This window comes from Streptomyces griseicoloratus (assembly GCF_014534645.1).
GTDB classification, from domain to species: Bacteria; Actinomycetota; Actinomycetes; order Streptomycetales; family Streptomycetaceae; genus Streptomyces; species Streptomyces griseicoloratus.
Map to the genome: position 1 here is coordinate 1 of NZ_JACVQF010000138.1, position 57,671 is coordinate 57,671.

At 71.6% G+C, this 57,671-nt stretch carries 48 protein-coding genes and 2 tRNA genes (1 of these 50 running past the window's edge); 18 read left to right on the top strand and 32 right to left on the bottom strand.

Annotated features, from left to right (window positions below; genetic code table 11):
* Window positions 1-175: 175 nt before the first annotated feature.
* From rodA to H0H10_RS03865, 9 genes are all read right to left on the bottom strand, one after another.
* Window positions 176-1,375 (bottom strand): rod shape-determining protein RodA, encoded by a 1,200-nt coding sequence (gene rodA / locus H0H10_RS03825; RefSeq protein ID WP_188179367.1) that lies wholly within the window; start codon window positions 1,373-1,375, stop codon window positions 176-178.
* On the bottom strand, window positions 1,372-3,663 hold the full coding sequence (mrdA, locus tag H0H10_RS03830; protein ID WP_188179368.1) for a penicillin-binding protein 2: 2,292 nt from the start codon (window positions 3,661-3,663) through the stop codon (window positions 1,372-1,374). The genes rodA and mrdA overlap by 4 nt, the downstream gene beginning before the upstream one ends.
* Before the next feature lie 98 nt (window positions 3,664-3,761).
* Window positions 3,762-4,433, bottom strand: coding sequence for a rod shape-determining protein MreD (mreD, locus tag H0H10_RS03835; protein WP_188179369.1), 672 nt, complete (start codon window positions 4,431-4,433; stop codon window positions 3,762-3,764).
* A gap of 14 nt (window positions 4,434-4,447) precedes the next feature.
* Window positions 4,448-5,395, bottom strand: a complete 948-nt coding sequence (gene mreC / locus H0H10_RS03840) for a rod shape-determining protein MreC (protein ID WP_188179370.1) — start codon at window positions 5,393-5,395, stop codon at window positions 4,448-4,450.
* Window positions 5,396-5,592: 197 nt separating this feature from the next.
* Window positions 5,593-6,612, bottom strand: a complete 1,020-nt coding sequence (locus tag H0H10_RS03845) for a rod shape-determining protein (protein ID WP_028422119.1) — start codon at window positions 6,610-6,612, stop codon at window positions 5,593-5,595.
* A gap of 313 nt (window positions 6,613-6,925) precedes the next feature.
* Window positions 6,926-7,339 carry a nucleoside-diphosphate kinase gene (ndk, locus tag H0H10_RS03850; protein WP_188179371.1) on the bottom strand — a complete coding sequence of 138 codons (414 nt, stop codon included), beginning with the start codon at window positions 7,337-7,339 and terminating at the stop codon, window positions 6,926-6,928.
* 70 nt (window positions 7,340-7,409) lie between these two features.
* Complete coding sequence (locus tag H0H10_RS03855; RefSeq protein WP_188179372.1) at window positions 7,410-7,766, bottom strand: DUF4233 domain-containing protein; 357 nt, start codon at window positions 7,764-7,766, stop codon at window positions 7,410-7,412.
* 7 nt (window positions 7,767-7,773) lie between these two features.
* The gene (gene folC / locus H0H10_RS03860; protein WP_188179373.1) at window positions 7,774-9,294 is read right to left on the bottom strand and encodes a bifunctional tetrahydrofolate synthase/dihydrofolate synthase; all 1,521 of its coding nucleotides are present in this window, start codon (window positions 9,292-9,294) and stop codon (window positions 7,774-7,776) included.
* Window positions 9,295-9,467: 173 nt separating this feature from the next.
* Window positions 9,468-12,092 (bottom strand): valine--tRNA ligase, encoded by a 2,625-nt coding sequence (locus H0H10_RS03865; protein ID WP_188179374.1) that lies wholly within the window; start codon window positions 12,090-12,092, stop codon window positions 9,468-9,470.
* 137 nt (window positions 12,093-12,229) lie between these two features.
* Here H0H10_RS03865 and H0H10_RS03870 point away from each other — a divergent pair, with 137 nt between their 5' ends.
* Window positions 12,230-13,210, top strand: coding sequence for a hypothetical protein (locus H0H10_RS03870; RefSeq protein WP_188179375.1), 981 nt, complete (start codon window positions 12,230-12,232; stop codon window positions 13,208-13,210).
* A 75-nt stretch (window positions 13,211-13,285) separates the two neighbouring features.
* Here H0H10_RS03870 and clpX read toward each other — a convergent pair whose 3' ends face one another.
* The 5 genes from clpX to H0H10_RS03895 form a co-directional block, all read right to left on the bottom strand.
* Window positions 13,286-14,572: an ATP-dependent Clp protease ATP-binding subunit ClpX gene (gene clpX / locus H0H10_RS03875; RefSeq protein ID WP_188179376.1), complete on the bottom strand. Its 1,287-nt coding sequence runs from the start codon at window positions 14,570-14,572 to the stop codon at window positions 13,286-13,288.
* 181 nt (window positions 14,573-14,753) lie between these two features.
* A complete protein-coding gene (locus tag H0H10_RS03880) occupies window positions 14,754-15,434 on the bottom strand; it encodes an ATP-dependent Clp protease proteolytic subunit (RefSeq protein ID WP_308434642.1) in 681 nt (226 codons plus the stop codon).
* A gap of 112 nt (window positions 15,435-15,546) precedes the next feature.
* Entirely contained in the window at window positions 15,547-16,152 is a 606-nt protein-coding gene (locus tag H0H10_RS03885; RefSeq protein WP_031114129.1) for an ATP-dependent Clp protease proteolytic subunit, read from the bottom strand.
* A gap of 384 nt (window positions 16,153-16,536) precedes the next feature.
* Window positions 16,537-17,937 carry a trigger factor gene (gene tig, locus H0H10_RS03890; RefSeq protein ID WP_188179377.1) on the bottom strand — a complete coding sequence of 467 codons (1,401 nt, stop codon included), beginning with the start codon at window positions 17,935-17,937 and terminating at the stop codon, window positions 16,537-16,539.
* A 201-nt stretch (window positions 17,938-18,138) separates the two neighbouring features.
* A tRNA-Pro gene (locus H0H10_RS03895) sits at window positions 18,139-18,215 on the bottom strand.
* 165 nt (window positions 18,216-18,380) lie between these two features.
* On the opposite strand from H0H10_RS03895, the gene H0H10_RS03900 reads away from it, so the two are divergent.
* Window positions 18,381-18,451 (top strand) — tRNA-Gly (locus H0H10_RS03900).
* 112 nt (window positions 18,452-18,563) lie between these two features.
* Entirely contained in the window at window positions 18,564-19,037 is a 474-nt protein-coding gene (locus H0H10_RS03905) for an ASCH domain-containing protein (protein ID WP_223179327.1), read from the top strand.
* Between the two features lie 41 nt (window positions 19,038-19,078).
* Here the strand turns inward: H0H10_RS03905 and H0H10_RS03910 are convergent, their stop codons facing one another.
* Window positions 19,079-19,273 carry a hypothetical protein gene (locus tag H0H10_RS03910; RefSeq protein WP_077800179.1) on the bottom strand — a complete coding sequence of 65 codons (195 nt, stop codon included), beginning with the start codon at window positions 19,271-19,273 and terminating at the stop codon, window positions 19,079-19,081.
* Between the two features lie 665 nt (window positions 19,274-19,938).
* Between H0H10_RS03910 and H0H10_RS03915 the strand changes: the two genes are divergently transcribed.
* Window positions 19,939-21,087, top strand: a complete 1,149-nt coding sequence (locus H0H10_RS03915) for an acyltransferase family protein (RefSeq protein WP_188179378.1) — start codon at window positions 19,939-19,941, stop codon at window positions 21,085-21,087.
* 91 nt (window positions 21,088-21,178) lie between these two features.
* Here the strand turns inward: H0H10_RS03915 and H0H10_RS03920 are convergent, their stop codons facing one another.
* Together H0H10_RS03920 and H0H10_RS03925 are read right to left on the bottom strand one after the other, a co-directional pair.
* The gene (locus H0H10_RS03920) at window positions 21,179-21,634 is read right to left on the bottom strand and encodes an HD domain-containing protein (protein ID WP_188179379.1); all 456 of its coding nucleotides are present in this window, start codon (window positions 21,632-21,634) and stop codon (window positions 21,179-21,181) included.
* Between the two features lie 13 nt (window positions 21,635-21,647).
* Window positions 21,648-22,835 carry a PP2C family protein-serine/threonine phosphatase gene (locus tag H0H10_RS03925; RefSeq protein ID WP_188179380.1) on the bottom strand — a complete coding sequence of 396 codons (1,188 nt, stop codon included), beginning with the start codon at window positions 22,833-22,835 and terminating at the stop codon, window positions 21,648-21,650.
* Window positions 22,836-22,997: 162 nt separating this feature from the next.
* On the opposite strand from H0H10_RS03925, the gene H0H10_RS03930 reads away from it, so the two are divergent.
* A complete protein-coding gene (locus H0H10_RS03930; RefSeq protein ID WP_188179381.1) occupies window positions 22,998-24,266 on the top strand; it encodes a GNAT family N-acetyltransferase in 1,269 nt (422 codons plus the stop codon).
* Between the two features lie 274 nt (window positions 24,267-24,540).
* On the opposite strand, the gene H0H10_RS03935 is transcribed toward H0H10_RS03930, so the two are convergent.
* Complete coding sequence (locus H0H10_RS03935) at window positions 24,541-25,350, bottom strand: Fpg/Nei family DNA glycosylase (protein WP_188179382.1); 810 nt, start codon at window positions 25,348-25,350, stop codon at window positions 24,541-24,543.
* Window positions 25,351-25,429: 79 nt separating this feature from the next.
* Window positions 25,430-25,915: a ribose-5-phosphate isomerase gene (locus H0H10_RS03940; protein ID WP_188179383.1), complete on the bottom strand. Its 486-nt coding sequence runs from the start codon at window positions 25,913-25,915 to the stop codon at window positions 25,430-25,432.
* Between the two features lie 206 nt (window positions 25,916-26,121).
* On the opposite strand from H0H10_RS03940, the gene H0H10_RS03945 reads away from it, so the two are divergent.
* The gene (locus H0H10_RS03945) at window positions 26,122-27,591 is read left to right on the top strand and encodes an amino acid permease (RefSeq protein ID WP_188179384.1); all 1,470 of its coding nucleotides are present in this window, start codon (window positions 26,122-26,124) and stop codon (window positions 27,589-27,591) included.
* 36 nt (window positions 27,592-27,627) lie between these two features.
* On the top strand, window positions 27,628-28,953 hold the full coding sequence (locus H0H10_RS03950) for an FAD-binding oxidoreductase (RefSeq protein WP_188179385.1): 1,326 nt from the start codon (window positions 27,628-27,630) through the stop codon (window positions 28,951-28,953).
* A 4-nt stretch (window positions 28,954-28,957) separates the two neighbouring features.
* On the opposite strand, the gene H0H10_RS03955 is transcribed toward H0H10_RS03950, so the two are convergent.
* The gene (locus tag H0H10_RS03955; RefSeq protein ID WP_188179386.1) at window positions 28,958-29,539 is read right to left on the bottom strand and encodes a biotin transporter BioY; all 582 of its coding nucleotides are present in this window, start codon (window positions 29,537-29,539) and stop codon (window positions 28,958-28,960) included.
* Between the two features lie 373 nt (window positions 29,540-29,912).
* Between H0H10_RS03955 and H0H10_RS03960 the strand changes: the two genes are divergently transcribed.
* Window positions 29,913-31,292: an amino acid permease gene (locus H0H10_RS03960; RefSeq protein ID WP_188179387.1), complete on the top strand. Its 1,380-nt coding sequence runs from the start codon at window positions 29,913-29,915 to the stop codon at window positions 31,290-31,292.
* Between the two features lie 165 nt (window positions 31,293-31,457).
* Window positions 31,458-32,099 (top strand): superoxide dismutase, encoded by a 642-nt coding sequence (locus H0H10_RS03965; protein ID WP_188179388.1) that lies wholly within the window; start codon window positions 31,458-31,460, stop codon window positions 32,097-32,099.
* Window positions 32,100-32,220: 121 nt separating this feature from the next.
* Here the strand turns inward: H0H10_RS03965 and H0H10_RS03970 are convergent, their stop codons facing one another.
* Window positions 32,221-33,006: an SAM-dependent methyltransferase gene (locus tag H0H10_RS03970; protein WP_188179389.1), complete on the bottom strand. Its 786-nt coding sequence runs from the start codon at window positions 33,004-33,006 to the stop codon at window positions 32,221-32,223.
* 287 nt (window positions 33,007-33,293) lie between these two features.
* On the opposite strand from H0H10_RS03970, the gene H0H10_RS03975 reads away from it, so the two are divergent.
* The gene (locus H0H10_RS03975; protein ID WP_188179390.1) at window positions 33,294-33,518 is read left to right on the top strand and encodes a hypothetical protein; all 225 of its coding nucleotides are present in this window, start codon (window positions 33,294-33,296) and stop codon (window positions 33,516-33,518) included.
* Between the two features lie 15 nt (window positions 33,519-33,533).
* Here the strand turns inward: H0H10_RS03975 and H0H10_RS03980 are convergent, their stop codons facing one another.
* The gene (locus tag H0H10_RS03980) at window positions 33,534-34,175 is read right to left on the bottom strand and encodes a DsbA family protein (protein WP_188179391.1); all 642 of its coding nucleotides are present in this window, start codon (window positions 34,173-34,175) and stop codon (window positions 33,534-33,536) included.
* Between the two features lie 146 nt (window positions 34,176-34,321).
* Between H0H10_RS03980 and pepN (H0H10_RS03985) the strand changes: the two genes are divergently transcribed.
* The gene (pepN, locus tag H0H10_RS03985; RefSeq protein ID WP_188179392.1) at window positions 34,322-36,901 is read left to right on the top strand and encodes an aminopeptidase N; all 2,580 of its coding nucleotides are present in this window, start codon (window positions 34,322-34,324) and stop codon (window positions 36,899-36,901) included.
* Between the two features lie 196 nt (window positions 36,902-37,097).
* A complete protein-coding gene (locus tag H0H10_RS03990; RefSeq protein WP_188179393.1) occupies window positions 37,098-38,138 on the top strand; it encodes a hypothetical protein in 1,041 nt (346 codons plus the stop codon).
* Window positions 38,139-38,226: 88 nt separating this feature from the next.
* On the opposite strand, the gene H0H10_RS03995 is transcribed toward H0H10_RS03990, so the two are convergent.
* The gene (locus tag H0H10_RS03995) at window positions 38,227-38,667 is read right to left on the bottom strand and encodes an NUDIX hydrolase (RefSeq protein ID WP_309141724.1); all 441 of its coding nucleotides are present in this window, start codon (window positions 38,665-38,667) and stop codon (window positions 38,227-38,229) included.
* A 252-nt stretch (window positions 38,668-38,919) separates the two neighbouring features.
* On the opposite strand from H0H10_RS03995, the gene H0H10_RS04000 reads away from it, so the two are divergent.
* Entirely contained in the window at window positions 38,920-42,213 is a 3,294-nt protein-coding gene (locus H0H10_RS04000) for a S8 family serine peptidase (protein WP_188179394.1), read from the top strand.
* Between the two features lie 67 nt (window positions 42,214-42,280).
* Here H0H10_RS04000 and H0H10_RS04005 read toward each other — a convergent pair whose 3' ends face one another.
* Together H0H10_RS04005 and H0H10_RS04010 are read right to left on the bottom strand one after the other, a co-directional pair.
* On the bottom strand, window positions 42,281-43,012 hold the full coding sequence (locus H0H10_RS04005) for a hypothetical protein (protein WP_188179395.1): 732 nt from the start codon (window positions 43,010-43,012) through the stop codon (window positions 42,281-42,283).
* 1 nt (window position 43,013) lies between these two features.
* On the bottom strand, window positions 43,014-43,550 hold the full coding sequence (locus H0H10_RS04010) for an RNA polymerase sigma factor (RefSeq protein ID WP_188179396.1): 537 nt from the start codon (window positions 43,548-43,550) through the stop codon (window positions 43,014-43,016).
* Between the two features lie 140 nt (window positions 43,551-43,690).
* Between H0H10_RS04010 and H0H10_RS40680 the strand changes: the two genes are divergently transcribed.
* On the top strand, window positions 43,691-45,781 hold the full coding sequence (locus tag H0H10_RS40680) for a TerD family protein (protein ID WP_188179397.1): 2,091 nt from the start codon (window positions 43,691-43,693) through the stop codon (window positions 45,779-45,781).
* 130 nt (window positions 45,782-45,911) lie between these two features.
* Window positions 45,912-46,931: an aspartate-semialdehyde dehydrogenase gene (locus H0H10_RS04020; RefSeq protein WP_188179398.1), complete on the top strand. Its 1,020-nt coding sequence runs from the start codon at window positions 45,912-45,914 to the stop codon at window positions 46,929-46,931.
* Between the two features lie 80 nt (window positions 46,932-47,011).
* Here H0H10_RS04020 and H0H10_RS04025 read toward each other — a convergent pair whose 3' ends face one another.
* A complete protein-coding gene (locus H0H10_RS04025) occupies window positions 47,012-47,530 on the bottom strand; it encodes a DUF1203 domain-containing protein (RefSeq protein ID WP_188179399.1) in 519 nt (172 codons plus the stop codon).
* A gap of 130 nt (window positions 47,531-47,660) precedes the next feature.
* Between H0H10_RS04025 and pepN (H0H10_RS04030) the strand changes: the two genes are divergently transcribed.
* Window positions 47,661-50,234, top strand: a complete 2,574-nt coding sequence (gene pepN / locus H0H10_RS04030; protein WP_188179400.1) for an aminopeptidase N — start codon at window positions 47,661-47,663, stop codon at window positions 50,232-50,234.
* A gap of 343 nt (window positions 50,235-50,577) precedes the next feature.
* On the opposite strand, the gene H0H10_RS04035 is transcribed toward pepN (H0H10_RS04030), so the two are convergent.
* Genes H0H10_RS04035 through H0H10_RS04045 form a run of 3 tightly spaced genes read right to left on the bottom strand, consistent with a single transcriptional unit; the run spans window position 50,578 to window position 53,432 of the window.
* A complete protein-coding gene (locus H0H10_RS04035; RefSeq protein ID WP_188179401.1) occupies window positions 50,578-51,495 on the bottom strand; it encodes a LysR family transcriptional regulator in 918 nt (305 codons plus the stop codon).
* 29 nt (window positions 51,496-51,524) lie between these two features.
* Window positions 51,525-52,451: a DMT family transporter gene (locus H0H10_RS04040; RefSeq protein WP_188179402.1), complete on the bottom strand. Its 927-nt coding sequence runs from the start codon at window positions 52,449-52,451 to the stop codon at window positions 51,525-51,527.
* A 36-nt stretch (window positions 52,452-52,487) separates the two neighbouring features.
* Window positions 52,488-53,432, bottom strand: a complete 945-nt coding sequence (locus H0H10_RS04045; RefSeq protein WP_188179403.1) for an EamA family transporter — start codon at window positions 53,430-53,432, stop codon at window positions 52,488-52,490.
* A 146-nt stretch (window positions 53,433-53,578) separates the two neighbouring features.
* Between H0H10_RS04045 and H0H10_RS04050 the strand changes: the two genes are divergently transcribed.
* Complete coding sequence (locus H0H10_RS04050) at window positions 53,579-54,091, top strand: MarR family winged helix-turn-helix transcriptional regulator (protein WP_188179404.1); 513 nt, start codon at window positions 53,579-53,581, stop codon at window positions 54,089-54,091.
* 8 nt (window positions 54,092-54,099) lie between these two features.
* Here H0H10_RS04050 and H0H10_RS04055 read toward each other — a convergent pair whose 3' ends face one another.
* The gene (locus tag H0H10_RS04055) at window positions 54,100-55,539 is read right to left on the bottom strand and encodes an FAD-dependent monooxygenase (RefSeq protein WP_188179405.1); all 1,440 of its coding nucleotides are present in this window, start codon (window positions 55,537-55,539) and stop codon (window positions 54,100-54,102) included.
* Between the two features lie 115 nt (window positions 55,540-55,654).
* Here H0H10_RS04055 and H0H10_RS04060 point away from each other — a divergent pair, with 115 nt between their 5' ends.
* Window positions 55,655-56,233 carry a TetR/AcrR family transcriptional regulator gene (locus H0H10_RS04060; RefSeq protein WP_188179406.1) on the top strand — a complete coding sequence of 193 codons (579 nt, stop codon included), beginning with the start codon at window positions 55,655-55,657 and terminating at the stop codon, window positions 56,231-56,233.
* 162 nt (window positions 56,234-56,395) lie between these two features.
* Here H0H10_RS04060 and H0H10_RS04065 read toward each other — a convergent pair whose 3' ends face one another.
* Window positions 56,396-56,671 carry a hypothetical protein gene (locus H0H10_RS04065; protein WP_188179407.1) on the bottom strand — a complete coding sequence of 92 codons (276 nt, stop codon included), beginning with the start codon at window positions 56,669-56,671 and terminating at the stop codon, window positions 56,396-56,398.
* 10 nt (window positions 56,672-56,681) lie between these two features.
* Window positions 56,682-57,671: the final stretch of a 4-alpha-glucanotransferase gene (gene malQ / locus H0H10_RS04070; RefSeq protein WP_188179408.1), read on the bottom strand. Its footprint extends 1,152 nt past the window's final position; only the last 990 of its 2,142 coding nucleotides appear in the window; the start codon falls outside the window, past its right edge; its stop codon occupies window positions 56,682-56,684.

The window sequence follows — 57,671 nt, forward strand, 5'->3', positions numbered from 1 at the left end:
CGTCAACGCCAGTCACTTGGTCACCAACCGATTCCGCGCCGTTCCGAGGACGGACACCCCCCGGCACGGCCCCGACCCACAACACAACCGAACGCGCTACGCGCACCCCCACCGACGCAGCACAGGCCGCCGCAGGCACCCCCGCCCAGGCGCCGCAGGCACCCGCGCCGCAGGCTCACGCCGACATCGGCCGCTGTGCCGTGATCGACTGCAGCAACCCCACCGCCATCCACACCGCGAACATCGACGACCCCCCGTACGACACGAACGGCAGCGGCAGACCGGTCACCGGCATGATGCCCAGCGTCATGCCGATGTTCTCGAAGGTCTGGAAGGCGAACCACGCCACGATCCCGGCCGCGACGATCGTGCCGTACAGGTCGGTCGTCTCCCGGGCGATCCGGCACGCACGCCACAGCACCACACCGAGCAGCACGATGATCAGCCCGGCCCCGAGGAACCCCAGCTCCTCACCCGCGACGGTGAAGACGAAGTCCGTCTGCTGCTCCGGCACGAACTGCCCCGTCGTCTGCGAGCCGTGGAAGAGCCCGGACCCGGTCAGCCCCCCGGACCCGATCGCGATCCGCGCCTGGTTGGTGTTGTAGCCGACGCCCGCGGGATCCAGCTCCGGATTGGCGAACGCCGCGAAGCGGTTGATCTGGTACTCGTCCAGGATCCCCAGCTGCCACACCGCGATCGCCCCGGCCGCCCCCGCGCCGAGCAGCCCGAACACCCACCGGTTGGAGGCGCCGGAGGCGAGCAGCACCCCCAGCACGATGATCACCATGACCATCACCGACCCGAGGTCGGGCATGAGCATCACGATCAGCATCGGCACCACGGCCAGGCCCAGCGCCTGCAGCACGATCCGGTGGTCCGGGTACGGCCGGTCCCCCGCGTCCACCCGCGCCGCGAGCAGCATCGCCATGCCCAGGATGATCGTGATCTTCACGAACTCCGACGGCTGCAAGGAGAACCCGCCGGGGAGCTTGATCCACGAGTGGGCCCCGTTGATGGTCGAGCCGAGCGGCGTGAGCACCAGCAGGATCAGGAACACGGACGCGCCGTACAGCACGGGCACGGCCGTGCGCAGCGTCCGGTGGCCGAGCCAGACGGTGGCGATCATCAGGGCGATCCCGATGCCGGTGTTCAGCAGGTGCCGCACCAGGAAGTAGTACGGGTCGCCCTGGTTGAGCTCGGTGCGGTTGCGCGTCGCCGAGTACACCAGCAGCGCGCCCATCAGCGACAGCGCGGTGGCGGCCAGCAGTATCGGCCAGTCGAGCCGCCGCGTCATCGAGTCCCGGGCGAACAGCCGCGTCCAGCCCGCGCGTTGGGGCCCGTACCCGGAGACCTGGAAACTGTTCGCCCCGGTCATGCGCGCCCCCTCCGCTTCCGCCTGCGTGTCTGCCGGTTCCCGGTGTCAGGCGTGTTCACGGTCGCCTGCTGGTCCTGCGGGTCGGCGGGATCGTCCCCGCCCGGCTCCGTGGCCGCCTCGGTCGCGGCATCCGTTGCACCCTCCGTCGCGCCCTCCGCGTCCTCGTCCTTCGGCTGAAGGTCCTTCACCACGTCCTTGGAGACCTTCGGCGAGGCGATCGTGCCGTCGGCCTTGATCTTCGGCAGGGCCTTCATCGGCTCGGGCAGCAGCGCCTTCTTCTTGTCGATCGCCCCGTCGTCCGAGACGCCGTACAGCGCGTCGTAGATGTTGCGCACGGCGGGACCCGAGGCGCCGGAACCCGTACCACCCTGGGAGATCGTCATGACGATCGCGTAGTCCTTGGTGTACGTGGCGAACCACGACGTGGTCTGCTTGCCGTAGACCTCGGCGGTACCGGTCTTGGCGTGCATCGGGATCTTGTCCTGCGGCCAGCCCTCGAACCGCCAGGCGGCGGTACCGCGGGTCGCGACGCCCGCGAGCGCCTCGTCCATCTTGGCCAGCGTGGCCTTGCTTATCGGCAGCTTGCCGTGCGACTCGGGCTTGATCTCCTCGACCCGCTTGCCGTCGGGGCTGACGACCGCCTTGCCGATGGTCGGGTCGTACAGCGTGCCGCCGTTGGAGATGGCCCCGTAGATGGTGGCCATCTGGATGGGGGTGACGAGGGTGTCGCCCTGGCCGATGGAGTAGTTGATGGAGTCACCGGCGCGCATCTTGTTGCCCTCGAGGCAGTTCTCGTACGAGATCCGCTCGACGTAGGAGCCGTTCTTCTTCCCCGTCTTGCACCAGGCGTCCTTGTTCGCCTCCCAGTACTCCTGCTTCCACTGGCGGTCGGGAACACGGCCGGTGACCTCGTTGGGCAGGTCGATGCCGGTCTCCTTACCGAGGCCGAACTGGTGGGCGGCCTTGTAGAAGTAGTCGTTGGGCTTCTTCGGGTTCATGCCGCCGTCCTTCTTCCACTCCTCGTGCGCGAGGCGGTAGTAGACGGTGTCGCAGGAGAGTTCGAGGGCGCGGCCGATGGTGATCGCGCCGTTGTCGGCCGACTCGAAGTTCTTGAAGACCTGGCCCCCCACCGAGTACGAGCTGGAGCAGTCGTAACGGCCGTCGAAGTCGTAGCCCGCCTCCACCGCGGCGGCCGAGGAGACCACCTTGAAGATGGAGCCGGGGGCCGCCTGGCCCTGGATGGCCCGGTTGAGCAGCGGGTAGTTGGAGTCCTTGCCGGTGAGCTTCTTGTAGTCGGCGGCGGAGATGCCGCCGACCCAGGCGTTCGGGTCGTACGTCGGGTTGGAGGCCATGGCGACGACGCGGCCGGTCTTGGCCTCCATCACCACGACCGCGCCGGCGTCGGCCTTGTACGTCGTGCCCGTGTTGCGGTCGTACTCCTTGCGGGCGGCCTTCATCGCCTCGTTGAGCTCGTACTCGGCGACCCGCTGGACGCGGGAGTCGATGCTGGTGACGAGGTTGGAGCCGGGCTGGGCGGCGTCGGACTCGGCCTGCCCGATGACGCGGCCGAGGTTGTCGACCTCGTAGCGGGTGACGCCGGCCTTGCCGCGCAGCGCCTTGTCGTACTGGCGCTCCAGTCCGGAGCGGCCGACCTGGTCCGAGCGCAGATAGGGCGACTCGGTGTCCTGGGCCTTTTGGATCTCCTCGTCGGTGACCGGCGAGAGGTAGCCGAGGACCTGGGCGGTGTTGGCCTTGCCGGGGCTGGTGTAGCGGCGTACGGCCTGGGGCTCGGCGGTGATGCCGGGGAAGTCCTCGGCCCGTTCGCGGATCTGGAGGGCCTGCTTGGGCGTGGCCTCGTCGGTGATGGGGATCGGCTGGTAGGGCGAGCCGTTCCAGCAGGGCTGCGGCGTCTCTGCGTCGCACAGCCGGACCTTGTCCATGACCTCCTGGGGCTTCATGCCGAGGACGCCCGCGAGTTTGGTGAGGACGGCCTTGCCGTCGTCCTTCATCTTCAGCAGCTCGGTGCGGGAGGCGGAGACGACGAGCCGGGTCTCGTTGTCGGCGAGCGCCACGCCCCGCGCGTCCAGGATGGAGCCGCGTACCGCGGGCTGGACGACCTGCTGGACGTGGTTGCCGCTGGCCTCCTTGGCGTACTCGTCGCCCTGGCGGATCTGGAGGTACCAGAGCCGGCCGCCGAGGGTGCCGAGGAGGGAGAGGACGAGGATCTGGATGACGACGAGCCGGGTCTGGACGCGTGTGCTCCGCCCGGTCTCGGGGATGTTGGTCACTGCGGCTGCCTCCCCCTCTCAGGATGTGTACGCATCGACGCGGGTGTACGAGTGCGCGGGTGCCCCCACAGCGCGGTCGTACGGGCGGGAAGTCGTCGTCACAGCCGCTTGACCCCCTTGATCCGTCCGGCCCGGGCCACCCGCGCCCGTGCCGCCTTCGCCCGCAGCCCGTTGCGCTGGCTGCCGATGCGCAGTCCGGTGCCGCCGGCCAGCCAGCCGGAGGAGATGTCGGCGCTCTGCGACGCGGAGTTGGCGTCGGCCAGCGGGTCGTTCTCCGCGCGCCGGGCCAGGGCCATGATCCCGGGGACGACGAAGGGCGCGAGCAGCAGGTCGTACAGGGCGGCCGTGAACAGCAGTCCGGGCAGGCCGACATGGCGGGCGGCGGTGTCGCCGACGAGGGCTCCGACACCGGCGTACAGCAGGGTGGTGCCGATGGCGGCGGCGACCACCACGACCATGGCACCGGTGGCCGACCTGAGCCGGCCGTTGTCCGGTTTGGCGAGCCCGGCGAGGTAGCCGATGACGCAGAGCACGAGGGCGTAGCGGCCGGCGGCGTGGTCGGCGGGCGGGGCGAGGTCGGCGAGCAGTCCGGCACCGAAGCCGATGAGGGCGCCGCCGACATGGCCGTAGACCAGGGCGAGGCCGAGGACGGTGAGCAGCAGCAGGTCGGGGACGGCGCCGGGGAGATGGAGGCGGGCGAGGACGCTCACCTGGACGACCAGGGCGACGACGACCAGGGAGACGGAGAGCAGGATCCGGTTGACGCGCATGGGACTGAAAGCTCCTACTGCTCGGGCTCGAACTGGCCGTCGGCGGGCGCCTCGGCGGACGGCGTCACGGTCACCGTCACGGTCGGCGTGGGTTTCGGCTGGGGCTTGTCCGGGAGCACCGTGTCGCGCGGATCCTTCTTCGGGGCCTGGACCACGACACCGACGATGTCGAGCTTGGTGAAGCCGACGTAGGGCGTGACGTACAGCGTGCGGGTCAGATCGCCGCCGGAGGGGTCGACACGGGAGACGACGCCGACGGGCACGCCGGGCACGAACGGCTTGTCGGCCTGGGAGCCGAAGGTGACGAGGCGGTCGCCCTTCTTCACGTCGGCCTTGCCGTTGAGGAGTTCGACGCGCAGCGGGCGGTCGCCCTGGCCGGAGGCGAAGCCGAGTTCGTCGCCGGCCTCCATGCGGGTGCCGACGGTGAAGTCGGGGTCGTTGGCGAGCAGCACGGTGGCGGTGCTGGGGCCGACGGTGGTCACGCGGCCCACCAGTCCGTCGCCGTTGAGGACGGTCATGTCGCGCTGGATGCCGTCATCGGCACCGACGTCGATGGTGATGGTCCAGGAGAAACCCTGGGCGGCTCCTATGGCGATGACCTGGGCGCCCTTGATGCCGTACTGGCCGGCGCCGGCCAGCTTCAGCATCTTGTCGAGCTGCTTGAGGCGGCTGCGGCCGCGGTCGTCGCTGCCGAGCTTCGCCTTCAGGGCCGCGTTCTCCGTCTCCAGTTCGGCGAGCCGGTCGTGCCGGTCACCCGAGTCGCGGATCGCGGAGACCGCGTTGCCGACCGGGTCGACCGCGGCCGACACCCCGTTCTCGATCGGGCCGAAGACGGTGGCCGCGGCCTGCCGGGCACCGTCGACCGGTGAGTCCTCCCCGCCGCGGATGTCCACCGTGATCAGTGCGAACGCGACGGCGATCAGCAGCACCAGGAGCAGCCGGCTCTCTTTCGTGTCCCTCACGTGCGACGGCCGTGCCTTCCTCGTCGGAATTCGGGAAATTCGTTGCGGTGTGTTCAGGAATTCAGGGGATTCAGCTGACGGGCGGACGACGCCCCCGGCCGCCTGGAAGCGGGCGTTATGAGCGGCCTCATGTCTCTATATCAACGATCCGCCGCACGAGAGGGGATCGTCTCGTACGGCGGAACCGAAGCGTTACGTCATCTGCGCGGCTGGGCGTCCAGCACCTGCTGGAGCGCCTCGAACTCCTCGACGCACTTTCCGGAGCCGAGCGCCACGCTGTCCAGCGGGTCCTCGGCGATGTGGATCGGCATGCCGGTCTCCCGGCGCAGCCGCTCGTCGAGGCCGCGCAGCAGCGCCCCTCCGCCGGTCAGGACGATGCCCCGGTCCATGATGTCGCCGGAGAGCTCCGGAGGGCACTTGTCGAGGGTCGTCTTGACGGCGTCGACGATGGCGTTGACGGGTTCCTCGATCGCCTTGCGCACTTCGGCGGCGGAGATGACGACGGTCTTGGGCAGCCCGGAGACGAGGTCCCGGCCGCGGATTTCGGTGTGCTCGTCGGTGTCGAGGTCGTACGCCGAACCGATCGTGATCTTGATCTGTTCGGCCGTGCGCTCACCCAGAAGAAGGCTGTACTCCTTCTTCACGTGCTGGATGATCGCGTTGTCCAGCTCGTCGCCCGCGACGCGGATGGACTGGGCGGTGACGATGCCGCCGAGGGAGATGACCGCGACCTCCGTGGTGCCGCCGCCGATGTCGACCACCATGTTGCCCGTGGCCTCGTGGACCGGCAGGCCGGAGCCGATGGCAGCGGCCATGGGCTCCTCGATGATGTGCACCTGACGGGCGCCGGCCTGGGACGACGCCTCGATGACGGCGCGGCGCTCGACGCCGGTGATGCCCGAGGGCACACAGACGACGACCCGCGGACGAGCCAGATACCGCCGCTTGTGGATCTTCAGGATGAAGTAGCGGAGCATCCGCTCGGTGATCTCGAAGTCGGCGATCACGCCGTCCTTCAGCGGACGCACGGCAACGATGTTGCCGGGCGTGCGCCCGATCATCTTCTTCGCTTCGGCACCGACCGCGAGGATGCCACCGGTGTTGGTGTTGATCGCGACGACGGACGGCTCGTTGAGTACGATCCCGCGACCCCTGACGTACACCAGCGTGTTGGCGGTCCCGAGGTCGACAGCCATGTCACGGCCGATGAACGACATTGAGTTCCCCATCAGGATTCGACTGGCCTTCCCACGAGCTTTTGAGGGCTTTTCAGGTAGGCGAGGTGGGTGCAGTGACGTGAAGGCTTCCATCGTAGACGCGCTTTCGCGAACACTGCGCGAGGGTCTTCGCCATTGTCAGCAGATGGCGCATCGCCTCGCTTGTGGAGACGGGCCAACGGTGGCATCCGTTCCCCCGATCGCCACGCATATGCCGCAGGGCGGCCGCTTTTGTGCGGCCGCCCAGGTCGGAGATGCGCCGAATGGCTGACGACGCGTCAGAAAAAATGCTTGCGCCGAGAGCCCGCCGGACTCAGACGCGGCCCGGGAAGAAGATCTTCAGCTCGCGCTCGGCGGACTCCTCGGAGTCCGAGGCGTGGATCAGGTTCTCCCGGACGATCACGCCGTAGTCCCCGCGGATGGAACCGGGGGCGGCGGCGATCGGGTCGGTCGGGCCGGCCAGGGCGCGCACGCCCTCGATGACCCGCTCGCCCTCGACGACCATCGCCACGACCGGACCGGAGGACATGAACGCCACCAGCGGCTCGTAGAACGGCTTGCCCTTGTGCTCGCCGTAGTGCTGCTCCAGGGTGTCGGTGTCCAGCGTGCGCAGTTCCAGCGCGGTGATCTGCCAGCCGGCCTTGCGCTCGATACGGCTGATGATCTCGCCGGTCAGGCCACGACGGACGGCGTCGGGCTTGAGGAGGACGAGGGTGCGCTGGGTCACGACGGGACTCCTTGGGATGTGAGGTTGTGCGAGGTGATGACTGAGGTTACCGGGCGTGTCGCGGCACCCGTCACGCAGCGTCAGGTGTAGAGGCCTCGGCCTGGGCCGCGAACCTCGCCTTCGCCTCGTCGATCTTCCGTCCGTAGTGCACCGAGGCCCACCACAGGGCCGCGAAGACGACACCGAGGAAGAACATCATCGGGACGACGAACCCGGAGGCGACGAGCGCGATCTGCAGCGCCCAGCCGAAGGCGATGCCGCCGGGCCGGGTCACCACGCCGCACAGCGCCACGCACAGGAACATCGCGATGCCGCTGACCGTCCACACCGTCCCCATGGACAGGTCGGGGTCCTTCATGGCGACCAGTCCGGCGAAGCCGATGACGAAGAACTCACCGATCAGGGTCGAAGCACAGAGCGTACGCACGGGTTTGTCAGCCCTTCCCCAGGAGCAGTCGGGCCTCGCCGACGGTGATGACGGAACCGGTGACGAGCACGCCGCCGCCCGCGAACTCGCCCTCCTCCTCGGCCAGCGTGATCGCGGCCTCCAGGGCGTCCGGCAGCCGCGGCTCGACCTGGACGCGGTCCTCGCCGAACACCTCGACGGCGATCGCCGCCAGCTCGTCGGCGTCCATCGCGCGGTGGCTGGAGTTCTGGGTGACGACGACCTCGGCGAAGACCGGCTCGAAGGCCTCCAGCAGCCCGCGGACGTTCTTGTCGGCGCTGGCGCCGACCACGCCGATGAGCCTGCTGAACTGGAACGCCTCCCCCACCGCCTCGGCCGTGACCTGGGCGCCCGCCGGATTGTGCGCGGCGTCGAGGACGACGGTGGGCGACCGCCGGACGACCTCCAGCCGCCCCGGCGAGGCGACGGAGGCGAAGGCCTTGCGCACGGTGTCGGCGTCCAGCGGCTCGGCGCGCTGCGCCCCGACGCCGAAGAACGCCTCGACGGCGGCCAGGGCCACCGCGGCGTTGTGCGCCTGGTGGGCGCCGTGCAGCGGCAGATACACCTCGGTGTACTCGCCGCCCAGCCCCCGCAGGGTCACCAGCTGCCCGCCGACGGCCACCTGCCGGGCCACGACGCCGAACTCCAGCCCCTCACGCGCCACGGTGGCGTTGACGTCCACGGCCTTCTTCAGCAGTACCTGTGCCGCGTCCACCGGCTGCTGGGCGAGGATCACGGTGGCGTCCTGCTTGACGATGCCGGCCTTCTCGCCGGCGATCTCGCCGGGCGTCCCGCCGAGCCGGTCGGTGTGGTCCAGGGCGATCGGGGTGACGACGGCGACGTCCCCGTCGATGACGTTGGTGGCGTCCCAGGAGCCGCCCATGCCCACTTCCACGACCGCAACGTCGACCGGCGCGTCGGCGAAGGCGGCGTACGCCATCCCCGTCAGCACCTCGAAGAAGGACAGCCGGTACTCCTGCTGTGCGTCGACCATCTCGACGTACGGCTTGATGTCCCGGTACGTCTCGATGAACCGCTCGGCGGAGATGGCCGCGCCGTCCAGGCTGATCCGCTCGGTGATCGACTGCACGTGCGGGGAGGTGTACCGCCCGGTGCGCAGCTCGAAGGCGCCGAGCAGGGCCTCGATCATGCGGGCGGTGGAGGTCTTGCCGTTCGTCCCCGTGATGTGGATGGACGGATACGACCGCTGCGGCTCCCCCAGCACGTCCATCAGCGCGGCGATGCGGCTGACGGACGGCTCCAGCTTGGTCTCGCCCCAGCGGGTCGCGAGTTCCGCCTCGACCTCCCGCAGGGCCCGGTCCACCTCGGGATCCTCCGGCCGCGCGGGCACATCGGCCTGCGGCGGGCCGCCCTGGGTGCGCAGGGTACGGCTGCCGGCCTCGATCACCGCGAGATCGGGATCACGACCGGTCTCGGCCGCGATGATCTCGTCGAACGATTCACCGGGATCCGACTGCTCACTGCTGTCGTACGGGGGGAGCTCACTCACGGGCACCAGTCTACGTACACGTGGTCCGCGGGCAGTCGTGCCGCTGGGGCGGCACGGGTGGGCGCGGACGGCACCCCGCCGGCGCCGGGCCGCGCGACCCACCCCACGGCAGCCGAAGGCCCCCGGAGCCATGGAACTCCGGGGGCCTTCACGCACGTACGGCGGCGCGGCGCCTACGCCTGCGGCAACCGCTCCAGCTGCGCCTGAATCCGCACGATGTCCTCGTCGGCCTTGGCCAGCCGCCCCCGGATCTTGTCCACCACGTGATCCGGCGCCTTCGCGAGGAACGCCTCGTTGCCCAGCTTGGCACCCGCCTGCGCCTTCTCCTTCTCGGCGGCGGCGAGATCCTTGGCGAGCCGCTTGCGCTCCGCGACGACGTCGATCGCGCCGGAGAGGTCCAGCGCGACCTCCACCCCCGCCACCGGAAGCGTCGCCGTCGCCGTGAACGACTCGCCCTCCGGCTGGAGCCTCAGCAGCTGACGGATGGCCGCCTCGTGCGGGGCGAGTGCCGTACCGTCCAGGCCGAGGCGGGCGGGAACGCGCTGACCGGGCTGGAGACCCTGGTCGGCGCGGAACCGGCGGACCTCGGTGATCACCGACTGGAGCGTCTCGATCTCCCGCTCGGCATCCGCGTCCCGGAAGCCCGAGTCGGCCGGCCACTCGGCGATGACGACCGACTCGCCGCCGGTCAGCGTGGTCCACAGCGTCTCGGTGACGAAGGGCACGACCGGGTGCAGCAGCCGCAGCGTGACGTCGAGGACCTCGCCGAGGACGCGCTTGCTGACCTCGGCGGCCTCGCCGCCCTCCTGGAACGTCGTCTTGGACAGCTCGACGTACCAGTCGAAGACCTCGTCCCAGGCGAAGTGGAACAGCGCGTCGGAGAGCTTCGCGAACTGGTAGTCCTCGTAGTACGCGTCGACCTCGGCGACCACCGAGTTCAGCCGGGACAGGATCCACCGGTCGGTCGAGGACATCTTCGACGCGTCCGGCAGCGGACCGTCCACCGTCGCGCCGTTCATCAGCGCGAAGCGGGTGGCGTTCCAGATCTTGTTGGCGAAGTTGCGGGAGCCCTGGACCCAGTCCTCGCCGATCGGGACGTCGACGCCCGGGTTGGCGCCGCGCGCGAGCGTGAAGCGCAGCGCGTCGGAGCCGTACTTGTCCATCCAGTCCAGCGGGTTCACGACGTTGCCGAAGGACTTCGACATCTTCTTGCCGTTCTGGTCCCGGACCATGCCGTGCAGCGCGATGGTGTGGAACGGCGGGGTGCCGTCCATCGCGTAGAGGCCGAACATCATCATCCGGGCGACCCAGAAGAAGAGGATGTCGTAGCCGGTGACCAGGACGGAGTTCGGGTAGAACTTCGCCAGGCTCTCGGTCTGCTCGGGCCAGCCGAGCGTGGAGAACGGCCACAGGCCGGAGGAGAACCAGGTGTCCAGGACGTCGGAGTCCTGGTGCCAGCCCTCGCCGGCCGGCGGCTCCTCGTCCGGGCCGACGCAGACGACCTCGCCGTTCGGCCCGTACCAGACCGGGATGCGGTGGCCCCACCACAGCTGGCGGGAGATGCACCAGTCGTGGAGGTTGTCGACCCAGTCGAAGTACCGCTTCTCCATCTCCTGCGGGTGGATCTTGACCTTGCCGTCGCGGACCGCGTCGCCGGCCGCCTTGGCCAGCGGGCCGACCTTGACCCACCACTGCATGGACAGGCGCGGCTCGATGGTGGTCTTGCAGCGCGAGCAGTGGCCGACCGAGTGGACGTAGGGCCGCTTCTCGGCCACGATCCGGCCCTCGGCGCGCAGGGCGGCGACGATGGCGGAGCGGGCCTCCAGCCGGTCCAGGCCCTGGAAGGGGCCGTGGGCGGTGATGACGGCGTGCTCGTCCATGACCGTGATCGCCGGCAGGTCGTGCCGCTGGCCGATCTCGAAGTCGTTCGGGTCGTGGGCGGGCGTCACCTTGACGGCGCCGGTGCCGAACTCCGGGTCGACGTGGGTGTCGGCGACGACCGGGATGGAACGGTCGGTCAGCGGCAGCTTGATGAGCTTGCCGACCAGGTGCTTGTAGCGCTCGTCGTCGGGGTGAACGGCGACCGCCGTGTCACCGAGCATGGTCTCGGCACGGGTCGTGGCGACGACGATGGTGTCGTCCCCGTCGCCGTACTTCATGGAGACGAGCTCGCCGTCGTCGTCCTGGTACTCGACCTCGATGTCGGAGATCGCGGTCAGGCAGCGCGGGCACCAGTTGATGATGCGCTCGGCGCGGTAGATCAGCTCGTCGTCGTAGAGCCGCTTGAAGATGGTCTGGACGGCCTGGGACAGGCCCTCGTCCATGGTGAAGCGCTCACGCGTCCAGGCGACGCCGTCGCCGAGGCGCCGCATCTGCCCGCTGATCTGGCCGCCGGACTCGGCCTTCCACTGCCAGACGCGCTCGACGAACGCCTCACGGCCGAGGTCGTGCCGGGACTTGCCCTCCTTGGCCAGTTCCCGCTCGACGACGTTCTGCGTGGCGATGCCGGCGTGGTCCATGCCGGGCTGCCACAGCGTCTCGTGGCCCTGCATCCGCTTGCGGCGGGTCAGGGCGTCGATGAGCGTGTGCTCGAAGGCGTGCCCGAGGTGCAGGCTGCCCGTGACGTTCGGCGGCGGGATGACGACGGTGTACGGCGGCTTGTCGCTCTTGGCGTCCGCCTCGAAATAGCCCCGTTCTACCCAGCGCTCGTACAGCTTCCCCTCTACCTCGGCCGGCGTGTACTGGGTCGGCAGTTCGGTCGTGGGCGCTGCTTGCGGGTGCTGAGTGTTGTCGGTCACGGGGGTCAGTTTAAAGGCGTCACGGCCCAGTCCCGAAACGCCATTCCTTTGTAACGGTGCGGCCCCCGGTGGCCTCCGCACGCCATGTCTGCGTCAGGATGTCAGCAACACATGAGCATCTGGAGGGGAACCCAGTAATGAGTCACAACCAGCCGGGCCCGTACGGCGGGCAGCCCCAGCAGCCCGGGCCGTACGGCCAGCCGGGACCGTACGGCCAGCCGCCGCAGGCCCCCCAGCCCGGCTACGGCTACCCCCAGCAGACGCCTCCCCCCCAGCCTCAGCCGGGCTACGGCTACCCGCAGCAGCCCCCGCAGGGCGTCCCGCAGCAGCCGAACCCCTACGGCCAGCAGCCCCCGTACGGCCAGCAGCCGCCCTACGGCCAGCAGCCCTACGGCATGCCCCAGCCCCCGGCCCCGGGCGGCGGCAAGAAGAAGACGGGCCTGATCATCGGCGCGGTGGCAGTCGTGGCCGCGATCGGCGTCGGCGCGTACTTCGTCCTCGGCGGGGGCGGCGCCGCGGGCGGCATCGAGGACGACGGCGCCCACAAGCTGACGACGCCGGCGACGGTGCTCGGCGAGTACAAGCAGGTCACCCAGGACTCCACGAGCGGCGGCGACGAGGACACCGCCAAGGACCTGGAGAAGAGCGGCGTCAAGAACGGCACCGGCGTGACCGGCATGTACTCGACGGCGGACCTGAGCGACTACGACCCGTCGGACCCCAGCACCGCGCCCGACCCCAGCGAGATGGCGACGGCCAAGGGCGTCACCTTCTTCGGTGCCTACGGCGAGATCGCGGACCCCGAGGCGGCCCTCGACAAGTTCTTCGCCGAGATCAAGAAGGAGTCCGACGAGAACTCCTCCGGCAGCGGCGCCTCCAAGACCGAACTGGTCGGCGAGCCCGACGAGGCCGAACTCGACGGCGCGGCCATGAAGTGCCAGGCGGCCAAGGCCACCGACCCGACCACCAAGCAGGAGAAGACCGACTGGTTCTGCGCCTGGGCCGACTACAGCACGATCGCCATGGTCTCCCCCGGCGACGCCAGCAAGGGCGTGTCGAAGGACGTCGCCATCGACGTCACCACCAAGCTCCGCAAGGAGATCCGCGTCAAGGCCTGACGCCGCCACCGCAGCACACATGCCGAAGGGGCCCGGTCGCTCGACCGGGCCCCTTCTACGTACGTACGGCGACGGCTACGCCGTCTTCTGCTCCCCGGAGCCCCGTCCGCGCGAGTCGCGCGGGATGAGGGTCGGGTTGACGTTGGAGAGGACGACGTCGGCCGTGATGACGACGCGGGCGACGTCCTTGCGGGACGGGACCTCGTACATGACGCCCTGGAGGACCTCCTCCATGATGGCGCGCAGACCGCGGGCGCCGGTCTGGCGGAGGATGGCCTGGTCGGCGATGGCCTCCAGGGCCTCGCGCTCGAAGTCCAGCTCCACGCCGTCGAGTTCGAACAGGCGCTGGTACTGCTTCACCAGCGCGTTGCGCGGCTCGACCAGGATCTTCAGCAGGGCCTCGCGGTCGAGGTTGTGGACCGACGTGATGACCGGGAGGCGGCCGATGAACTCGGGGATCATGCCGAACTTGACCAGGTCCTCCGGCATGACCTCCTCGAACTGGTCCTTGGACTCCAGCTCCCGCTTGGAGCGGATGGTCGCGCCGAAGCCGATGCCCTTGGCGCCCGCGCGGCCCTCGATGATCTTCTCCAGGCCGGCGAAGGCACCGCCCACGATGAACAGGACGTTCGTCGTGTCGATCTGGATGAACTCCTGGTGCGGGTGCTTGCGGCCGCCCTGGGGCGGGACCGAGGCCGTGGTGCCTTCGAGGATCTTCAGCAGGGCCTGCTGGACGCCCTCGCCGCTCACGTCGCGCGTGATCGAGGGGTTTTCACTCTTCCGCGCGACCTTGTCGATCTCGTCGATGTAGATGATCCCGGTCTCGGCCTTCTTGACGTCGTAGTCCGCCGCCTGGATCAGCTTCAGCAGGATGTTCTCGACGTCCTCGCCGACGTACCCCGCCTCGGTGAGCGCCGTGGCGTCGGCGATGGCGAACGGGACGTTCAGCATGCGGGCGAGGGTCTGGGCCAGCAGGGTCTTGCCGGAGCCCGTGGGGCCGAGCAGCAGGATGTTGGACTTCGCCAACTCGATGGCGTCGTCGCGGCCTTGGGCGCCGCCGTTCTCGCCGGCCTGGACGCGCTTGTAGTGGTTGTACACCGCGACGGAGAGGGCCTTCTTGGCGGCCTCCTGGCCGACCACGTACCCCTCGAGGAACTCGTAGATCTCGCGGGGCTTGGGAAGCTCCTCCCAGCGCACCTCGCTGGTCTCGGCGAGCTCTTCCTCGATGATCTCGTTGCAGAGGTCGATGCACTCGTCGCAGATGTACACACCGGGCCCTGCGATGAGCTTCTTGACCTGCTTCTGGCTCTTTCCGCAGAACGAGCACTTGAGCAGATCGCCGCCGTCACCGATGCGTGCCACGGTGTGCTTCCCCTTCGCCTGGGAGACGCCTGGACACGTACGAGTCCAGCGGCTCCTGGTGCTGCCTTATGTCGACGGTACCTTGCCGGGCCCCCCGTCCGGGCCCCCCTTGGCACGGTTCGCTTTGACGTGAAACGCGCCAAACCGTGCCAAGGGGCGGCAGACGATACAGCCTCCCGCCTCAGCGGAGGGAGGCGTTGTCCATCTTCCGGGTGGTGATGATCTGGTCGATCAGGCCGTAGCTCAGCGCGTCCTCGGCCGTGAGGATCTTGTCGCGCTCGATGTCCTCGCGGATCTTCTCGACCGGCGTGGTGGAGTGCTTGGCCAGCATCTCCTCCAGCTGCGAGCGCATCCGCAGGATCTCGTTGGCGGCGATCTCCAGGTCGGAGACCTGGCCGCGGCCGGTCTCGCTGTACGGCTGGTGGATCAGGACGCGGGCGTTCGGCAGCGCCATGCGCTTGCCCGGCGTGCCGGCGGCCAGCAGGACGGCGGCGGCGGAGGCCGCCTGGCCCATGCAGACCGTCTGGATGTCCGGCTTCACGTACTGCATCGTGTCGTAGATGGCCGTGAGCGCCGTGAAGGAGCCGCCGGGGCTGTTGATGTAGACCGAGATGTCCCGGTCGGGGTCCATCGACTCCAGGCACAGCAGCTGCGCCATGACGTCGTTGGCGGAGGCGTCGTCGATCTGGACGCCGAGGAAGATCACGCGCTCCTCGAAGAGCTTCGCGTACGGGTCGTACTCGCGGATGCCCTGGGAGGTGCGCTCGACGAAGCGCGGGATCACGTAGCGGGACTCGGCCGCGGGGCCGGTGTACTCGGCGCGCGTGCGGTCGTACAGGCCGCTGCCGGGGAAGTCGTTCACAGTGTCTCCTGGAAAGGGGCTGAGGCGGTCGCTCGGGGCTGGCTGGGCGCGCTGGGGCCCGCGGAGGGCTCGGCTCGGTTCCCACGGGGCGCGGGGCCCCGCGGGGAGCGGCTCAGGCCCCGGTGCCGCCGCCGCCCGGCATGCCGGCGGCCGTGGCGATGACGTCGTCGATGAGGCCGTACTCCTTGGCCTCGAAGGCGTCGAACCAGCGGTCGCGGTCCGAGTCGCGGGTGATCTGCTCGACCGTCTGGCCGGTGTGCTGGGCCGTGAGCTCGGCCATGCGCTTCTTGGTGTGCAGCAGCCGCTCGGCGTGGATCTTGATGTCCGAGGCCGAGCCCGCAAGACCTGCGGAGGGCTGGTGGATCAGGATCTCGGCGTTCGGCAGGGCGAAGCGCTTGCCGGGGGTGCCCGCGCTGAGCAGGAACTGCCCCATCGAGGCCGCGAGGCCCATGGCGATCGTCACCACGTCGTTCTTGATGTACTGCATGGTGTCGTAGATCGCCATGCCGGCCGTGATCGAACCGCCCGGGCTGTTGATGTACAGGTAAATGTCCTTGTCCGGGTCGGAGGCAAGGAGCAGCAGCTGCGCGGTGATCTTGTTGGCGATGTCGTCGTCCACCGGCTGACCGAGGAAGATGATCCGCTCGTTGAGCAGCCGGTTGTAGACCTGGTCGCCGAGGCCACCACCGATGGAAGGCTCGCCGGCGGCGGAGGGCATCAGATTCGTCACGTATCCACCTGCTCGTCTTTACGACGGCGCCGGGCCGTCTCACGTGTTCTGCCGGGGCGTGGGGGCCGTCCGGCGCTGTTCGGGGACTCCCCTGCCCTCGTATTCATGGACCCTAACGCGGTGGGCCTGCGGCGCCATCCCGGTTCCGGCGGTGTTCGCTGTGAGCGCAGGTTGCTCCGCCGGGCCGGCCGGGTGCGACGCGCCGCGGGGCCGGTTCGCCGGCGCCGCTGGTGATGGGGCCGGTCGCGTCCATGCGGGGGAGCCGGGGGTCCGTCACGGACCCGTCCGGCCCGGGGCGCAACCGCAACGGGCCCCGAACGCTCACCGCGTCCCGGGGCCCGTTGCCGGCGTACGTCAGAAGGGGGCGTGGGCTCAGCCCTCGGCCTTCTCCTCGCCCTTGTCCTCGGAGGTCTCGGCGCCCTCGGCGGAGGCGTCCGCGGCCTCGGCCTCGGTCTCCTCCTCCTCGTCGTCCAGGTCGACGATCTCGCCGTTGGTGTCCTTGACCGTGGCCTTCTCGACCACGGCGGCCAGGGCCTTGCCGCGGGCGACTTCACCGACGAGGAGCGGGACCTGGCCCTGCTCGACGACGGCCTGGGCGAACTGGTCGGGCGACATGCCGGAGGAGGCGGCACGGCGCATCAGGTGCTCGGTGAGCTCGTCCTGGTTGACGTTGAGCTTCTCCTGCTTGACCAGCTCGTCGAGGACGAACTGGGTCTTGATGCCCTTGATCGCCGCCTCGCGGGTCTCGGTCTCGAACTCCTCGGCGGTCTTGCCCTGGATCTCCAGGTACTTGTCGAGGGTGAGGCCCATCTGGCCGAGCTGGTGGTGCTCGAGGTTGTGCTTACGGGTGTTGATCTCGTCCTCGAGGAGCTTCTCGGGGACCGGGACCTCGACCAGCTCGAGCAGCTTGTCCAGGACGCGCTCCTGGGCCTGCGTGGCCTGGTCGTACTGCTTCATGTTGGCCAGGCGCTTGCGGCTGTCGGCCTTCAGCTCCTCCAGCGTGTCGAACTCCGACGCCAGCTGGGCGAAGTCGTCGTCCAGCTCGGGCAGCTCACGCTTGGCGACCTGGGTGACCTTGACGGTGACCTCGGCCTCCTTGCCGGCCGCCGAGCCGCCCTTGAGCTCGGAGGTGAAGGTGGCCTCGCCACCGGCCTCCAGGCCCTTCACGGCGTCGTCGATGCCGTCCAGCAGCTCACCGGAGCCGATGGTGTAGGAGACGCCGTTGGCGATGCCGTCCTCCAGCACCTCGCCCTCGACCTTGGCCTCCAGGTCGATGGTGACCACGTCGCCGTCCTCGGCGGCGCGCTCGACCGGGGAGGTGGAGGCGAAGCGCTCGCGCAGCTGCTCCACCGACTTCTCGACGTCCTCGTCGGTGACCTCGACGGCGTCGACCTCGACCTCGATGCCGGAGTAGTCCGGGATCTCCAGGGTCGGGCGGATGTCGACCTCGGCGGTGAAGTTCAGCGTCTCGCCGTCCTTCAGCTCCGTGATGTCGACCTCGGGCTGGCCGAGCGGGTTCAGCTCGGCCTCGTTGACCGCGTCGGTGTAGAACTTCGGAAGCGCGTCGTTGACCGCCTCCTCCAGAACCGCACCGCGGCCGAACCGCTGGTCGATGACCCGGGCAGGGATCTTGCCCTTGCGGAAGCCCTTCACCGTGACCTGCTGGTTGATCTTCTTGTACGCCGCGTCGAGGCTGTCCTTGAGCTCCTCGAAGGGCACCTCGACAGTGAGCCGAACCCGGGTCGGGTTCAGGGTCTCCACGGCGCTCTTCACGGTTCGGTCTCCTTGTGGCTGACTTCTTGGGTTCTGCCGGAGCCAGAGGGGCCCGGCCGATTTCGCCGCCCGGAGACTGCAGACGCTGAGACACACGGGCGTGCAGCTTGCATAGTAACGGCAGCGGCTACACCACCCAAAAGGTGATCACGCGAGGTGATCGGCCGGATGGCCGGTGGACGGCCCCGGACGGCCGGTGGATGGTCGGGGTGGCGGGATTTGAACCCACGGCCTTCCGCTCCCAAAGCGGACGCGCTACCAAGCTGCGCCACACCCCGTCTGGTGCGACACGTAGGGTACATGCCGCCAGGCAGTGGGGAGCGCCTCATTTTCCCGTGCATCCGTGCCGGTCCGGCGCCGGCGGAAACGGGGTGTGCGGTGAAGGGGGGCGACCCGCTACGATGCCTGCAGTGCCGCGGCCACCGGTCGGCGGCGCGCGCCGTGCGGGCGTAGCTCAATGGTAGAGCCCTAGTCTTCCAAACTAGCTACGCGGGTTCGATTCCCGTCGCCCGCTCTCGACGACTCGGGGCCGGGTCGGAGGAACCTCCTCCGACCCGGCCCCGATCGCTTTCCGGGGCCTCGGGTACCCGGGGCCGTGATCACTCGCGCCGGATTACGGTGATCGCATGATGCCCGGCTCCCCCTCACCCGCAGAGATCGCCTCGATGCCCAGGGCCGAGTTCGCCTTCCCCGGGCCGCTGCGCGACCGGCTCGTCGCAGCGATCCTCGACGGCTCCAAGACCTCCACGACGGCACTCGTCGCCGACTACGAGCGCGAGGGAGCGCCCCTGCCGGAAGTCGGGAGCCGTTCGGTGGTCGTCGACTCGGACGAGCGTCCGGTCGCGGTCATCGAGGTGACCGGCGTGCGCGTCGTCCCGCTGGGGCAGGTGGATCTCGACCACGTGATCGCCGAGGGGGAGGGGGACACCGGCGTGGCCGAGTGGCGCGCAGGCCATGAGCGGTTCTGGCACAGCGAGGAGATGCGTGCGGCCCTGGAGGACCCCGGCTTCACCGTCGACGACACGACGCCGGCGGTGCTGGAACGCTTCCGCCTCGTCGCCGACCTCCGCCCCCTGGACGGCGCCCGGACCGACGAGTGACGGCGTGCCTCCGGCATGCCCGTCGGAGGTCTGCCGCGTGGCTAGAACTGGATGGAGTTGATCGTCTCCGCTATCGAGTCCAGGAACCGCTGGATGTCGTCGGCCATGCCGGTCGAGGCGAGGAAGAAGCCGAAGAGGACGGCGACGATCGCCGGGCCCGCCTTGATGGAGCCCCCTCGCAGCAGCACCACCAGGATGATCGCCAACAGCAGCACCACTGACAGTGAAATGGCCACAACTGATCACACCCTCGGTCGGTCCGCTCTCCCGGCCCGGGGGCGCAACCCCGCGCACCCCGCCAGAACCATCGTGCCACCAACCGGCCTCCGCCATGCGGCGGGTGACACATCGTCGGACCGGTTCGCGACGGCCGGGCCCGGATCCGTGCGTCCGGGCGGTCACGGAGGCGCCGGGGGCGGCGTCTCGACAGCCGTACTCCGCACAGAAATTCGACGATGCACTCCCACCGGGAATTCCGGCAGATCGTTTCCATGTCCACACACCGCGTTCGCAGATATTTCGAATTGTTGCGGCAGGCACATCGAAGCGTCCGTGATCGGTCCCTGAAAGGGCATTGAAGGGGACATTCCAGCAGAGTCGCCCGCCGGACTTATGGACGGTTTAGTCATGACGAGTCAGGACAAGCAGGGCGTCCGCAGGGCCAGCCGGCACGTGCCAACGCCCCGCACTGTGGCGGCTCTCACGCGGCCGACCAGGTCAAGTTCCCCGAAATACCGGGTAGTCGCAGTGCACTCGCGAAACCGAATAGCGGAATGACGTCGAAGGTTTTACGGATTCGCACGGACAACGCTAGGGTGCCTCAGATGTTCTACGCTGCCTCGTCCCCCATCAGAGCAGCGAGCTCATGCACCGTCTCGCCGAGTTTCCGGCGGGGGGTTGCATGACGGCCTCGCTGCGACCGAACGGCGACCGCGGGACTCCGCTCCCCCGACAACAGAGCAAGCAGCGCGACGCGTTCTTCGACAACGCCAAGTACCTGGCGATCGTGCTGGTCGGCGTGGGGCACGCCTGGGGACAGATCCTGGACGGCAACCGGACCGTGGAGACCCTGTACCGGGTCGTGTACACCTTCCACATGCCGGCGTTCATCATCATCTCCGGCTATTTCTCGCGCAGCTTCGACCTGAGTCCCAAACGCGTCAAGCGGCTGATCACCGGCGTCGTCGTGCCGTACGTCGTCTTCGAGGTGGCCTACTCGCTGCACCGGCGCTACGGCGACGACGCCCCGGATCACGACATCAGCCTGCTCGACCCCACCTATCTCCTGTGGTTCCTGTGCGCGCTGTTCGTCTGGCGGCTGACCACCCCCATCTGGAAGACGGTCCGCTGGCCGCTGCCGATCGCGCTCGGCATCGCGGCGCTGGCCTCCATGGCGCCGTCGGTCGGGAACGACCTGAACATGCAGCGGGTGCTGCAGTTCCTGCCGTGCTTCGTGCTGGGTCTGGTGCTGCGGCCCGAGCACTTCGCGCTGGTTCGGCGCCGCTCGGTGCGCATCGCGTCGGTGCCGGTGGTCGCGGCGGCGGTGGCCGTCGCCTGGTGGTCGGTGCCGCGCATGGAGACGGCCTGGTTCTACCGCAACGCCCCGGCGCAGGCCGCGGACGCCCCCTGGTGGACCGGGCCGGTGCTCACGCTCGCGCTCTTCGGCTGCTCGGTGGTCCTGACCGCCTGCTTCTTCGCCTGGGTGCCGGGCCGGCGCATGTGGTTCACGGCGCTGGGCGCGGGGACCATCTACGGCTATCTGCTGCACGGTTTCCTGGTGAAGGCCGGCACCTACGAGGGCTGGTTCCAAGAGCCCGTGCTGGATCAGCCGCTCGGCGAGATCGGCCTGACCGTCCTCGGTGCCGTCGCCATCACGCTGCTGTGCACCAAGCCTGTGCAGCGCACCCTGCGGTGCGTGGTGGAACCGCGGATGGAGTGGGCGTTCAGGCGTGACGCGGGCGAGGAGGCGCGGGAGCGCGAGGCCCGTCCGAAGACCGGGGCACGCGAGGCCGTCGAGGCGCGCGAACCGAACCAGAAGGTCCCGGTCTAGCCGGAGGGCGGCAGTTCGCGGCCCGGCGGGGCCTCCGTTTCAGCGGTCCCCCCGTTTCAGCGGTCCCCCCGTTTCAGCCGTCGCCTCCGTTTCAGCCGTCCAGACCGAGAAGTGCGCGCATCCTCGCGTACTTCTCGGTCAGTCGTGTGCGGGTGGGCTCGTCGAGGACCGCCAGCCGGGCCGGATCCGCGTTGTGCGCGAGGTCCGCCTCCTTCACCAGCAGGGCGCCGGGGGTGGCGAGGATGCGCGCGGCGTACGCCTCGGGCGGCTCCCCGTCCCGCTTGGTGACCGCGAGGACGATGTCCTTGGTGCGGCGGCTCAGCGCGGCCTCCTCCAGCCACCGCCGCGGGAGCGCGTCGTCCTCGACGGCGTCGTGCAGCCAGGCGGCGGCGATCTGCTCGTCGTCCCCGCCGCGCCGGCGTACGCCCTCGGCGACGGCGCGCAGGTGTTCGGCGTAGGGCCGGCCCGCCTTGTCCGTCTGGCCGGCGTGGGCGGCGCGGGCGGCGGCCTCGACGTCGGCCAGGGTCAGTGGTGTGGTGTCGGGCACGCGGACCAGTGTGTCAGCCGCTCGCGGCGAGCGCCTGGGCCGTCGGTCCCTCTCGGCAGATCAGCAGGAGCGCGCGGTCGTCGTTGACGTCCTTCGCGACCGCCTCGATCAGGTGCCAGGCGGCGCCGTGGAAGCCGCCGGCGACATAGCGGTCGGCCTCGCCGGTGAGGCGGTCGATGCCCTCGACGATGTCGCGGTCGGAGGTCTCCACCAGTCCGTCGGTGAACAGCATCAGCACGTCGCCGGGGCGCAGCGAGCCCTTCACGGAGTCGAACTGCGCGCCGTCGTACACCCCGAGCAGCGGTCCCTCGGCGGCCTTCTCCTCCCAGCGGCCGGTGCCCGCGCTGAGCTGGAGGCCCGGCGGATGCCCGGCGGAGTACAGCTCGTAGTCGCCGGAGTCGAGGTCGAGGACCAGGTGGATGGAGGTGGCGAAGCCCTCGTCCCAGTCCTGGCGGAGCAGGTAGCCGTTGGCGGCGGGCAGGAAGGCGTGCGGGGGCAGGCTGCCCAGCAGTCCGCCGAAGGCCCCGGACAGCAGCAGCGCGCGGGAGCCGGCGTCCATGCCCTTGCCGGAGACGTCGGTGAGGACCACCTCCAGGGTCCGGCCGCCGTTGGTGCGGGCCGCGACCACGAAGTCGCCGGAGAAGGACTGGCCGCCGGCCGGGCGCAGGGCCATCTCGCGGTGCCAGCCCGGCGGCAGCTTGGGCAGCTTGCTCTGGACGCGGATGCGTTCGCGCAGGTCGAAGAGCATGGTGCCGCCGCGTCGCCACGGCACGCCGACCCTGCTGCGGAACTGGGCGAGGAGCAGTCCGAAGAAGCCGCAGGCGGCCACCACGAGCACCACGCCGGGGGTGACCCTGGACGGGCCCTCGGTGTAGGGGCCGAGTTGTACGGACTCCACGATCAGTGCCGTGGCGGCCGCCGCATAGAGGCCGAGCAGGCTCGCCGGGCGCAGCACCAGGCCGCCCGCGACGATCGGCAGCACCAGCGCGGCCGGTGAGCACCAGACCGAGTTGGCCATGGTCGTCGCCGCGATCACCGGGATCGTCAGCAGCAGTCCGGCGAGGGCGATCCAGTCCGAGCCGTCGCCGCGGAAGTAGTCGACGGCGGATCTGCGCATGCCGACGCGGGCCCGGTGCCACTGCTTCTTCAACCGGGCCGTGAACGTCTCGGCTTCCGCGCGCCGCTGTCGTCCTGCTGCCATTAGTTCGGGACCCTATCCATCGCACCGGCCGCTTGGCACGGGAGGTCCCACTTGTCCCCCGTCCGAGGCCCGGCTTCACAGTGAACTGCACGGAGCGCGGTCGCGCGGCCGTCCCGGAGAAATTCTCTCGCCCGCCCCGCACGGCCCTGATAGGCATGGTCCATGGGCAACAACGGCAGCGACAGCACCGACGGCACCGGCTGGGCGACCGGACTGCGGGTCCCACAGCGGGACGAATGGGACCAGTGGTACGGAACGCTGGTCCGCGCCTTCAGCGGAGTCCCGGAATCGGACGACGAGAAGGAGCTGTGGAACTCGTTGACCGAGTTCGACCGCTCCCTCGGCGTCTGGGACGGGGACGAATGCGTGGGGACGGCGGGAGCGTTCAGCTTCCGGGTGACCGTGCCCGGGGGTGCGGAGGTGCCGGCCGCGGGCATCACGATGGTGAGCGTCGCCGCCACGCACCGGCGCCGGGGTGTGCTGACGTCGATGATGCGGCGGCAGCTGGACGACGTCCGCTCCTGGGGCGAGTCGCTGGCCGTGCTGACGGCCTCCGAACCGGCGATCTACGGCCGGTTCGGGTACGGCGCCGCGACCTTCCAGGTCAACGCGGAGATCGACACGGACCGGGTACGTCTGTCCGTGCCCGACGGCACGGATGACGTACGGCTGCGGTACGCGGCGCCCGCCGATGTCCTCGACGCATGCGAGGCGGTGTACGCCCGGCTGGTGCCGGGGCGGCCGGGGATGCTGGCCCGGCGGCCCGGCTGGGAGCGGCTGGGGCTGCTGGATCCGGAGAGCGGGCGGGACGGGGCGTCGCCGCTGCAGTGCGTGGTGGCCCGCAAGGACGGCGAGGTCACCGGGTACGCGCGGTTCCGGGTACGGCCGGCCTGGGGGCCGGCGGGACCCGACGGCACGGTGGTCGTGGAGGACCTGGCCGGGCTGGACCCGGCGACCGAGGCGGCACTGTGGCGCTTCCTGTTCGACATCGACCTGACGACGAAGCTGACCGTGCGCGGGCGGCCGGTCGACGAGGCCTGGCAGTACCAGGTGTCGGACATCAGGCGGTGCCAGCCGCGGCTGCGGGACGCGCTGTACGTCCGGCTGGTGGACGTCGGGGCCGCGCTGGCGGCGCGGACGTACCAGGCCCCGGTGGACGTCGTGTTCGAGGTCGAGGACGCCTTCTGCCCCTGGAACGAGGGGCGTTGGCGGCTGAGCGGTGACGTGAAGGGCGCGTCCTGCGAACGTACGGCGGACGCGCCGGATCTCGCCCTGTCGGTAAGGGACTTGGGCGCGGCCTACCTCGGGGGTGTGCCCCTGGCCGCGCTGGGCGCCGCCGGGCGCGTGCGGGAACTGCGGCCGGGGGCGCTGGCGGAGGCGTCCACGGGGTTCGCGTCCCCCGTGGCCCCGTGGCTGCCGCACGGCTTCTGACCCCGGACGACCACGGCGCCGGGCCCGCCGTCAGGCCGGACACCGGAAAAGGTTGCGGGCGGCGAGGCCGGCGGTGCGGGCCTCGCCGCCGCAGGTGGGGCGGGACGGGCGGGTCCCGCCGTCCCACGTGGCGCCGTGGCTCCCGCACGGCCGCCAGGGGCATCAGGACCACCGGCAGGCCGGGCGGCGAGGCCGGCGGTGCGGGTCTCGCCGCCGCAGGTGTAGGCGGGGCCGGGCGGTCGTCCCGCGGGGGGCCGTGGCTGCCGCGCGGGGGTCAGGTCCGCTGGCAGGTCGGGCACCAGAAGAGGTTGCGGGCGGCGAGGCCGGCGGTGCGGACCTCGCCGCCGCAGATGTGGCAGGGCAGATGGGCCCTGCGGTAGACGTAGACCTCGCCGCCGTGGTCGTCGACGCGGGGCGGGCGGCCCATGGCCTCGGGGGTGTGTTCCGGGCGGACGGTGTCGATGCGGTTGTTCCGGACGCCCTCGCGCATCAGCCCGACGAGGTCCTGCCAGATCGCGTCCCACTCGGCGGGGGTGATGTCCCGGCCCGCGCGGTAGGGATCGATGCCGTGCCGGAAGAGGACCTCGGCGCGGTAGACGTTGCCGACGCCGGCGATGACCTTCTGGTCCATGAGCAGCGCGGCGATCGTGGTGCGGCTGCGGGAGATCCGGGCGTAGGCGGTGCGGGGGTCGGCGTCCGAGCGGAGCGGGTCGGGACCGAGGCGGTCGTGGATCGCCTGCTTCTCGGGGTCCGTGATCAGGGCGCAGGTGGTGGGGCCGCGCAGGTCGACGTACGAGGTGTCGCCCGCGAGGCGGAGCCGGACGGTGTCCGTGGGCGGCGGCGCGGGCGTCGGCCCGAAGGCGACCTTGCCGAAGAGGCCGAGGTGGATGTGGACCCATCCGGTGCCGGTGAAGCCGAGGAAGAGGTGCTTGCCGTGGGCCTCGGCGGTGTGCAGGACGGTGCCGTCGAGGAGGGCGGCGGAGTCGGAGAACTTGCCCTGCGGGCTGGTGACGCGTACCGCCGTACCGGCGAAGGCCGCCGTGTGGTCCTCGGCCAGCCGGTGGATCGTGTGCCCTTCCGGCACGGATGTGGTCCTTTCTCGGCCCGCCCGCCCGGGCCCCGCGGGGCTGTGCCCGCCGTCCGGGGCCCGGCGCGGGAGTGGGCTACTGCTGGGGGTGGTGCGGCGGGATCGGCGGGAGGTCGCCGGTCGTCTCGTAGGACGACAGCATGTCGATGCGGCGGATGTGACGCTCGTCACCGGAGAACGGCGTGTTGAGGAAGGTCTCGACGAACTTCGTCGCCTCCTCCCGCGAGTGCATGCGCGCGCCGACCGCGACCACGTTGGCGTTGTTGTGCTGCCGGCCGAGCTCCGCGGTCTCCACGCTCCAGGCCAGGGCCGCCCGCACGCCCTTGACCTTGTTCGCCGCGATCTGCTCGCCGTTGCCGGAGCCGCCGATGACGATGCCGAGGGAGCCCTCGTCCGCGGCCGTCCGCTCGGCGGCGCGGAGGCAGAAGGGCGGGTAGTCGTCCTGGGCGTCGTAGATGTGCGGGCCGCAGTCGACGGGCTCGTGGCCCGCCGCCTCGAGCCATTCGACGAGGTGGTTCTTGAGTTCGTAGCCCGCATGGTCGGAGCCGAGATACACGCGCATGCGTCGAGTGTGACACGCGCTCCGCGGGGCGGCAGTGTCGGGTGTCACGCCGCAAAGCACTGATCATTTTCCTGGAAGCTCAGGGAAAGCTCAAGTAACAATCCGGAATCAAAGGTTCCCGAATTCGTTCGCCTCCGTTTCACTGGTCCGGCTCGTACACCGCTCGTACGGGACACGGCTCAACCGGCGCAAAGGAAGACCTCCCCATGACCTCGCAGCCGACCATGACCAAGGCCGACAGCGGCCCCGGAAGCCCCGGAGACCCCGGGACCGGGCTGCAGGCCGGACTCAAGAACCGCCATCTGTCGATGATCGCCATCGGCGGTGTCATCGGAGCCGGCCTCTTCGTGGGTTCCAGCTCCGGCATCGCGACCGCCGGCCCCGGCATCCTGCTCTCGTACGCCCTCGTCGGCACCCTCGTGGTGCTGGTGATGCGGATGCTCGGCGAGATGTCGGCCGCGAACCCGACGTCCGGTTCGTTCTCCGCACACGCCGACCGGGCGCTCGGCCCCTGGGCCGGCTTCTCCATCGGCTGGCTCTACTGGTTCTTCTGGGTCGTCGTGCTCGCCGTCGAGGCGACCGCCGGCGCCGCCATCCTCGAAGGGTGGATACCGGCCGTGCCCCAGTGGGCCTGGGCCCTCATCGTGATGGTGGTGCTGACCGCCACCAACCTCGCCTCCGTCGGCTCCTACGGCGAGTTCGAGTTCTGGTTCGCCGGCATCAAGGTCGTCGCCATCGCCGCGTTCATCGTCGTCGGCGGGCTGGCCGTCTTCGGCCTGCTGCCCGGTGTCGACAGCGACCAGGCGGGGCTCGCCAACCTGACGGAGCACGGCGGCTTCCTGCCCAACGGGCCCGGCGCCATCCTCACCGGCGTGCTGCTCGTCGTCTTCTCCTTCATGGGCAGCGAGATCCCCACCCTGGCCGCCGGTGAGTCCGAGGACCCGCAGCGGGCCGTCACCAAGGCGACCAACAGCATCATCTGGCGCATCGCCGTCTTCTACCTGGGCTCGATCTTCGTCGTCGTCGCCCTGCTGCCGTGGGACTCCCAGTCGATCATCGACAAGGGCTCCTACGTGGCCGCCCTGGACTCCCTCGGGATCGCGAACGCCGGCCAGATCATGAACTTCATCGTGCTGACGTCCGTGCTGTCCTGTCTCAACTCCGGCCTGTACACGGCCTCCCGCATGGCCTTCTCCCTCGGCCAGCGCGGTGACGCGCCCAAGGCCTTCGCCCGGACCACCGGGCGCGGTGTGCCGCGGACGGCGATCCTCGTGTCCGTCGTGTTCGGCTTCGTCGCCGTCTTCTTCAACTACAAGTTCCCCGACTCCGTCTTCCTCTTCCTGGTGAACTCCTCGGGCGCCGTCGCCCTGTTCGTCTGGCTGGTGATCTGCTTCTCGCAGCTGCGCATGCGGAAGATCATCAAGGCCGAGGCGCCGGAGAAGCTGGTCGTGCGGATGTGGCTGTACCCGTACCTGACCTGGGCCGCTGCCGCCCTGATCGTCTTCGTGCTGGGCTACATGCTGACCGACACCGAGCACAACGGACGCACGACCGTGCTGCTGTCGCTGCTGGTCGCGGCGATCGTCCTGGTCGTCGCCGTCGTCAAGCAGAGGATCGCGGGCGGACGGCGCGGCGAAGCCGAGGCGGTCCCGGCCGACACGGCCGCGAAAAGCTGACGGAGACTGTCAGGTAATGCCGCCACGATGCCCGCCATGGACATCGTGAACACCCCCCAGCACACCTCCGGCGAGCTCGTCCTCCGCCCCGGCGATCCCGGGTACGAGGGCGAGCTCGCCGGTTTCCAGACCGGATTCGCCCGGCGCCCCGACGTCGTCTTCGCCGCCGCCTCGGCCGATGACGTGGTCGCGGGCGTGCGGTACGCGGCACGGCGGGGGCTGCCGGTCGCCGTCCAGGCCACCGGGCACGGGCTGCCGGGTCCGTCCACGGGCGGGGTCCTGATCACCACGCGTCGCATGGACGGGCTGGGCGTCGACCCCGCCGCCCGCACCGCCCGGCTCCAGGCGGGCGTGCGCTGGGGTCAGGTCGTCGCGGCCGCCGCACCGCACGGGCTGGCGCCGCTCAACGGGTCGGCGCCGTCCGTCGGAGCCGTGGGATACGTCCTGGGCGGCGGGCTCGGCATCCTGGCCCGGCGGTTCGGGTACGCGGCCGACCATGTGCGCGCCCTCGACGTCGTCACCGCCGACGGGCGGCTGCGGCACGTCACCCGGGAGTCGGAGCCCGGCCTGTACTGGGCGCTCCTGGGCGGCGGAGGCGGCCTCGGCGTCGTCACCGGGCTGGAGACCGGTCTGGTCCCCGTCGCCACGCTGTACGGCGGTTCGGTCTCCTTCGACGGGAGCCGGGTCGGCGCGGCGTCCGCGCTGCGGGCCTGGCAGGAGTGGACGCGGACCGTGCCCGACGGGCTGACCTCGTCCTTCGCGGCCGTACCGTACCCGGACCTGCCGGCGCTGCCCGAGGCGTTGCGGGGGCGGTACGTCGTCTCCGTACGGGTGGCGTACACCGGCGCCGACGGTGACCGGGCCGTCGCCCCGCTGCGGCGGATCGGGCCGGCGCTCGCCGACTCGCTGCGCGAGATGCCGTACGCCGAGAGCCACACCATCCACAGCGATCCGGACGTCCCGCACGCCTACTACGGGGACAGCGCGGTGCTCCGCGAGCTGGACCCCGCCGGGGCCGGCGCGCTGCTCGCCCGCACCGGGCCGGACGCGGGCGGCGCCCCGTGCGTCGTGCAGATCAACCATCTGGGCGGGGCACTGGCCGCCCCCGCGCCGAACTCCGTTCCCCACCGCGAGGGCCGGTTCCTGGTGCGCGTGCTGACCTCGGGGGACCGGGGCGCCGCGCGGGAGCGGCTGGACGCCGCCCTCGCCCCGCTCGCGCCGGTCACGATCGGGCGCTGCGTCAGCTTCGCCTTCGGCACGGGTGACCGCACGAAGGGCCTGCACGACGCGGAAACGCGGAAGAGGCTCGCCGTGATCCGGTCGCAGTACGACCCGGCGAACCTCTTCCGCGGGAGCTTGTGACGCGTCAGCGCTTTCCGGCCAGCTTCCAGGCGGTGGGCAGCACGCCCATCGCGAGGGCGGCCTTCAGGGCGTCGCCGATCAGGAACGGGGTGAGGCCGGCCGCGACGGCCGCGCTCAGGGACATGTCGGCGGCCAGGGCCAGGTACGGGACGCCGACGGCGTAGATGACCGCCTCGCCCAGCAGCATCGTGCCGGCCATGCGCCAGGCGGAGCGGTCGGCGCCGCGGCGGGCCAGGGCGCCCACGACGGTGGCGGCCAGCATCATGCCGAAGACGTAGCCGAGGGACGGGGCGGCGGTGCCGGAGCCGCCCTCGGCGAACCACGGCACGCCCGCCATGCCCACCAGCGCGTACAGCGCCAGCGAGAGCAGGCCGCGGCCGGCCCCGAGGGAGGTACCGACGAGCAGCGCGGCGAAGGTCTGGCCGGTCACCGGCACCGGGGAGCCGGGCACGGGCACCGCGATCTGGGCCGCGAGGCCGGTGAGCGCGGCGCCGCCGGCCACGAGCGCGACGTCCCGCACTCGGGAGGCGGGGATGAGGTCGGCGAGGACCTGCCCGGTGCGGGCGGGGGCTGCAGCGGTGCTCATGGGGACTCCGCGATGGTATGGACATGTCGGGACACGGTGACGCTATCCCAGCCTCCGGCGCCGATCACCGGCAGCGCTCGACAAAGGCGGGATCGGGAGCTTGGTGGGCTCCCGACAAAGGACGGCACGCACACGTCATTCGGCGTGACACCGGTCACGTGGCCGAAGAGGTGCAGGTCACCCCGCCGGCCCCGGGAGGGGACTGTGGGGTTCCGCCAAAAGCCCGGTGCACGACGATGACCGGCAATCGGACGGTCACGTTCCGTATCGTGACTGTCCGCATCGTGGGCATCCGCTGTCGCCCCGTCGCGCGAGCGCGGACACTGTGGGGGTTTTTGCCCCCCGTCCCCCACGCATTGGACGAGCCGCGCCCATGCCCAGCACCGCCACCGGGACGCCGCCGAAGTCGGACGACGTCTCCCTCTCCCACGGCCTCAAGCAGCGCCACCTGTCGATGATCGCCCTCGGCGGCGTGATCGGCGCCGGGCTGTTCGTCGGCTCCGGGGCCGGCATCGCCGCCGCCGGTCCGTCGATCGTCGTCGCCTACACCCTCTCCGGCCTCCTCGTGATGCTGGTGATGCGGATGCTGGGCGAGATGTCGGCCGCGTATCCGTCGTCGGGCTCCTTCTCCGCGCACGCCGAGCGGGCGATCGGCCCGTGGGCCGGCTTCACCGCGGGCTGGTCCTTCTGGGTGCTGCTGTGCACGGCCGTCGGCCTGGAGGGCATCGGCGCCGCGCAGATCGTCCACGGCTGGCTGCCGGGCACGCCCGAGTGGGCGTGGGTGGCGCTGTTCATGGTGGTGTTCTGCGGCACCAACCTGGCCGCCGTGAAGAACTTCGGCGAGTTCGAGTTCTGGTTCGCGGCCCTGAAGGTCGGCGCGATCACGCTGTTCCTGGTGCTGGGCGTGCTGGCGATCGCCGGGGTGCTGCCCGGCACCGACTCCCCCGGCACCTCCCACCTGACCGACTTCCTGCCCAACGGCGGCGACGGCCTGATCATCGGCCTGCTCGCCTCGGTCTTCGCCTACGGCGGCCTGGAGACGGTCACCATCGCGGCGGCCGAGTCGGAGAACCCGGTCAAGGGCGTGGCGAGCGCCGTACGGACGGCGATGTGGCGGATCGCGCTGTTCTACATCGGCTCCATGGCGGTCATCGTCACCCTGGTCCCCTGGGACTCCAAGGAGGTCGTCGAGAAGGGCCCGTACGTCGCCGCCCTGGACGAACTCGGCATCCCGGGTGCCGGCCAGCTGATGAACGTCGTCGTCCTGGTCGCTCTGCTGAGCGCGATGAACGCCAACATCTACGGCGCCTCCCGCATCGCCTACTCCCTGGTCGAGCGCGGCCAGGGCCCGAAGGCGCTCGGCCGGGTCTCCGGCGGGGTGCCGCGGATCGCGGTCCTCGTCTCCTCCCTGTTCGGCTTCGCGTGCGTGCTGCTCAGCTACTGGCGGCCCGACGACGTCTTCTCCTGGCTGCTGAACATGATCGGCGCGGTGATCCTGGTCGTCTGGATCTTCATCGCCGTCTCCCAGCTCAGGCTGCGCCGCCGCCTGGAGCGGGAGGCCCCCGAGAAGCTGGTCGTGCGGATGTGGGCCTTCCCGTGGCTGACCTGGGTGGCGCTGGCGGGCATGGCCGCGGTGTTCGTACTGATGGCCCGTGAGCCGGACACCCGGGTGCAGCTGTACTCGACGGGCGGGATGACGCTGGTCCTGGCGGCCGTCGGCTACGCCTGGCAGCGGGCGCGGGCGCGCGGCTGACCGCTCGGCCCCCGAGGGCCCCCGCACGGAGACGGATCCGTGCGGGGGCCCTTTCGTGTGTGCCGGGCACGGCCCTTTCGCGTGTGCCGGACACGCCCGTCCGGCCTCTTGCTGCTAGCGTGCACTTGCAAGCCTTTTGCAATAAGAGGTCGGAGGGGATCCGCCATGCCCGTCTACACGCTTCCTGAACTGCCGTACGACTACTCCGCGCTCGCCCCCGTGATCAGCCCCGAGATCATCGAGCTGCACCACGACAAGCACCACGCGGCCTATGTGAAGGGCGCCAACGACACCCTGGAGCAGCTTGCCGAGGCGCGGGACAAGGAGTCGTGGGGCTCGGTCAACGGCCTGGAGAAGAACCTGGCCTTCCACCTCTCCGGCCACATCCTGCACTCGATCTACTGGCACAACATGACCGGTGACGGCGGTGGCGAGCCGCTGGAGAAGGACGGCGTGGGCGAGCTCGCCGAGGCGATCGCCGAGTCCTTCGGCTCCTTCGCGGCCTTCAAGGCGCAGCTGTCCAAGGCCGCCGCGACCACGCAGGGCTCCGGCTGGGGCGTGCTGGCCTACGAGCCGCTGAGCGGCCGGCTGATCGTCGAGCAGGTCTACGACCACCAGGGCAACGTGGGCCAGGGCGCGACCCCGATCCTGGTCTTCGACGCCTGGGAGCACGCCTTCTACCTGCAGTACAAGAACCAGAAGGTGGACTTCATCGAGGCGATGTGGCAGGTCGTGAACTGGCAGGACGTGGCGAAGCGCTACGAGGCCGCCAAGTCCAGGGTGAACACGCTGCTGCTGGCCCCGTGAGGGCCCGGGTCGTCCTGCCTCGTGATCGTCTTCTCACCCTTCACGGCGGCAGGCGGTAGGAGGGAGGCCCCCGCGAGGACGTGACTCGCGGGGGCTTCCCGTCGTGGGCGGTGGCCGGCGGTCAGGGCTTGCGGGCCAGGCCGCCGTGCTGGCCGATCGGCCGGGGGGCCGTACCGTCCGCAGTGGGGTCCGGGCGCCACAGCGGGACGGACACCACGCCGGGCTCGACCAGTTCGAGGCCGTCGAAGTAGGCCGCGATCTGCTCGACGGGGCGCAGGAAGTACGGGACGGCGCCGGTCTCGTTGTAGCCGTCCTGCGCCTGCTCGTAGTCGGGGTCGGTGCCCCGCGATCCGTCGTTGACGGACAGGTAGCTGCCGGAGGGCAGGCCGGCCATCAGGCGGCGCACCAGGTCGCGGGCCTGGTCGTGGTCGGCCACGTGGCCCAGGATGCCGCTGAGGATCAGGGCGGTGGGCCGGGTGAGGTCGAGGGTCTTGCCGGCGGCTTCGAGGATGCGCTCGGGCTCGAAGAGGCTCATGTCCTCGTAGGAGGTCGCCCCCTCGGGGCTGGAGGTGAGCAGCGCGCGGGCGTGGGCGAGGACCAGGGGGTCGTTGTCGACGTAGACGATCCGGGCGTCGGGGGCGTACCGCTGCGCGACCTCGTGGGTGTTGTCCACGGTGGGCAGCCCGGTGCCGACGTCCAGGAACTGCCGCACCCCCGCCTCCAGCACCAGGTGGCGGATGCTGCGGCCGAGGAAGGCGCGGCTGCTGCGGGCGATCGTGACAATGCCCGGGAAGACCGCGGTGTAGGCGTCGCCGGCCGCCTCGTCCACGGGGTAGTTGTCCTTGCCGCCCAGCCAGTAGTTCCAGATCCGGGCCGAGTGCGGCACAGAGGTGTCGATCTCCGTCATGGGGTCTCCGTCAGGGTGGGTACGCCGCCGAGGTCGTCGTGGGCGAGCGTACGGCGCCGCGGATCCGAACGCGCGCTCGGGGCCCAAGTGACGGCCGGGGGCGGGATGTTGGCCGGTGCGCGAGGCGCGTCCGACGGCGCGCGTGACCGCTTTGCGCGCCGGGCGGGCGTCACTGCCCCGGGCCCGGCCTCTGGCGCGGCGCGTGGCGGCGCGCTGTACTGCCGTTCCCGGCGCGGCCCGGTGGACGGCGGCCGTCCCGGCCCGGCGGCGATCACGCGGAGGAGCCGATGAGGAAGAGCCTGGCCTGTCCCACCTGCGGCGGTATGCAGGAGTTCCGCCCGCTCGACGACGCCGAGAAGGCGGCCGTGAGGGAGATCCTCGAGATCAGGTACGTGCACGACTACTGGCGCTGCGACGTGGCCGGCTGCCTGCGGTTCCAGCGCTGGGACAAACAGCGCGACGGCGGCCTGCTGCCGGAGGTCTTCCGGAAGCGGGCCGCCGCCGCGGAGTGAGGGAGGAAGCCGGGTCTACAGGTTGCTGAAGTCCGGTTCCTTGGTGCGGGTGCGCTTGATCTCGTAGAAGCCGGGGACGGAGGCGACGGCGATCGTGCCGTCCCAGAGCCTGGCCGCCTCCTCGCCCTTGGGCGCGGGGGTGACGACCGGGCCGAAGAAGGCGATCTGCTCGCCGTCGGTGCCGGGGACGGCGATGATCGGGGTGCCGACCTCCTGGCCGACCTTGTCGATGCCCTCCTTGTGGGAGGCGCGCAGCTCGGCGTCGAACTCGAAGTCCTCCTGGTCGGCGTAGTCGATCAGGTCGGCGGGCAGCCCCACGTCGGCCAGCGCGCCGGCCAGGGCCTCGCGGGTCTCCTGCGCGTTGTTGTGGACGCGGGTGCCGAGCGCCGTGTAGAGGGGGCCGAGGACCTCGTCGCCGTGCTTCTGCCAGGCCGCGGTCACCACGCGCACGGGCTTCCACGCCTCGGTCGACAGCAGCTCTCGGTAGTCCTCGTCCAGCTGGTCCAGCTTGTCCTCGTTGAGCACCGCCAGGCTCATGATGTGCCAGCGGACCTCGATGTCCCGCACCTTCTCCACTTCCAGCACCCAGCGGGAGGTCATCCAGGCCCACGGGCACAGCGGGTCGAACCAGAAGTCGACGGGAGTCTTGTCCGACATGTTTCTCCTCGTGCAGCGTGCTCAGCGATCCGTTTCACCACGTGAACACGGGCTTTGACCCGGCCATTCCCGGCTGCGGCGCGTCAGGGGCGCATGGCAGGATCGGTGCTGTCCGCATCGTGAACACATCCGAGGGAGTGCCGCCCGTGCCCGGTGAGAATCTGTCCCGCGACGAGGCCCGGGAGCGGGCCGCCCTGCTGTCCGTCGACGGGTACGAGGTGTCCCTCGACGTGCGCTCGGCCATCGGCGGCGAGGAGGGGGAGGGCCCGCGCACCTTCCGTTCCGTCACCACGATCCGCTTCCGCTGCAACGAGCCCGGCGCGACCAGCTTCGCCGACCTGATCGCACCGAGCGTGACCGCCGTGTCCCTCAACGGCCGCGACCTCGACCCGAGCGAGGTCTTCGACGGCTCCCGGATCGTCCTGGAGGACCTGGCCGCCGACAACGAGCTGGTCGTCGACGCGCAGTGCGCCTACTCCCGCACCGGCGAGGGCCTGCACCGCTTCGTCGACCCCGAGGACGGCGAGGTGTACCTGTACACCCAGTACGAGCCGGCCGACTCCCGCCGGGTGTTCGCGAACTTCGAGCAGCCGGACCTCAAGGCCCCCTTCCGCTTCGAGGTGCGGGCGCCGCAGGAGTGGACGGTGTGGAGCAACGGCGCCGGCGAGCGCACCGACGGGGTGTGGCGGTTCGCGGAGACGAAGCCGATCTCCACGTACATCACGTGCGTGGTGGCGGGGCCGTACCACTACGTGACGGACTCCTACGAGCGCGTGTTCGAGGACGGCACCCGGCTGGAGATCCCCCTCGGCGCCCTGTGCCGCAAGGGACTGGCGCCGCACTTCGACGCCGACGACGTCTTCCTGGTCACCAAGCAGGGCCTGGACTTCTTCCACGACCACTTCGACTACCCGTACCCCTTCGGCAAGTACGACCAGGCGTTCGTGCCGGAGTACAACCTCGGCGCGATGGAGAACCCGGGCCTGGTGACCTTCCGCGAGGAGTACATCTTCCGCGGGAAGGTGACGCAGGCGTCGTACGAGGGCCGCGCCAACGTGATCCTGCACGAGATGGCGCACATGTGGTTCGGCGACCTGGTCACCATGGAGTGGTGGGACGACCTGTGGCTGAAGGAGTCCTTCGCCGACTTCATGGGCGCCTTCTCGCTGGTCGGCGCCACCCGCTTCACCGACGGCTGGATCACCTTCGCCAACCGCCGCAAGGCCTGGGCGTACCGCGCCGACCAGCTGCCGTCCACCCACCCGATCACGGCCGACATCCGCGACCTTCAGGACGCCAAGCTCAACTTCGACGGCATCACCTACGCCAAGGGCGCCTCCGTGCTCAAGCAGCTCGTGGCCTACGCCGGTCAGGACGCCTTCCTGGAGGGCGCCCGGCGCTACTTCAAGCGGCACGCGTACGGCAACACCCGCCTCGGTGACCTGCTGTCGGTGCTGGAGGAGACCAGCGGACGCGACATGGCCGCCTGGGCGCGGTCCTGGCTGCAGACGGCGGGCGTCAACTCCCTCACCCCGCAGGTGCTGCTGGACGCCGAGGGGCGGATCGACGAGCTGGCCGTCGTGCAGGAGGCGGCGGAGTCCCACCCCGAACTGCGCCCGCACCGGGTGCGGGTGGGCCTGTACCGGCGCACCGGGGGCGGCGCGCTGGAGCGCTACGCCTCCGAGGAGCTGGACGTCGACGGGCCCCGGACCGTGGCCGCCGGCCTCGCCGGCGCCGAGGCGCCCGAGCTGGTCCTCGTCAACGACGACGACCTGACGTACTGCAAGACCCGCTTCGACGAGACCTCGCTGGCGACGCTCAAGGAGCACCTGGGCGCGCTGACCGACCCGCTGGCCCGCGCCCTGTGCTGGTCGGCGCTGTGGAACATGACCCGGGACGCGCTGCTCCCGGCCCGGGACTTCGTCGGCCTGGTGCTGCGGTTCGCCGGGCGCGAGTCGGACATCGGCGTCCTGCAGATGCTGCACGCCTGGGCGAACTCGGCGCTGGTGCACTACGCGGCGCCGGCCTGGCGGGAGACCGGCGGCCGGCTGCTCTCCGAGGGGGCGCTGCGGGAGCTGCGGGACGCCGGGCCGGGCAGCGAGCACCAGCTGGCGTGGGCGCGCTTCTTCGCCTCGGTGGCCTCCGACGAGGGCGATCTGCGGCTGCTGCGGGGCCTGCTGGAGGGCACCGAGAAGATCGACGGGCTGGAGGTGGACCAGGAGCTGCGCTGGGCGTTCCTGGAGCCGCTCGCCGCGCACGGCGTCGCCGACGAGGGCGTCCTCGCCGCCGAGCTGGCCCGTGACGACACGGCCTCCGGCAAGCGCCACCAGGTGCGCTGCCTGGCCGCCCGTCCGTCGGCGGCGGTGAAGGCGCAGGCCTGGGCCCAGGTGGTGGAGTCCGACGCGCTGTCGAACGCCCTGGTGGAGGCGACGATCGCAGGCTTCTCGCAGTCCTCGCAGCGGGAGCTGCTCGCGCCGTACGCGCAGAAGTACTTCGCGGCGATCGAGCGGGTGTGGACCGAGCGGTCCATCCAGATCGGCATGGACGTGGTCCGGGGCCTGTTCCCGGCGCTCCAGGACTCGCCGGCCACGCTGGAGGCGACGGACGCGTGGCTGTCCGCGCACGAGGGGGCGGCACCCGCCCTGCGCCGGCTGGTGCTGGAGGCGCGGGACGACCTGGCGCGGGCGCTGCGCGGACAGGCGTGCGACACGGCGGCGGCCGGCTAATACCCCTGGCCAACGCTTGGGCGCTCCGTCATCGTTACAAGATGATTGCCCTGCGGCCGTAACCCCTGGCCCGCACCGGCCGGACCAGGGGTTTTCGGCATCCGAACACCCGTCCTTTAGGGCGGTCTTGTCCGTATTCGTCGACGGACGTGTAACAGCGGTTAAGGGGTGGCCCGGGGGCGGGAAGTCCCGGGACATGACCCACAACACCCCGCTCTCCCCGCGCCCCCTGCACCACCTGGCCCACGGCGGCCGCCGCCTGCTGACGACCGCCCAGCTGCGGGCGCACGGCGTCTCCGCCACCGAGACCGAAGAACAGTGCCGGCCCGGCGGGCCCTGGCAGCAGCTTCTCCCCGGCGTCGTCCTGCTCCACCCCGGGCCGCCGACCAGCGAGGAGCGGCTGCACGGGGTGCTGCTGTACGCGGCACGGGAACGGGCCGCCGGCGTCCCGGTCCAGCCGGGCGGTGACGGGCAGCCACCCGGACCCGGCGGTACGGAGGCCGTGATCACGGGCCTGGCCGCGCTGACCCTGCACGGCTTCTCCGCCGCGCCCCCGCTGCCTTCCCTGGAGGCCATCGACGTCCTGGTCCCCCGGCTGCGCCGGCTGCGCTCGACGGGCTGCGCGCGGATCGTCCGCACCCTCGCGCTGCCCACGCCGGTGCAGGTCACCGGCGTACCCGTGGCACCGGTGGCCCGGGCGCTGGCCGACGCGGTGGCGGCGCTGACGGACGCGGGCGCCGTGCGCCGGCTGCTGACGGAGGCGGTGCGCGGCGGGCACTGCGAGCCGGCCGCGGTGGTGCGGGAGCTGACCCGGGCCCGGCTGCTGAGCCGTCCGCACGTGGTGGACGCGGTGGACTCGCTGCTGGCCGAGGGCCGGGCGATGACGGAGGAGCGGCTGTACCGGATGGTGCGCGAGCACGGTCTGCCGGACCCGGTCTGGAACGTGGACCTGCGCCTGCCCGGCGGTCCCCATCTCGGCGGCGTGGACGCCTACTGGCCCGAGCAGGCGGTGGCCCTGGAGCTGGACACCCGCGCCCACCGGCAGGAGGACGACGCACTGTGGTCGGAATACGCGCGCAAGCGCGAGCACTTGGAACGACTGGGCATCACGGTCGTGCACCTGACGCCCCGCAAGCTGCGCGACAGCGCGGAGCAGCAGGCGGCGGTGGTCCGTACGGCGCTGATGGCGGCGGGCGACCGGGAACCCGCCGCGTATGTCGTGGTGCTGCCCCGGTAGTGACGGACCGGGAAGCACCAGGAGGGGAGAGGAGGGGCCGCCGGCGCGCCGGCGGCCCCTCCTCGTGTCGTCCGGGGAGCTCCCCCGCTCACCGTCCGGCGGGCGGCCGTTCGCGCCACAGCCGCAGCCCGGCGTCCACCAGCGGCACCCGGGTCAGGCCGGACACGGCGGTCAGGTCCTGCCAGGCCGCCAGGTCCGTGGATCCGCCGACCTCGTAACGCAGTTCGCCGCCGGTGACCCGCGCCTCGTAGAGGATCCGCACCCCGTGGTGGTCCACCGGCCGCCCGAAGCGTCCGGGGCGCGTCGTGCGGAGCGAGTCGACGCCGAGCAGGCCGGTGACCTCGACGCGGTACCCGGTCTCCTCCGCCACCTCCCGCACCACCGTGTCGTGGGGATCCTCCCCGTGCTCCATGCCGCCGCCCGGCAGCACCCACTCCGGCACCCCGCCGGGCCCCGGTGACCGGGCGAGCAGTATCCGTCCGTCGCGGACGCATATGGCGTAGGCCGCCACCCTCAATTTCCGGCGCACGCCGGGACGTTAACCCGGCCGCGGCGGAGATTGCGCTGGGGCCCGCGGGAATGTCATGAGGTGCCCGGTACGTCCCCCTTGGCATGTGGCGGAAGTACGCCATGGCTCCATTCCGTCCCGGTCAACCCTCCCCAAACATCGATCTCTTGAGTAAAGCTGAGCGGTCGTCCGGGATCGCATTCCGGACTTCCTCGACCAGGACCGATCGGCCCCGGTCGCTGACGCTCGTTCCTTTACCTACAAGGGATGCCGATGACCCACACCCCCCAGCGCGACCCGATACCGGGCGCGAGACGCGCGGCCCGCATTGCCGTGGCCGCGGGTCTCGTCGCCGCGCTCTGCGCGGTCGGGCCCGTACCCCTGGCCCTCGCCGCCGACGACCCCCAGGCCGCACCGCCGGCCGGCTCCGCCGTCAAGTCCGCCCACGACAAGCTCGGTTCCGACGACGCGGACCTGCTCGCCGAGGCCAAGGCCGACGGCGAGAAGAACGTCACGATGATGATCGCGACCGCGCCCGGCGGGACCGAGCAGGTCGCGAAGCAACTGGACGCGGTCCAGGGCGGCACCGTGGGCCGGACCTACGACAAGCTCGGCTACGTCCGCGCCACCGTCCCGACCTCGAAGGCGGACGCGGCCATCGCCGCCGCCGCGAAGCTCTCCTCCGTGCACGGCATCGACCTGCGCGAGGAGATACCGCTGGACGACCCGACACCGGGCGCGGACAGGGCGAAGGGCGCCGCGCACCAGGGCTCGTCCGGCTACGCGGCGCCGAACCGGAGGACCCCCGCCGAGAACCCGTACAACCCGTCCTTCGAGACGGGCGCCGTCGACTTCGTGCAGCAGAACCCGAAGGCGGACGGCCGCGGCATCACCATCGGCATCCTCGACTCGGGCGTGGACCTCGCGCACCCGGCGCTGCAGAAGACCACCACCGGCGAGCGCAAGATCGTCGACTGGGTGACCGCGACCGACCCGGTCGTCGACGGCGACCGGACCTGGCGCCCGATGCTGACCGGCGTCTCCGGGCCCACCTTCACCTACGGCGGCGAGACCTGGAAGGCCCCGGCGGGCTCCTACCGGGTCAGCACCTTCCTGGAGTCGTACACCACCGGCGGCGACGCCGCGGGCGACGCCAACCGGGACGGCGACACCACCGACTCCTGGGGCGTCCTCTACGACGCGGCGGCCGGCACGGTCCGCGTCGACCTGAACGGCAACCACGACTTCGGCGACGACACCCCGATGAAGCCGTACAAGGACGGCTTCCAGATCGGCTGGTTCGGCACCGACGACCCGTCCACCGACGTCGCCGAGCGCCAGCCGTTCGTGGTCGAGATCCGCAAGGACGTCGTCTACAACTCCTCCGGCGCCAAGGCCGACTTCGTCAACATCGGCGTCATCGAGGGCTCGCACGGCTCGCACGTCGCCGGCATCACCGCCGCCAACGGCCTGTTCGGCGGCAGGATGAACGGCGCGGCCCCCGGCGCCAAACTGGTCTCCTCCCGCGCCTGCACCTGGAGCGGCGGCTGCACCAACGTCGCGCTCACCGAGGGCATGATCGACCTCGTCGTCAACCGCGGCGTCGACATCGTCAACATGTCGATCGGCGGTCTGCCGGCGCTCAACGACGGCAACAACGCGCGCGCCGAGCTGTACACGCGGCTCATCGACACCTACGGCGTCCAGCTGGTGATCTCCGCCGGCAACTCCGGACCCGGCGCCAACACCATCGGCGACCCGTCCCTGGCCGACAAGGTCATCTCGGTCGGCGCGTCCATCTCCCGGGAGACCTGGGCCGCCAACTACGGCTCCGTGGTGGAGAAGAAGTACGCGATGATGCCGTTCTCCTCGCGCGGTCCGCGTGAGGACGGCGGGTTCACGCCGACGCTGACCGCGCCCGGCGCCGCGATCAACACCATCCAGACCTGGCTGCCCGGCGCCCCGGTCACCGAGGCGGGCTACGACCTGCCGGCCGGCTACGGCATGCTCCAGGGCACCTCGATGGCGTCCCCGCAGGCCGCGGGCGCCTCCGCGCTGCTGCTGTCCGCCGCGAAGCAGCGGGGCATCGACCTCACCCCGGCCAAGCTGCGCACGGCCCTGACCTCCACCGCCGACCACATCAAGGGTGTGCAGGCGTACGAGGAGGGCGCGGGCCTGATCGACGTGGTGGACGCCTGGGAGGCGATCCGGGACGGTGCCACCGCCCACGACTACACGGTCCAGGCACCCGTCGACACCGCGATCGACCAGTTCCTGAAGACCCCGGGCAAGGGCACCGGCCTCTACGACCGCGAGGGCGGCCTGAAGGCCGGGCAGAAGAAGACGTACGACATCACGATCACCCGTACGTCCGGCGCCGACAGGCCGGTCCGGCACGAGCTGGACTTCGAGAACAACGCCGACGGCACCTTCCGGATCGTCGGCCCGGACGAGGTGAGCCTGCCGCTGAACAAGCCGGTCACCGTCAAGGTCCAGGCCGCGCCGCGTTCCGCCGGCCTGAAGAGCGCGATCCTGGAAGTCGACGACCCGCGCACCGAGGGCGTCGACAAGCAGATCCTGTCGACGGTCGTGGTCTCCGCGCCGCTGGAGTACTCCTTCTCCGCGAAGGACTCGGTGCAGCGCAACAGCACCGAGTCGTACTTCGTGACCGTTCCCGAGGGCGCGAAGACGCTGGAGGTGGCGATCGGCGGGCTCAAGAGCAAGAGCCAGACCCGGTTCATCGCCATCCACCCCTACGGCGTCCCGGTCGACAACACCTCCACGCCGTACTGCTACAACAACTACCTCGACGGCAACGGCTGCCGGCCCGACGTGCGCGCGTACGCCGACCCGCAGCCCGGCGTCTGGGAGATCGAGGTCGAGTCGCGGCGCACCTCGCCTCTGCTGGACAACCCCTACGAGCTGGACGTCACCGTGCTCGGCGCGGCCTTCGACCCCGAGGTCGTGACCGTGCCCGAGGCCAAGGCCGGCACCCCGGCCACCGCCTCCTGGAAGGTGACCAACGAGTTCGCCGCCCTCGACGGCAAGCTGACCGGCGGCCCGCTCGGCTCGGCCGAGACGTCGCGCCCGTCGATCAAGCAGGGTGAGAAGCGGACCTCCACGGTCGAGGTGCCCGAGGGCGCGACGGCGCTGGACGTCGCCATCGGGGGCGTCTCCGACGCGGCCGCCGACCTGGACCTGACGGTCTACGACAAGAACGGCGACGTCGTCGGGCAGTCCGCCGACGGCGACTCGGAGGAGTCGGTCTCCGTGGCGAAGCCGGCCGCCGGTACGTACACCGTCGAGGTCGTGGGCTACGCGGTGCCGTCCGGCACCACGGAGTACGACTACCGGGACGTGTTCTTCGCCGCCTCCCTCGGCTCGGTCAGCGTGGACGCGGCGCCGGTGAAGCTCGGCACGGGTGCGTCGGCGACGGTCTCCGGCAGCGTCACCGCGCTGGCCGCCGCTCCCGAGGGCCGCGAGTTCTTCGGCCAGGTCCAGCTGGTGAACGCGCGCGGCACGGTCGCGGGCGTCGGCAGCGTCCGGATCGGGAAGGTCGTGCCGTAGTCCGGTGCGGCACGGGCGGGGGCGGGCGCCTTGCGGGGCGCCCGCCCTTTTCCGTGCTCCCGGCCGGTCAGTCGCAGGTCAGGGTGCGGGACTCGGGGAGGGAGGCGGTGATCCGGGCGCGGACGGGGGCGATGACGTCCTCGCCGACGAACACGGCGTCCGGGGCCGCCGCGTGCCGGGGGATGCTGACGAGCGTGCGGTCGCCCGGGCCGAGCGGGACGGCGGTGTCCTCGTCCTGGACGAAGGTGATCTCGTCCGTCTCCGGCTGCGCGGGCTTGTAGGAACGGGTCAGGTGCACGGTGACCCGCTGCCCGGCCGCCCCGGGCCCCGGCTCGACGCCGGTCACCGTACCCTCGGCCACCAGACGGGCGCAGGCGAGGTCCAGGGGGCCGCCGAAGCCGGGACGGGACTCGGCGGAGTCCTGCTGCTTGGCGCCCGACGCCGCGCTGTCCGCCCCCGCGCCGCCGATGCCGCCGCCCTGCACCACCAGCCACCCGAGGCCGGTCACCACCGCACCGGCGCAGGCCACCGCGAGGGCGCGGAAGGCGAGGACGAGGGGACGGCGCCGGGGAGGCCGCACCGGTGCGGGGAGCACGGGTGCCGCGGGTTCCTGTTCGGGGGGCGAGGCGCCCAGCGTCCGTCCGATGATCCCCAGCTGCTCCCGCAGCAGCGCCACGTCGGCGGCGGCCGACCGGTGCTCGGCCAGGAGGGCGGCGTCCGCGCGGGCCTCGGGCGGCAGCGGCTCGCCCGTGATCGCGGCCATCAGCGCGTCGTCCCCACCGGGGTGTCCGGCGGCCATGTCACACCACCTCGTCCTCGTGCAGCCGGGCCCTGAGCGCCCGTACCGCCGTGTGCAGCCTGCTCTTGACCGTTCCTTCCGGGATGCCCAGCTCCTCGGCGATGCCGCGCACCGGCAGGTCGGCGTAGAAGCGCAGGACGAGGACCTGCCGCTGGGCGTCGGGGAGTTCGTCCAGGCCCCGGGCGACGGCGAGGGAGAGCAGGCTGGTGTCCTCGCCGGAGGGGTGGTCCGACTGGCGCAGCGCGGCGAGCCGTTCGCCGAGCCGGTCCTGGCGGCGCCGGGCCCGGTGCCAGTCCATGGCGAGGTTGGAGGCGACGACCGCCGCCCACGCCGAGACGTCGCGCGGCGCCTCCCGTCCGCTCGCCGCCCGCTCCAGCAGCCGCAGGCGGACCTGCTGCACCCCGTCCGGCAGGTCCGCCTGCGGCACGCCGCCCAGCGCGAGCACCGCCCGCACCCGGCGTTCCTGGTCCGCGTCCAGCGGGTCGTCGAGTACGGCGTCCCCCTGGCCGCGGCGGGCCTTTCTGCGCAGCACAGCCACCCCTCTCCTCGCCGCGTTTCCCCTATGACGCCGGTCCGGGCGGAAACGTTCACCCGGACCGGGAACGATCTTCCGGACCCTTGACCTCCACTTCTCCCCTCCATCGACTTCACAGCTCCTTCACTGTCACCATGTGCCTCATGACGCACATCACCAAGGGCGCGAACACCCCTGTCCCGGCAGCGCCCCTGCGGGTCGCGGTCTGCCGGCAGAACGTTCCGGGAGCACCGGCCGTGGACGCCTCCGCACTGCTGCTCGACGCCGCCGGCAAGGTCCGCGGCGACGCCGACCTCGTCTTCTACAACCAGCCCGCGCATCCCTCGGGTGCCGTACGGCACGCGGGGACGGCCGACGGGGGCGGTCAGGTGGCCGAGTGGCTGGAGGTGGACCTGCCGCGGGTGGAGCCCGCCGTCCAGCGGGTGCTGATCGCCGGGTCGTGCGACGGCGGGGTGTTCGGCCAGGTACCCGGGCTGTACGTGCAGGCCCTGACGCCCGAGGGCGCGGTGGTGGCGCACTACGCGGTGAGCGACGCGACGAGCGAGACGGCGTTCGTGCTCGGGGAGTTCTACCGCAGGAACGGCGAGTGGAAGTTCCGGGCGGTGGGGCAGGGATACGCCTCGGGCCTGGCGGGGCTGGCGACGGACTTCGGGATAGCCGTGGCGGAACCGGCACCCCCGGCCGCCCCACCCGCTCCGGCACCCCCGGCGGCCCCACCGGCTCCGGTGGCCGCACCGATGGCGGCTCCCGCACCCGCCCCGGCACCGGTCGCCGCACCGGTCGCGGCCCCCGCCGCCCCGCCGGCGGACGCCGCGCCCCACTCCTTCGGCCCCGAGTTCCACCCGTACACCCAGCGCGGCCACGGCAACGGCGTGGTCTCCGTGGACGTCCCCCTGCCGCCGGGACCGGTCGTCGTCGAGGCCTGGCACCAGGGCGACGGCTACTTCGGGCTGCACACCCTCAACCGCCGCAACAAGGACGGCGACCTGCTGTTCAATTCCACCCTGCGCGACTTCCGCGGCCGGATCCTGGTCCAGCCGTCGCAGGACCGCCCCCTGCGGCTGCGGGTGGAGGCGGACGAGGACTGGACGGTGCTCGTCCAGCCCCTCTCGGTGCTCCGCCGCCTGGGCACCGGGCCCCTCCAGGGCTACGGCCCCGAGGTCGTCGCCTACACCGGGCCCGTGGCCGACCTGGACGTGGACTTCGCCGGCGACGAGGACGGCGGCGGCTACTTCGGCCTGTGGACCCTGGAAGCGGCCCGGCTGCACGACCTCGACGACCGCGACCTGCTGGTCAACGACACCGACCGGCTGCGGCAGACGGTGCCGCTCCCCGACGGCCCGCTCCTGGTGCTCCTGGAGGCCGACGGCCCCTGGCAGCTCACCGCCCGCCCCCTGACCGTGCCGGACGAGGCCACCGCGCAGGCCACGGGCGCCTATACCGGCCGCGGCGGGAAGACCGTCACGCTGGTCAACCCGGCGCCCGGACGGCCGGCGCTGCTGGAGTACGCCTTCAACGGGGGCGAGGGGCTCTTCGGCCACCGGGTGCTGCTGCTCGACGAGTACGACGACGAGGAGGAGTTCCTCCAGGGCTCCCGGCACGGGCGGCACGGCCGGACCGTCGTGTTCCGCAAGGGCGAGGCACAGGCGCGGCTGAAGCTGGAGGACGTGGGCGACTGGAGCCTGCGCCTGCTGCCCATCGAACAGGCCCCGCCGCTCGCCGGCCCCGCCGAGGGACGCGGCAGCACCGTCTTCCGCTACGACGGCCCGCCCGCCCTGCTGGGCCTGCGCCGCACCACCTCCGACGAGAACGGGCTGGCCACCCACACCCTCCAGGCCGACGGCCAGGTGAAGATCTCCGCCGACACCGTCCGGCGGCGCCCGATCACCGGCCCGGTGTGGGTCTCGCCGGCGGGCTACTGCTACGTCCTGGTCTCCACCGCCGACGAGACCGGCTGGCGGCTCGACCCGGCCGACCTGGCCGGCGTGCCGGTCCTCGGACCGCACCCGGTCGAGGGACAGGGCTATGGAGTCGTACGTCACACCGGGCCGGAGGCCGAGGTCATGCTCCGGCACGAACCGCGCGGCCAGCTCGACCTTCCGGTGCTGTGGGAACTGGACGAACGCCTGGAACCGGTACGCCGGATCAGTACGGCTTCCGGTCTGCAGCGCGTTCCGAGCGGATATCTGCAGATCCGGACGTCCGGCCGCTGGACCCTGGAGCCCCGGGCGTGAGCCCTGTCACCACCCCTTTCGTGTCCCAGTACACGGGCAAAGGATTGGACACGTGGCCATGGGAGAGACGCATCATGGAAAAGCCCCGGCCACGCAGGCCGGCACACGCACGTCACGAGAGGAAGTCACCGTGAGGGTCGGAATCGTCGGAGCCACCGGTCAGGTCGGCACGGTCATGCGCAGGATTCTCACGGAGCGCGACTTCCCGGTCACCGAGCTGCGCCTGTTCGCCTCGGCCCGTTCCGCGGGCAAGGACCTGGACGGCGTGACGGTGGAGGACGCGGCGACCGCCGACTACTCCGGCCTGGACATCGTGCTGTTCTCCGCGGGCGGCGCCACCTCCAAGGCGCTGGCCGAAAAGGTCGCCTCCCAGGGCGCGGTCGTGATCGACAACTCCTCGGCCTGGCGGCGGGACCCCGACGTGCCGCTGGTGGTCTCCGAGGTGAACCCGCACGCGATCGCGAGCCGCCCCAAGGGCATCATCGCCAACCCGAACTGCACCACGATGGCCGCGATGCCGGTGCTGCGGCCGCTGCACGCCGAGGCGGGCCTCGAAGCCCTGGTCGTCGCCACCTACCAGGCGGTGTCCGGCTCGGGCCTCGCCGGTGTCGACGAGCTGTTCGAGCAGGTCAAGAAGGTCGGCGAGGACGCCCCGAAGCTCACCCACGACGGTTCGGCGGCGCAGTTCCCCGAGCCGCACAAGTACGTCGCTCCGATCGCGTACAACGTGCTGCCGCTGGCCGGCTCGATCGTCGACGACGGCCTGAACGAGACCGACGAGGAGCAGAAGCTCCGCCACGAGTCCCGCAAGATCCTGGAGATCCCCGGGCTGAAGGTCTCCGGCACCTGCGTGCGCGTGCCCGTCTTCACCGGCCACTCCCTCCAGGTCAACGCCCGTTTCGCCCGTCCGATCAGCGTGGAGCGCGCCAAGGAGCTGCTGGGCGGTGCCCCGGGTGTCGCCCTCGCCGACGTCCCGACCCCGCTCCAGGCGGCCGGCCAGGACCCGTCGTACGTCGGCCGTATCCGCAAGGACGAGACCGTCGACAACGGCCTCGCCCTGTTCGTCTCCAACGACAACCTCCGCAAGGGCGCCGCGCTGAACGCGGTGCAGATCGCGGAGCTGGTGGCGGCGGAGCTCGGGGCGAAGTAGTCCTGCCGGGTTCGCGGGGCGGTCACCCGTTGGTGGCCGCCCCTGCTTCTTCTCGGGGGTGCGGGCCTTCGCGGGCGCCGTCAGGGGGCCGGCGGCCGCCGCACCTCGAAGTGCAGGCACCCGTACTCCACCGCCCTGACGTGCACGAGCGCCACGTCGGGGTCGCCGAACGCCTCGTCGAAGGCCGCGTCGAAGGCGGTGGTGGGCTCCGCCGGGAGTTCCAGGAGGCGGCCGCCGGTGATCCGGCCGCGGCCGTCGTAGCGGCGCACGGTGCGCAGGGCGCCGGGGCGGTCGAAGGGGTAGCGGTCCGGGTCGCCGTCCGTGGGGCCGCCGCAGTCGTCGGCGTGGATGAAGACCGGGCCCTGTTCGTCGTACGCCCCGGGGCGGGCGCCCGCCGACGCGGCCCAGCGACGCAGCGGCGCGTACGAGACGAGGGCGATGCGCTCGCCCTCGCGGATCGGGCGCAGACAGCAGCGCAGCGGCGAGCCGGCGTCGTCGCCGGTGGCGTCGTACGGGGCACAGGGCATGCCCGCGTCGTCGGTGGTGCGCAGTTCCTTGAGTGCGGCGGCGTCGATGGGCCGTGCGGTGTACCTGGTCATGGCTCCAGGCTGGCCCGGCGCCCGGGTGCTTCACCGGCGGAAAACGGACATCGCGCTCGTGTCCCCCGCGTGGAAGGATGACGGCGAACGTCACGAGCGTAGAACGCAGACCGCACTAGGAGATGACCGCGTGCCTGGCACAAACCTGACTCGCGAAGAGGCGCAGCAGCGGGCGAAGCTGCTCACCGTTGACTCGTACGAGATCGATCTCGACCTCTCCGGCGCGCAGGAGGGCGGGACCTACCGGTCCGTGACGACGGTCCGCTTCGACGTCGCGGAGAACGGGGCCGAGTCCTTCATCGACCTCGTGGCCCCGGCGGTCCACGAGGTGACGCTCAACGGGGACGCCCTCGACCCCGCCGAGGTCTTCAAGGACTCCCGGATCGCGCTGCCGGGCCTGCTGGCGGGCCGCAACGTCCTGCGGGTCGTCGCCGACTGCGCGTACACGAACACCGGTGAGGGTCTGCACCGGTTCGTCGACCCGGTCGACGACCAGGCCTATCTCTACACGCAGTTCGAGGTGCCCGACGCCCGCCGGGTGTTCGCGAGCTTCGAGCAGCCGGATCTGAAGGCGACCTTCCAGTTCACCGTGAAGGCGCCCGAGGGCTGGACCGTCATCTCCAACTCGCCCACGCCCGAGCCCAAGGACAACGTCTGGGTCTTCGCGCCGACGCCGCGGATCTCGACGTATGTCACGGCCCTGATCGTCGGCCCGTACCACTCGGTGCACAGTGTGTACGAGAAGGACGGCCGGTCGGTTCCGCTCGGCATCTACTGCCGTCCGTCGCTCGCCGAGCACCTGGACTCGGACGCCATCTTCGAGGTGACCCGGCAGGGCTTCGACTGGTTCCAGGAGAAGTTCGACTACGCGTACCCGTTCGAGAAGTACGACCAGCTCTTCGTGCCGGAGTTCAACGCGGGCGCGATGGAGAACGCGGGCGCGGTCACCATCCGCGACCAGTACGTCTTCCGCTCGAAGGTGACGGACGCGGCGTACGAGGTGCGGGCCGCCACGATCCTGCACGAGCTGGCCCACATGTGGTTCGGCGACCTGGTCACCATGGAGTGGTGGAACGACCTGTGGCTGAACGAGTCGTTCGCCACCTTCGCCGAGGCCGCCTGCCAGGCCGACGCGCCCGGCTCGAAGTGGCCGCACTCGTGGACGACGTTCGCCAACTCCATGAAGACCTGGGCGTACCGGCAGGACCAGCTGCCGTCCACGCACCCGATCATGGCCGACATCCGCGACCTGGACGACGTGCTCGTCAACTTCGACGGCATCACGTACGCCAAGGGCGCCTCCGTGCTCAAGCAGCTGGTGGCCTACGTCGGCGAGGACGAGTTCTTCCGGGGCGTGCAGGCGTACTTCAAGCGGCACGCGTTCGGCAACACCCGGCTGACCGACCTGCTGGGCGCCCTGGAGGAGACCTCCGGCCGCGACCTGAAGAGCTGGTCGAAGGCGTGGCTGGAGACGGCCGGCATCAACATCCTGCGCCCGGAGATCGAGACGGACGCGGAGGGCACCATCACGTCCTTCGCCGTCCGCCAGGAGGCCCCGGCCCTCCCGGAGGGCGCCAAGGGCGAGCCCACGCTGCGCCCGCACCGCATCGCGGTCGGCTTCTACGACCTCGACGCCGACGGCAGGCTGGTGCGCGGCGACCGGGTCGAGCTGGACGTCGACGGCGAGCTGACGGCCGTGCCCGAGCTGGCCGGCAGGCGCCGCCCGGCGGTGGTGCTGCTCAACGACGACGACCTGTCCTACGCCAAGGTCCGCCTGGACGAGCAGTCGCTCGCCGTCGTCACCGAGCACCTCGGCGACTTCCAGGAGTCCCTGCCCCGCGCCCTGTGCTGGGCGTCGGCGTGGGACATGACCCGGGACGCGGAACTCGCGACCCGCGACTACCTCTCCCTGGTCCTGTCCGGCGTCGGCAAGGAGTCCGACATCGGCGTGGTGCAGTCGCTGCACCGGCAGGTGAAGCTGGCGATCGACAGTTACGCCGACCCGGCCGCCCGCGAGGCGCTGCTCACCCGCTGGACGGAGGCCACGCTGGCCCACCTGCGCGCCGCCGAGGCGGGCGGCGACCACCAGCTGGCCTGGGCGCGGGCGTTCGCCGCGACGGCCAGGACGCCGGAGCAGCTGGACCTCCTGGAGGGCCTGCTGGACGGCTCCGAGACCATCGAGGGGCTGGCCGTCGACACCGAGCTGCGCTGGGCGTTCGTGGAGCGGCTCGCGGCCGTGGGCCGGTTCGACGAGACCGAGATCGCGGCCGAGTACGAGCGGGACAGGACGGCGGCGGGCGAGCGTCACGCCGCGACGGCGCGGGCGGCCCGCCCGACCCCGGAGGCCAAGGCGGAGGCGTGGGCGTCGGTCGTGGAGTCCGACAAGCTGCCGAACGCCGTGCAGGAGGCGGTCATCGCCGGCTTCGTGCAGAGCGACCAGCGGGAGCTGCTGGCGCCGTACACCGACCGGTACTTCGACGCCGTCAAGGGCGTCTGGGAGTCCCGCTCGCACGAGATGGCCCAGCAGATCGCCGTCGGCCTGTACCCGGCGGTCCAGGTGACCCGGGAGACGCTGGAGAAGACGGACGCCTGGCTGTCGTCCGCCGAGCCGAACGCGGCCCTGCGGCGCCTGGTCTCGGAGTCCCGCTCGGGCGTGGAGCGCGCCCTGAAGGCCCAGGCGGCCGACGCGGCGGCCTCCCGCTAGGACCGGCACCGCAGGCGGGGCGCCCGACACGACACCGGGCGCCCCGCCTGAGCCGAGCGCTCACTTCCGCGACTGGAGCCTCCGGGCCGCACCGCGTCCCGTGCGCCAAGGATGTGGCCCCGGCCCACGACACCGGGGGCCCGCCGCACCCAGTGCTCACTTCCGCCAACTGGAGCCTCCGGGCCGTATCGCGTCCCGAGTTCCAGGGGGTCGCCCCGGCCCACGACACCGGGGCCCGCCGCACCGAGCGCTCACTTCCGCGACTGGAGCCTCCGGGCCGCACCGCGTCCCGTGTTCCAGGGGTATCGTCCCCGGGCCTGGCCCAAGTCCTCCGGCAGAGCCCTCACCGCCCGGGGGACGCCAGGGCGGTGTCCGCGGTTGTGCGGAGGGTGGTCAGGACGCGGGCTACCGCGGGGGCCTCGGCGGCGCCCGTGCGGACGGCCGCGACCACGTGGCGGACGGGGCGGTCCGCCGCGAGTTCCCGCATCACCACGCCCTCCCGGCGGACGGCCGCCATGCGGGGCACCAGGGCGACGCCCATGCCGGCCTCCACCATCGCGAGGATCGCCGTCCAGCCGGCCGCCGCATGCCCCTGGTGGGGCCGGAACCCGGCCGCCTCGCACGCCGCCCGCGTGATGTCGGACCAGGGCCCGCTGCCGCCGAAGATCCACTGCTCGGCGGCCAGGTCGGCCAGCCGCAGCCGGTCCGCGCCGGCCAGCGGGTGGTCGCGGGGCAGGGCGACGTCCAGCGGGTCGGCGAGCAGCGGCACCCGCGTGAAGCGCGGGTCCGCCGCGGTCGGCGCCTGCGCCGCCAGGGACAGGGCGAGGTCCACCTCCCCCGCCGCCAGCAGCTCGTACGCCTCCTGCGCCTCTGCCTCCCGTACCCGCACCGACACCCCTGGGTGGCTCACCCGCAGCGCGGTCACGGCCGGTACGACGAGGGCGGGCACCGCGGTCGCGAAGGCGCCGACCCGTACCTCGCCGGCCTCCCCGTGCACGTAGGCGGCCAGTTCGGCGTCCGCCCGCTCCAGCTGCTCGAAGACGGCCTCGGCGTGCCGCAGCACCAGACGGGCCGCGTCCGTCAGCCGGACCCGGCGGCCCTGCGCCTGGAGCAGGGGGACGCCGAGCTGCCTGGAGAGGTTGGTCAGCTGCTGGGACACCGCCGAGGGCGTCATGCGCAGCGCCTCGGCCGTCGCGGTCACCGTCCCCCGTTCCCGCAGCGTGCGCAGGATCTGCAGCTTGCGGATGTCCCAGTCGGCCATGGCCGCAACCTATCGGCGGCCCGCGCTCCTCACCGGCGCGCCCCCGCACCGAGCATGACGCCGCCGAGGATCAGCGCCATGCAGCCCGCCTGCGCCCAGCCGGTCGGCTCGGCCAGCAGCACCCAGGACAGCAGGGCCACGCACACGGGCTGGAGGTAGTAGACGATGCCCGCGCGGGTCGGGCCGATCAGGGCGATCGCCTTGTTCCAGGCGAAGAACGCGAGGGCCGAGGAGGCGACGCCGACGTAGAGGAGGGGCAGGACCGTCCCGGGCGTCAGGGCGAAACCGCCCTGGACCGCGAGGCTGACGCCCTGGGCGGGCAGCAGCATGACGGTGCCGGTCAGGAAGGTGGCGAAGAGGAAGGCGGTGCCGTCGAGGGCGGCGGGCCGGCGGCGCAGCAGCGCGCTGTAGGAGCCGAAACAGCAGGCGGCGGCGATCATCCACAGGTCGCCGGTGGTGAACGACGCCCCGCCTCCGACGAGCAGCAGCACGCCCGCGCAGGCGGTCAGGAGCCCGGTGACGCGGCGGGCGCCCAGCCGTACGCCGCCCGCTCGTTCGAACACCGCCATCAGCACCGGCGAGGCCGCCATGATCATGCCCATGTTGGCGGCGGGGGTGGTGACGCCGGCCTGGTTGACGAGGGTGTTGTAGGTGGCGACGCCGAGCAGGGAGGCGAGCAGGACGAAACCGAGGTGCCGGCGGAGCAGCGCCCGCTGCCGCCAGGCCTGCCGGGCGCCGAACGGGGCGACGGCCACCAGCGCCACCACCCAGCGCCAGAAGGCGTGCTGGACGGGCGGCACGCTGTCCCCCAGGGCGCGGGAGGTGACGAAGCTGCCCGACCAGACGAGGGTGGCGAGCGCGGCCAGGCCGATCCCGAGGGCGACGGGCGTCGTCGCCTTCGGGACGGATGCGGTGGGTGCGGTGGAGGCGGTCGTCCGGCGGTCGGCTACGGCCACAGAGGTCCTTTCGCTGGGGCGGCGGTCGCGGTGGACCTACCGTCGCAGCGCGGTAACCGTCACGTCCATCGAATCTTTTCGACCATTCCTTTCAGCACTTCTGAACGGTCTGCCGCGTCCCGTCGTGCGCGGTGCGAGCTGGCCCGCGGCCGTCGCCCCGAACGCCAGCGCCATGCCCGCCACCTGGACCGGTGTCAGCGCCTCGCCGAGCGCCGCCCATCCGACGACGGCGGCGGTCAGCGGCGAGAGCGGGCCGAGGAAGGTGACCTGCGTGGCGGAGAGCCGGCCGATGCCGCGGAACCAGAGCCAGTAGGCGACCGCCGTGTTCGCCAGCGCCAGGTACAGATAGCCGGAGACCGCCGGGCCGTCCAGGGCGGGCGGGGCGCCCTCGACGAGCAGGGCGAGCGGGGCGATGAGCAGGCCGCCGGCCGTCAGCTGCCAGCCGGTGAGGGCCAGCGGGCCGACCCCCTCGGGGCGTCCCCACCGCTTGGTGAGCACGGTGCCGGTGGACATGGACGCGGTGGAGGCGAGCGCGGCCAGCACGCCGAGCGCGTCCAGCGCGCCGGCCGCCCGCAGCACGACCAGGCTGACGCCGAAGGCGGCGACGAGGCCGGTGAGGACGGAGCGGAGGGTGGGCCGCTGCCCCAGCAGCAGCGCCGACAGCCCGACGACCAGCAGCGGCCCGACCGAGCCGACGACGGCGGCCATGCCGCCGGGCAGCCGGTACGCGGACAGGAACAGCAGCGGGAAGAACGCCCCGATGTTCAGCGCGCCGAGCACCGCCGCCTTCCACCACCAGGCGCCGCGCGGCAGCACCCGGGCGAGGCCGAGCAGCAGCAGTCCGGCGGGCAGGGCACGCATCAGGCCGGTGAACAGGGGGCGGTCGGGCGGCAGGAGTTCGGTGGTGACGGCGTAGGTCGTGCCCCAGGAGACGGGAGCGAGGGCGGTCAGGGCGATGAGGGCGGGACGGCTGGCGGCCATGGAAGGCACCCTTCAAGTAGCTGAGTGGAAAGTAGATTAGCGCTAAGCTGCTTCTCGTCAAGCTACTTTCAATCAACCTAATTTCAAGCAACCTACTTCCGAGCAACTTTCTTGCGGACGACCGAAGACCCTCCGATACTCGTCCCATGACTGAACGCCCCGAGCAGCACAGGGACCCCGTCGACGCGATCATCGACCAGTGGGCGGCGGTGCGGCCCGACCTGGACACGGCCGCCATGGAGGTCTTCGGCCGCATCTACCGGCTCTCGCGCGCGATGGGCGACCGGATGGAGAAGGCGTACACGCGCTTTGGCATCTCCCGGGGGGAGTTCGACGTGCTGGCCACCCTGCGCCGCTCCGGCGAGCCCTACACGCTCTCCCCCCGGCAGCTCTCGGCCACGCTGATGCTCACCACCGGCGGCATGACGGGACGCCTCGACAAGCTGGAGCGGGCCGGGCTGCTGCGCCGCTCCCCCGACCCGCACGACCGCCGGGGCCTTCAGGTCACGCTCACCGACAAGGGGCTGGAGCTGATCGACGAGGCCGTCGGCGCCGGTCTCGCCGTCCAGACGGAGGCCCTGTCGGCCGCCCTGAACGACGAGCAGGCCGGCCAGCTGGCCGGCCTGCTGCGGGAACTGCTGTCGGCCACCGAGCGGTAGCCGTCCGCTCAGCCCACGTGCGCGGCGACCGCCGCCTCGATCGCCCGCCCGTCCGCGTCGTCCGCCGCCCAGGCCACGTACCCGTCGGGCCGCACCAGCACGGTCGTACGGCGTCCGCTCGCCCAGCGCTCCACGGCCAGCCGGTCCTCGCGTCCGGCGCCGCCCTCGTACGGCCGCGGGGTGATCAGCACGAACCGTCCGCCGCGCATCGCCTCGTGCAGCCGCCCGCCGGCCAGGGCGACGTCCGGGACCCGGGTGCCGGTCAGACGGTGGGCGCCCCTGGGGGCCGGGTAGCGGTAGCCGATGCCGGTGACCTGGCCGGTGACGCGGCGGCGGGCGGCGGGCACGCGGTCGAGGACCGTGGTGAGGGCCGCGCGCAGGGCCAGCGTCCAGGGGCGCTTGGCCATGGCGAGGCGCACGATGGCGCCGCTGCTGCGCAGCACGGTCCTGCCCACGGGGTGGCGTTCGGCCTGGTAGGTGTCCAGCAGCGCGGGGGCGGCGTGGCCGTGCAGCACGGCCGCCAGCTTCCAGCTCAGGTTGGCGGCGTCCTGGAGGCCGGTGTTCATGCCCTGCCCGCCGGCCGGGGAGTGCACGTGCGCCGCGTCGCCCGCGAGGAAGACCCGGCCCACCCGGTAGGCGGGTGCCTGCCGTTCGTCGCTGTGGAAGCGGGACATCCAGCGGGCGTCGTGCATCCCGTAGTCGCGGCCCAGGGCGAGGCGGGCGATCTCCTTGATCTCGTCCAGTTCGACGGGCTCGCTGTCGGGGACGTTGCGGCCGCGGTGCCAGCCGATCACCCGGTGGTAGCCGTCGCCGAAGGGTGCGAGGAAGGCGAAGGCGTCACCGACGGCGTTGGCCGTGAGCAGCGTCTCCGGCTGCTGGGCGAGCCGTACGTCGGCGAGGACGACGGAACGGATGACCGAGCGGCCCGGGAAGGGCAGCCCGATCGCCCGGCGCACGATGCTGCGCATCCCGTCGGCGCCGACGACGTACGCCGCCCGCAGCGTCCCCCGCTCCCCGTCGGGGCCGCGGACCTCGACGGTGACGCCGTCCGCGTCCTGCGCGAGCCCGGTCACCTCCGTCTCGTGCCGGAACTCCACCCCGGCCTTCACCGCACGCCGCTCCAGCACCTGCTCCACCTCGTACTGCGGCAGGACGAGGAGGTGGTTGAAGCGGGAGGGGAGGGCGTCCAGGTCCATGACGAGCCGGCCGAAGAGGCCGATCCGGTCCAGGGGCCGGCCGACGGCCTCCAGTTCCTCGGCGAGGCCGCGGGCGTCGAGCTGTTCGAGGCTGCGGGCGTGCAGGACGAAGGCGCGGGAGAGGTTGCTGATCCGGTGCGGGCGCTTCTCGACGAGGGTGACGGGGATGCCCGCGGCGGCGAGGTCACCGGCCAGCAGGAGGCCGGTGGGGCCGGAGCCCACGACGAGGACGGGACGGGGGGTGCCGTTCATCTGGGGCCTCCTGTGAGGTGCGAACGGACGCTGCTCGCTCTACGACCAACGTGCCACCGCCGAGCGAGGAAGTCAACGCGTGTTGGCAAACAATTGTTGGCCTATGCTCGTCACCATGCCGACCAGCAAACCCGTCCCCGCCTCCCGGCGTTCGGACGCCACCCGCGCCGCGATCCTCGACGCCGCCCGCGAGCGTTTCGCCACCGAGGGATACGAGCGGGCCACGATCCGCGCCATCGCCAGGGACGCGAACATCGACCCGTCCATGGTCATGCGGTACTACGTCAGCAAGGAGGGACTCTTCGCCGCGGCCGTCTCCGTGGACCTGGAGCTGCCTGACCTGTCCCAGGTGCCGCGCGAGGCCGTCGGTCGCGCCCTGGTGACGCACTTCCTCGCCATGTGGGAGGAGAACGAGGTGCTCACCGCCCTGCTCCGGGTCGGCGCCACGAACCCGGCCGGGGCCGAGCGCATGCAGGGCATCTTCCGCGACCAGGTGCTGCCGGTCGCACGGCAGGTGTGCCCGGACCCCGAGGGGGCACCCGCCCGGGCCGCGCTCGTCGCGTCGCAGCTGCTGGGGCTGGCGCTCACCCGGTACGTGCTGCGGTTCCCGTCGGCCGTGGAGCTGGACCGCGAGGAGATCGTGGCGTGGCTGGGGCCCACGGTGCAGGTGTACCTGTCGTCGGCCCACCCCTGAGCCCGCCCCGGAAGCCCCCGAGCCCCCGAAGGCCCCGAAGGCCCCGAAGGCCCCGAAGGCCCCGAAGCCCCGGAACGCCACGAGGGCGCCGGTCCCGTCGTACGTACGGCTGGTGCGTACGTGCGACGGGACCGGCGCCCTCGGTGCAGGCGCTTGGGGCCGTCAGGCCTTCGCGTCGGCCTTGGTCTTGATGTTGCGGGTGGTCACGCGGTGCTCCGCCTTGGACCTGTCCAGCACCATGACCAGGGCCGCGATGACCACGAACAGCGCGATCGGGGCCAGGACGTAGAGGCCCAGCGTCTCGATGACGCTCAAGCCCGTGCCGGGGTCGTCACCGTCGTCGCGGGTCAGCGCGAGCGCGGGGGACGACATGAGCAGCATCATCAGCGTCGTACCGGCTGCCAGGGCGCCGGCGCGCAGGGCGTTCTTCTTGTCCACGGTGCCAAAGTTAGTTCACGCGGATTTCGGGCGCGCGGCCGGGGTGCCGTTCGGGGCCGCTCCCCCGGACCACGTCGAGCAGGGCGTGCGCCCGCGGGGAGGCGGCGAGCTCCTCCAGCGTCACCGGGCGGCCGTCGGCGTCGGCGACCGGCAGGCGCCAGTTCGGGTACTGGTCCGAGGTGCCGGGGAGGTTCTGCGGGCGCCGGTCGCCGACCGTGTCGGGGAGCCAGACGCCGACCATGCGGGCGGGCGTGCGGAGCAGGAAGCGGTGCAGGGCCTGGATCTCGGCCTCCTCCGCGGAGGTGCCGGCGCCGTTGCCGGCGTGCCGGAGCAGGCCGAGCCCGGCGAGGAGTTCCAGCCACTCCCCCGTGTCGGCCGCCGCCTCCGCCCGTTCCTCCTCCACCGGCCGGGTGAGCAGGCCGAGGCCGTCGCGGAGTGCGACGTGCTCGCCGGTGAGCCGGGCGGCGGTGGACGGCAGGTCGTGCGTGGTGGCGGTGGCCAGGCAGTCGGCGCGCCAGCGTTCGGGGGGCAGGGGGCGGCCGTCGCCGTCCCAGTCCCGCTCGAACCACAGCACCGAGGTGCCGAGGACGCCGCGCTCGCGGAGCGTCTCGCGCACGCCGGGCTCCACGGTGCCGAGATCCTCACCGATGACCACGGCACCGGCCCGGGACGCCTCCAGCACCAGGACGGCGAGCATCGCCTCGGCGTCGTAGCGGACGTAGGTGCCCTCGGTGGGCGGGTGGCCCTGCGGCACCCACCACAGCCGGAACAGGCCCATGACGTGGTCGATGCGCAGCGCCCCGGCGTAGCGGAACAGGGACCTGAGCAGCAGGCGGAAGGGCGCGTACCCGGACTCGGCGAGCCGGTCCGGCCGCCAGGGCGGCAGGCCCCAGTCCTGGCCACGGGCGTTGAAGGCGTCCGGCGGCGCGCCCACCGACGTCCCGGCGGCGAAGTACTCCTGTCCGGCCCAGGCGTCGGCGCCCTGCGGGTGCACGCCGAC

Coding starts and splice junctions, on each gene's coding strand:
- rodA (WP_188179367.1), bottom strand. CDS start 1,375: ATGACCGGGGCGAACAGTTTCCAGGTCTCCGGGTACGGGCCCCAACGC.
- mreD (WP_188179369.1), bottom strand. CDS start 4,433: ATGCGCGTCAACCGGATCCTGCTCTCCGTCTCCCTGGTCGTCGTCGCC.
- H0H10_RS03845 (WP_028422119.1), bottom strand. CDS start 6,612: ATGTCGTTCATCGGCCGTGACATGGCTGTCGACCTCGGGACCGCCAAC.
- H0H10_RS03870 (WP_188179375.1), top strand. CDS start 12,230: ATGAGTCACAACCAGCCGGGCCCGTACGGCGGGCAGCCCCAGCAGCCC.
- H0H10_RS03885 (WP_031114129.1), bottom strand. CDS start 16,152: ATGCCCTCCGCCGCCGGCGAGCCTTCCATCGGTGGTGGCCTCGGCGAC.
- H0H10_RS03905 (WP_223179327.1), top strand. CDS start 18,564: ATGATGCCCGGCTCCCCCTCACCCGCAGAGATCGCCTCGATGCCCAGG.
- H0H10_RS03915 (WP_188179378.1), top strand. CDS start 19,939: ATGACGGCCTCGCTGCGACCGAACGGCGACCGCGGGACTCCGCTCCCC.
- H0H10_RS03925 (WP_188179380.1), bottom strand. CDS start 22,835: ATGGCAGCAGGACGACAGCGGCGCGCGGAAGCCGAGACGTTCACGGCC.
- H0H10_RS03930 (WP_188179381.1), top strand. CDS start 22,998: ATGGGCAACAACGGCAGCGACAGCACCGACGGCACCGGCTGGGCGACC.
- H0H10_RS03940 (WP_188179383.1), bottom strand. CDS start 25,915: ATGCGCGTGTATCTCGGCTCCGACCATGCGGGCTACGAACTCAAGAAC.
- H0H10_RS03945 (WP_188179384.1), top strand. CDS start 26,122: ATGACCTCGCAGCCGACCATGACCAAGGCCGACAGCGGCCCCGGAAGC.
- H0H10_RS03950 (WP_188179385.1), top strand. CDS start 27,628: ATGGACATCGTGAACACCCCCCAGCACACCTCCGGCGAGCTCGTCCTC.
- H0H10_RS03955 (WP_188179386.1), bottom strand. CDS start 29,539: ATGAGCACCGCTGCAGCCCCCGCCCGCACCGGGCAGGTCCTCGCCGAC.
- H0H10_RS03960 (WP_188179387.1), top strand. CDS start 29,913: ATGCCCAGCACCGCCACCGGGACGCCGCCGAAGTCGGACGACGTCTCC.
- H0H10_RS03965 (WP_188179388.1), top strand. CDS start 31,458: ATGCCCGTCTACACGCTTCCTGAACTGCCGTACGACTACTCCGCGCTC.
- H0H10_RS03970 (WP_188179389.1), bottom strand. CDS start 33,006: ATGACGGAGATCGACACCTCTGTGCCGCACTCGGCCCGGATCTGGAAC.
- H0H10_RS03975 (WP_188179390.1), top strand. CDS start 33,294: ATGAGGAAGAGCCTGGCCTGTCCCACCTGCGGCGGTATGCAGGAGTTC.
- H0H10_RS03980 (WP_188179391.1), bottom strand. CDS start 34,175: ATGTCGGACAAGACTCCCGTCGACTTCTGGTTCGACCCGCTGTGCCCG.
- H0H10_RS03990 (WP_188179393.1), top strand. CDS start 37,098: ATGACCCACAACACCCCGCTCTCCCCGCGCCCCCTGCACCACCTGGCC.
- H0H10_RS04000 (WP_188179394.1), top strand. CDS start 38,920: ATGACCCACACCCCCCAGCGCGACCCGATACCGGGCGCGAGACGCGCG.
- H0H10_RS04005 (WP_188179395.1), bottom strand. CDS start 43,012: ATGGCCGCCGGACACCCCGGTGGGGACGACGCGCTGATGGCCGCGATC.
- H0H10_RS40680 (WP_188179397.1), top strand. CDS start 43,691: ATGACGCACATCACCAAGGGCGCGAACACCCCTGTCCCGGCAGCGCCC.
- H0H10_RS04025 (WP_188179399.1), bottom strand. CDS start 47,530: ATGACCAGGTACACCGCACGGCCCATCGACGCCGCCGCACTCAAGGAA.
- H0H10_RS04035 (WP_188179401.1), bottom strand. CDS start 51,495: ATGGCCGACTGGGACATCCGCAAGCTGCAGATCCTGCGCACGCTGCGG.
- H0H10_RS04045 (WP_188179403.1), bottom strand. CDS start 53,432: ATGGCCGCCAGCCGTCCCGCCCTCATCGCCCTGACCGCCCTCGCTCCC.
- H0H10_RS04050 (WP_188179404.1), top strand. CDS start 53,579: ATGACTGAACGCCCCGAGCAGCACAGGGACCCCGTCGACGCGATCATC.
- H0H10_RS04055 (WP_188179405.1), bottom strand. CDS start 55,539: ATGAACGGCACCCCCCGTCCCGTCCTCGTCGTGGGCTCCGGCCCCACC.
- H0H10_RS04060 (WP_188179406.1), top strand. CDS start 55,655: ATGCCGACCAGCAAACCCGTCCCCGCCTCCCGGCGTTCGGACGCCACC.